Genomic DNA, 56,299 nt, shown 5'->3' on the forward strand with positions numbered 1-56,299 from the left:
ATGCAGCCGAGTCTTGCTCTCCAGGACGATCAAGAGCATCTCCCCTCGCTTCTGGCAACAGATGCGAAGGAGTTGTCCTATCAACTTCAGCAGCATCAGGCAAAAATCTTCCCGCCGCTTTCTCAAAAGACCATCAGAACATTTTCGCCGGCCGAAGCTGCGGCCTTCATCGGCATCGGCGAAGGTTATCTCCGGCAGGTGGCTGCCGATGGCCATGGGCCCGATCCGCTGGCAAACGGACGGCGGCTCTATAGCGCAACGGATATGGATCGCATTCGCCGGGTTCTCGACGAGCGAAACGGAACGCCGAAATATGTGCCGGCCCGCAGGCCCGGAGAAAAGCTCCAGATCGTCTCCGTCATGAATTTCAAAGGCGGCTCGGGCAAGACCACGACCGCGGCCCATCTGGCGCAGTTCATGGCGTTGCGAGGCTACCGCGTGCTTGCCGTCGACCTCGACCCGCAGGCTTCCCTGTCCGCCTTGTTCGGTCATCAGCCGGAATTCGACGTTGGAGAGGGCGAAACGATCTACGGCGCGATCCGCTATGAGCAGCCGCGCCCCATCGCCGACATCGTGCGCGCCACCTACACGCCCAATCTGCATCTCATTCCCGGAAATCTCGAGCTGATGGAGTTCGAGCACGAGACGCCTAAGGCGATGTCGTCGGGGACGGCGGAGACGATGTTCTTTGCCCGCATCGGTGAGGTCCTGACCGAGATCGAAAGCCTCTACGACGTCGTCGTCATAGACTGCCCGCCGCAGCTGGGGTTCCTGACAATGTCGGCGCTTTGCGCAGCGACGTCAGTCCTGATCACCGTCCATCCGCAAATGCTCGACGTCATGTCGATGTCTCAGTTTTTGACGATGACGAGCGAGCTGATGTCGGTCGTGGAAAAGGCCGGCGGGCGCACCAGCTATGACTGGATGCGCTATCTGGTGACGCGCTTCGAGCCGAACGACGGGCCGCAGAGCCAGATGACCGGCTTCATGCGGGCAATCTTCGGCAATCGAATGCTGCACAATGCCATGGTGAAGTCGACGGCGGTCGCCGATGCCGGCGTCACCAAGCAGACACTTTACGAGGTCGAGCGGTCGCAATTCACCCGCGGAACCTATGATCGGGCCCTGGAGTCCCTCAACTTGGTGAACAGCGAGATCGAGGCGCATATTCGCTCCACCTGGGGAAGGAAATAGTCGATGGCGCGCAAGAACCTCATCGAAATCTCTGCTCCGAGCCCGGCCAGGGTAGAAACTGTCGCGCCGCGCGACAATCGCCCGATCGCGGGATTCGTGCCGCAGGAGCGCAGTACCGCACCCGTCGGCGGTATCACCAAGACGCTCGGCAACATTACCGAAAAAATGGAACGGGCGAGTGAACTGGAACGGCAGCTCGCCGCCGGCCAGACCATCGTCGATCTCGATCCCGGCCTGATCGACGCGTCCTTCGTCAGCGATCGATTGGCGATCGACGCAGCCGAGCTCGCACAGCTCGTCGAACAGATCCGCGAGCACGGGCAGCAGGTTCCGATCCTTGTGCGTCCGCATCCTGAAATCAGGGGACGCTATCAGGTGGCTTACGGCCATCGTCGCCTGGCCGCCGCCAGAGAAATCGGTATCAGGGTGCGCGCGGTCATCCGCGATCTCACCGACGGCCAACTGGTCGTCAGCCAGGGACAGGAAAACAGTGCTCGAACCAACCTTTCCTACATCGAACGTGCGCTCTTTGCATCGAGGCTCGAAGAACGCGGCTTCGGCCGCGATGTGATCATGGCGGCTCTCGGCGTCGATAAGGCGGCGCTGTCGCGAATGCTGATCGTCATACGACAGGTTCCGCTTGATCTCATCAACGCCATCGGCGCGGCGCCCGATATCGGCCGCCGGCGGTGGCTGGAACTCGGCGATCGGCTTGACGGTGCCGATATCGAGAGGATCATCGCCGAGTTGTCCGCGGACGACGCTCGAAAAATTCCGAGCGACGAGCGGTTTCAGCGCGCATTTGTGCTGGCAACCAAGCGGGCATCGGCGCCAAAGCCGGCGATTGCCAAAACCCAGGTTAGCGGCGTGCCGGTGACGGTGAAAAAGACAGCGTCCGGTGCAACCTTCGTCTTCGACGGCAAGACCGCACCCGGTTTCGATCAATTCGTCCAGGAAAGGCTGAAGGGCCTATTCCAGGAGTTCAACAAGGACAGAGGAGCGTAGCGCGCAAAAGAAAAAGGCCCCCAACGACGCCGTCGTGGAAGCCCTTCTCAGATCTTAAGCACATCGAGAATCGCATTTCCACGAATCACAGTCAAGCGTCTTAGGCACCAAATTGGTGGATGGTTTTCTTTTGCCTGAACGAAGGTGAAGGCAAATGGAGAGTGGATATGTGACGACGCCCTTTGGGCGGCGGCCGATGTCGCTTGGCATGCTGGCAAGCCAGCAACTGGCCGGGACCATCGAGCCGGGGATGAAACGCAGCAAGTGGAAGCTGTTTCGGGCAATCTGCGAAGCGCGGCCGGCGCTCGGCGTGACCGATCGGGCGCTGACGGTGCTCGACGCGCTGTTGACCTTCTATCCCGATGACGAAATCTCCGAAGAGAAAGGCCTGATCGTCTTTCCGTCGAACGCGCAGCTGTCGCTTCGCGCCCGCGGCATGACGCCGGCAACGCTCAGGCGGCATCTGGCGGTGCTGGTTGAGGCGGGTCTTATCCTGCGCAAGGACAGCCCGAATGGTAAGCGTTATGCCCGGCGCGACAGGGCAGGGGCGATTGGCGAGGCTTTCGGCTTCAGCATCGCGCCGCTGCTTGCACGCGCGGTCGAGATCGAAGGTCTGGCCGCCCAGGCGATTGCCGACCGGGAATTGCTGAGAGCCACCAGGGAGCGCCTGACGGTCTGCCGCCGCGACATCTCCAAGCTGATTTCAACGGCCATCGACGAAGCGGTTCCAGGCGACTGGGAGCAGATGACGATGATGTTTCGCGCTATCGTCGCCAGAATTCCGCGTGTCGCGAGTATCGAGGACCTGACCTCACTGTTCGACGAGATGGGCCTGTTGCGGGACGAAGCTGTTAACTTGCTGGAAAGGCACATTAAAGGAGAAAAAATAGACGCCAATGAGTCTCAGATTGAGCGTCACAGACAGAATTCAAATCCCAACTCCATATCTGAACTTGAACCAAGCTTCGAACCGAAGCAGGGCGAAAAGGCGGCGACAAACAACGAGAGGATTGCCGAACCGCCGGCTGAGCAAAGACCGAGGTCGCTCAAGCCGGCGGCTGGAATGGTCGGCAAGGTATCGGACGCCGCCGCTCCGGTGTCCGGTCCAAGCCTGAAATCCTTCCCGCTCGGCCTCGTTCTCCAGGCCTGCCCTGCCATTCTCGACTATGGGCCGGGAGGCGCGATCGGCAATTGGCGCGATCTGATGTCGGCCGCTGTGGTGGTGCGCTCGATGCTCGGCGTCAGTCCCTCGGCCTACGAGGAAGCCTGCGCCGGTATGGGGCCGGAAAACGCCGCGACGGTAATCGCCTGCATCCTGGAACGGGGCGGCCACATCAATTCGCCCGGCGGCTATCTACGCGATCTCACCCGAAGGACCGAAAGAGGCGAGTTTGCGATCGGGCCGATGCTGATGGCGCTTGTGCGAGCAAACGGGCCGACAGGAAGGCATGTCGGTTGAGGCAGACAGGGTGCGGCAAACGTCAGAAGCGTCCGCATGCAATCATCTCTTTACAACTAACATGTCACTCTGCTACGTCTGATGCCGATAATCGGGAGGGATATGTTTGATCCAGAAATTCGGGCTGTCAGTCGCTCTCGCCACGCCGTTCGACGGCCATGGCGATATCGCGATCGGTGTCATGATCGCGCAGGCAAGGCGATGCCTTGACAGCGGTTGCTCCAGCGTCACGCTTTTCGGGACGACGGGTGAAGGCTCGTCGATCGGAAGCCGGGAACGTGAGCGCGTCTTCGCGGCCTTTCTCGACGCAGGGATCGCGCCAAAAAACATCATCGTCGGCGTGCTGGTCGACGCCGCCGAGGACGCGGCGATGCAGGCCGATCTTGCTCTTTCCAAGGGCGCTCGGAATATCCTTCTCGCTCCGCCGTCCTATTTCAAGAATGTCAGCGACGACGGTGTCTTCCAGTGGTTTTCGGCCGTCTTCGCCATGCTGGGCGACAAGGCGCGCGATATCATCGTCTACAACCTTCCTTCGCTCACCATGGTTCCGCTGACCGTGTCGCTGATCGGACGGCTGCGGATCGCCTTCCCCAAGATCGTGACCGGCGTCAAGGATTCTTCCGGCGACTGGCCGTATACCGAAAGCCTGCTCAAGGCGCATGGCGATCTCATCATCCTGATTGGTGACGAACGCCACCTTGCCAAGGGCGTACGGCTCGGCGGCCAGGGGGCGATCTCCGGCATGGCGAATTTCGTGCCCCGCGACGTCAAGCTGATGGCCGAAGAAGGCAAGGACGACCCCCGCATCGAGGGTTTCGTGGCCGAACTGCTGAAATATCCTGTTGTCCCTGCCGTGAAGACGATGGTGGCGCACGTGATGTCGGAGGAAATCTGGCTTGCGGTTCGTCCACCACTCGCTTCACTATCCGGTGAAGGGCAGGCGCAACTCGCTCTTGCTTTCGATAAGCTTTTCCAGTCGAAAGCAGCATAGGTCAGGCATGCTACGGGAAGAGGCGATGGACGGAATGGACGAGCAGCCGACGCTGCGGGAAAAGGCGTATGCGAGCTTCACGCGCCATCTTCTTGCGCGTGACGTGCGTCCCGGCCAGTTCGTGTCCCAGCGCCGTCTTGTGGAGCTGACGGGACTGACGCTCGGCGCCATCCGTGAGCTCATCCCCCGGCTTGAAGCTGAAGGCCTAATCAAGACTGTGCCGCAGCGGGGGTTGCAGATCGCTCACATCGATCTCAATCTCATCCGCGAGGCATTCCAGTTGCGCGTGTTCCTGGAGAAGGAGGCCGTGGCACTCTTCACCCGGTCGGCATCGGATGAGACGATCGCCGGGCTTTTGAAGCAGCATCGGGATATCGCCGAAGCCATTCGAAGCGGCGATGGCTCGCATGAACTGGAACTGCGCGCGCAGGCCGTCGACTGGGGCATGCACGACGCCTTTATCGATGCGCTTGGCAATACCATCATTTCGAACGCCTACCGCGTGAACTCGATTAAGATGCGCCTGATCAGCCAGGATCGGTTTCGCATCGACGGTCACGTCGGGCCTGTCATGGGCGAGCACCTGAAGGTGCTCGAGGCGATCGAACGACGATCGGCGGAGGACGCCGTCAACAGCCTTGTCGCACACATCAACGGTGCAAGGGACCGTGCGCTGAGGATATAATCGGGAATAATCAGCCGGAGATGAGGAGATCGCCGGCAAAAGGAGGAGAAATCATATGCCATCATTCTTGAATCCGACGCGGAGAGGCTTTCTGGCGGGCACGGCCGCGCTTGGCGCCAGCAGCATGCTCGGCATGCGCTCGGCATCTGCTGCCGTCGATTGGAAGCGCTTCACTGGTACCACGCTCGAGGTCAATCTGGTCAAGAGCCCGCGCAGCGAAATACTAATGAAGTACCTGTCCGAATTCGAGGAACTCACCGGCATCAAGGTCAATGCCGAAGCGACACCCGAGCAGCAGCAGCGCCAGAAGACGACGATCGAGCTCAGTTCCGGCAAGCCGAGCTTCGACGTCGTGCATCTGAGCTATCACGTCCAGAAGCGGCAGTTTGAAAAGGGTGGCTGGCTGGCCGATATCAGCGGCTTCCTCAAGGATCCCGCGCTGACCGATCCATCGCTGACGGAGGGTGACTTCGCCGAAGCCGGCCTCTCCTTTGCCAAGGACGCCGGCGGCGCTCTGCGTTCTCTTCCCTTCTCGGTCGATTACTGGATCATCTACTGGAACAAGGCGCTGTTCGAGAAGAAGGGGCTTTCCTACCCAACGACGTTCGAAGAGCTGGCAAGTGCAGCCGAAGCCCTCACCGATCCGTCGACCAACACCTACGGCTTCGTCGCCCGCGGCCTGAAAAACGCCAATACGCCGGTCTGGACGTCGCTGCTGCTCGGTTACGGTTCGAGCCCGCTCGGTCCTGACGGCAAGCTGCGCACGACATCGCCGGAAGCGATCGATGCCGCCAAGCTTTACCAGAAACTGATGACCAAGACCGCTCCTCCCGGCGTCTCCGGCTTCAACTGGGCCGAGGCCCAGTCGGCCTTCCTGCAGGGCAAGATCGGCATGTGGCTCGATGGGGTTGGCTTTGCGCCGCCGATCGAGAATCCGGAAAAGTCGCGCGTCGTCGGCCAGGTCGGTTACGGCATCATGCCGAAAGGCCCGAAGGCGCAGGCTGCGGGAACCTTCGGGGACGGGCTTGGCGTCGTCGCGGCCAGCCAGAAAAAGGAAGCCGCCTACCTCTTCTGCCAATGGGCGATTTCGCATGACATGGGTGCCCGCCTGCTGCAGGCCGGCGCCGGTGTGCCTTTCCGCCAGTCCGTCCTTGAGGATGCGAAGGTCCGCGAAGGCGTCAAGATGCCGGGCGCCTGGCTCGATGCCGTCGTCGGTTCCGGCAAGATCTCGCAGCTCGCGCTGCCGGTCATCATTCCGGTCACCGAGTTCCGCGACATTTATGGCGTCGGTCTCACCAATATGATTGGCGGCGCCGATCCGGAAGCCGAACTCAAGGCCGCGACGGCGCAGTTCGAACCGGTCCTGGCGAAAAGCGAGGGATAATGGCCTCGGCAAGCATCGAAACGGCCGCAGCCGCCAAGGCCGCCTCGAAGGGAAGGAGCAACGCGGCTCGCGTTGCTCCCAACTATTGGCCCTTCGTGATCCCGGCGCTGATCGTCATTGCGGCGGTCATCGTTTTTCCATGGGTTTTTACCCTTTGGATGAGCGTTAACAGTTGGACGCTCGGCCAGTCCCAAGTCTTCGCCGGGCTGGACAATTACGCCCGTCTGGCCGTGGACATGCGCTTCTGGGAGTCGCTGTGGCATACTGTGCTCTATACGATGCTCTCCGTCGTGGCGCCGCTTTTTCTAGGGACGCTCGCCGCGCTGATTTTCGATACGCAATTTCCGCTGCGCGGCCTTCTGCGCGGCATATTCGTGATGCCGATGATGGCGACACCGGTCGCCATCGCCCTTGTCTGGACCATGATGTTCCATCCGCAGCTCGGCGTCCTCAATTATCTTCTTTCCTTCATCGGCATCGGCCCGCAGGAGTGGATCTATAATCAGAAGAGCGTCATCCCCTCGCTGGTGCTGGTCGAGACCTGGCAATGGACGCCGCTGATCATGCTGATCGTGCTCGGTGGCCTGGCGGCGGTTCCGCGCGAGCCCTATGAAAGTGCGGAGATCGACGGCGCCAATATCTGGCAGAAATTCCGCTATCTGACGCTGCCGATGATCGCGCCCTTCCTGATGATCGCCGTGATCATCCGCAGTATTGATGCCGTGAAAAGCTTCGACATTATCTATGCCATGACCCAGGGCGGCCCGGGCACGGCGTCGGAAACCATCAATATCTATCTCTACAACACCGCTTTCGCCTATTACGATATCGGCTATGGCTCGGCCATGGCTGTGGTCTTCTTCGTCCTCATCGTCTTGCTCTCCTTCGTGCTTCTGATGCTCCGGCAGCGTGCGAACTGGTCCGACGGGGAGGCACGCTGATGAAGCGCAAGACACTCGATCGCATCGGACTGTTGTTCGTCGCTCTGGTGATGATCTCGCCGGTCGTGCTGTTCTTCCTCTGGATGATCTCGCTGTCGCTGAAATACGAGATCGACAACGGCGCCTATCCGCCGATCTTCATTCCGGAGCGTTTTGCCTGGACGAATTATCTGAAGGTCTTCGAGGAGAACAACTTCTTCCTCTATCTGTGGAATTCGGTGCTGGTGACGGGGGCCGCGACGCTTCTGGCGCTGCTGATCGGCGTGCCGGCCGGCTACGGCATTGCGCGGCTGAAGGCGGAGAAGTCGGCGATGGTCATCATGATCGCGCGCATGACGCCCGGCCTTTCGTTCCTGATCCCGCTCTTCCTGCTGTTCCAGTGGCTGAACCTGCTCGGCACGCTGATGCCGCAGATCATCATCCATCTCGTCGTCACCGTGCCGATCGTCGTGTGGATCATGATCGGCTATTTCGAGACGACGCCGATGGAGCTGGAAGAGGCTGCAAGCATCGACGGCGCGACGCCCTGGCAGATTTTCCGGCTGGTCGCCTTGCCGATCGCCAAACCCGGCATTGTCGTCGCCTTCATCTTGTCGGTCATCTTCTCCTGGAACAACTTCGTCTTTGGCATCGTGCTCGCCAGCCGCGAGACGCGAACGCTTCCGGTCGCGGTCTACAACATGCTCTCATTCGAACAGGTCAGTTGGGGCCCGCTTGCGGCGGCGGCGTTGATCGTCACCTTGCCGGTGCTGATATTGACGGTGTTTGCGCAACGGCAGATCGTGGCGGGGCTGACGGCCGGAGCCGTCAAGTGAGCAGGTGAGACTACGGTTTTGACGAATTCTTCTGCCTTCGATCCGGCCCGCAGCGTTTTGTGCGTCGGCGCTGCCGTCCTGGACACGTTGTTTCGCGTGCGCTCGTTGCCGACCGGCCAAGGAAAAATTCTCCCTTACGATATGCTGCAGATCGCCGAAGGTATGGCGTCAAGTGCGGCCTTTGCGGTCGCCCGGCTGGGCGGCCATGCCAGCCTCTGGGGTGCGGTCGGTGATGATGCCACTGGTGAACGCATCATTGCCGACCTCGGCAAGAGCGGTATCGATACGAGCGGCATGGTCCGTGTGGCAGGCGCCCGCTCGGCCGTCTCGACGATCCTTGTCGATGATCAGGGCGAGCGTTTGATCGTGCCCTTCTACGATGCGGCCCTGCACGAGACGGTCAAGCCGGTCACAAAGCAGGACCTGTCCGCTTTCGATGCGGTGCTGGTCGACGTTCGCTGGCCGAAGCTTGCATTGCGGACGCTGTCGGCCGCCGGAGAGGCAGGCAAGCCGGCCATTCTCGACGGTGACGTTGCAGGCGACGGCGTCATCGAGATGCTGGCACCGGCTGCAAGCCACATCGTGTTCTCACAGCCGGCCGCCGAGCGCCTTACCAGAACTGCCGAGCCAGCGAAGGCCGTCGGCCTTCTCAAGCGAAAGTTCGAGCACGCCTTCATCAGCGTCACCTCAGGGGAAAACGGCTCCTTCTGGTTCGACGACCGAAACGGCGCAATCGCCCATCTTGCCGCGCCGAAAGTGAAGGCCGTCGATACGCTCGCAGCGGGCGATATCTTCCATGGCGCTTTCGCTCTGGCGATCGCAGAAGGCATGCCGATCGCCGAGACGATGCGCTTGTCGTCGATGGCGGCAGCGCTCAAATGCCAGGTGTTCGGCGGCCGTATCGGCGCGCCCACCAGAGGCGAGGTCCGCGATGCGCTACGGGGCTGGGACGCGCTGGTGACGAAGATGAAAGATCACTAAGCGCATTTTGCGCATCGCATGCAGAATTCCTGCCCATTTTGGGCGACATCACTATTGAAAGAGGTCCGAAAGCCAATAGCAGAGCGCTGAAATGGTTGCTGCGGCTGGAAGTGTGACAATCCAGGCAATGACGATATTGCCGGCCAGGCCCCAGCGAACGGCAGACAGTCGTCGGGCGGCACCCACGCCGATGATTGCGCCGGTGATGGTGTGTGTCGTCGAGACCGGGATGCCCAGCCAAGTTGCGCCGAACAGCGTCAATGCTCCGCCGGTTTCGGCGCAGAAGCCCTGCATCGGGTTGAGGCGCGTGATCTTCGACCCCATCGTGTGGACGATGCGCCATCCGCCGCAAAGCGTGCCGAGCGCCATTGCGCCTTGGCATGAGAGGACAACCCAGAGCGGCACATGGAAGCCGCCGGTCAGATAGCCTTGCGAGTAGAGCAACACGGCAATGATGCCCATCGTCTTTTGAGCATCGTTGCCGCCGTGGCCGAGGGAATAGAGCGAGGCGGAGACAAACTGGAAAACCCGGAATGTCCGATCGACAGCGAAAGGCGTCTGTCGCACGAAGATCCACGACACGATCAGGATGAGCAGCAGCGCAAGGAAAAACCCGATCGCCGGCGACATCACGATGGCGCTGGCCGTTTTCAACAATCCGCTCCATACGATCGAACTAAAGCCGGTCTTCATCAACCCGGCGCCGACCAGCCCGCCGACCAGCGCATGGGATGAACTCGAAGGGATACCGAAGACCCAGGTGACGATATTCCAGACAATCGCGCCGACCAGCGCTGCGAAGATGACCTGCGGTGTGACGATGGCCGGATCGATAATGCCGGTCCCGAGCGTTTCTGCGACGTGCAGACCGAAGAACAAGAAGGCGATAAAGTTGAAGAAAGCCGCCCAAAGCACCGCATATTGCGGACGCAGCACCCGCGTCGACACGATCGTGGCGATGGAATTAGCGGCATCGTGCAGGCCGTTCAAGAAATCGAAGAAGAGTGCAACAGCCACGAGAGCGGCAAGAAGGGGAAGGGCGAGGGTGGCTTCCATCAAACGTTCTCGATGACGATGCCACTGATTTCATTGGCGACATCCTCGAACCGGTCGACGACCTTCTCAAGCTCGCCATAGATTTCGCTGCCGATGAGATAAGCCATCGCATTTGACGCACCGTGGCGGCGGAAAAGATCCTTCAGCCCCTGCTCATGCAACTCGTCAGACCGGCCCTCGACGCAAGTTACTTCTTCCGCGAGAACGGCCAGACGGGGGGCGTTGGTGCTGATCCGGTCGAGAAGAGGAATGGCCTCGGCGATCAAATGTGCCGCCTGGACGATCGTCTTTCCCATTTCCTGCATCAGAGGATCGAAGCTTTTCTGCTCGAACAGCCGGATGGTCTTCACCGTCTTCTGCATCATGTCGATCGCATCGTCCATCGACTGGATGAGATCCTTAATGTCGCCACGATCGAACGGCGTGACAAAGCTACGGCGCACGGCAAGCAGTACTTCTCGGGTAATGTCGTCGGCTTCATTCTCCAGCTGGATGATCCGGGCGCAATGGCCTTCAATGTCTGACCCGCCCAAAAGCTCGTTGAGCGCTTCGGCCGCACTGACGACAGTCTTTGAGTGTTGAGCGAAGAGATCGAAGAAGCGATCTTCCCGCGGCATGAGTCTTCGAAACCAGCTTAACATCGGTGCTCCATCGGCCGTCACAAAAGCGTCATAAAGCACGGCGGCTGCCATGGAAAGCCGTGAGATTGGGGAAGTGACCTCGCCAACAGAAACCAACTGCGGGGTCCGGGCATTTGGTGTAGATGTTCATTTGAACATTTCATCATTGCAATGTGAACAATGCCTGTTACCATTGCCGCACGTCTGGAGCGGGAGGCTGCGGACCGAAAGCAATGGGGAGTGAAGATGAACAAGATCGCTTTTTTCCTGTCCGCAGGATTAACCAGCCTGTCCTTATCCGTTCCGGCAATGGCGGCCACGAAGATCCAGTGGTGGCATGCGATGGGCGGCGAGAATGGCGCGAAGCTTGAACAGATCGCCAAGGGGTTCAACGCATCTCAGTCCGATTATGAGATCGTGCCGGTCTACAAGGGCACCTATGACGAGACGCTGACCGGCGCGATCGCCGCGTTTCGTGCCAACCAGCAGCCGGCGATCGTCCAGGTCTATGAAGTCGGCACCGGCACCATGATGGCGGCACAGGGTGCGGTCTATCCCGTTTACCAGCTGATGAAAGACCAAGGCGAGGCCTGGGACCAGAGCAAATTCATTGCCCCGGTCGTCGGCTATTACTCGGACACCAGCGGCAACGTCCTGTCGCTGCCCTTCAATTCCTCGACGCCGATCATGTATTACAACAAGGACGTCTTCAAGAAGGCCGGACTCGATCCGGAAACGCCGCCGAAAACGTGGGCTGAGGTGGAGTCCTTCTCGCGGACCATCATGAAATCAGGTGCCGCCAAATGCGGTTTCACCAGCGCGTGGATTTCCTGGATCCAGACCGAAAATCTCAATGCCCTGCACGATAAGCCTTACTCGACCAAGGCCAATGGCTTCGGCGGTCTCGACGCCGAATTCACCTTCAACAACGATCTGACGATCCGCCATTGGGACAATTTGAAGAAGTGGCAGGACGAAGGTCTGTTCAAATTCGGTGGACCGGTCGGCGGCGACAACGCACCTCCGATGTTTTATTCGCAGGAATGCGCGATGTATATGAACTCGTCGGCCGGCCGGGCCGGCGTCATCAACAACGCGAAAGGCTTCAAAGTCGGTTTTGCACCACTTCCTTTCTACGATGACGTCATCAAGCAGCCGCTCAATTCAATCATCGGCGGTGCCACGCTCTGGACGCTGAAGGGGCGGCCGGAAGAGGAATACAAGGGTGTGGCGAAGTTCTTCACCTACCTTCAGAAACCGGAAGTTCAGGCCGATTGGCATCAGTTCTCCGGCTACCTGCCGATTACCGAAGCTGCTTATAAGCTCGGCCAGGATCAGGGCTATTATGAGAAGAACCCCGGCGCCGATATCGGTATCAAGCAACTGACGCGCGTGACGCCGACCGAAAATTCCAAGGGCATCCGCTTTGGCAATTACGTCCAGGTGCGCGGCATCATCGACGATGAGTTTGCCGCATTGCTGGGTGGAAAGAAGACGGCGAAAGAAGCGGTCGATGCCGTCGTCGCACGCGGCAACGAACAGCTTCGCGATTTCGAGTCCGCCAACTAATGAGCACCGTGACGGGGGCTGGTGCAAGACCGGCCTCCGCTTCCCATCCGTCAGTGTGAGGGCTCATGCAAACCAAACGGACCGTATTTCCCAACAAGTTTTTGCCTTACCTGCTCATTGCCCCCCAGATTTTCGTGACCTTGGTATTCTTCCTCTGGCCCGCGGCAACTGCATTCTGGCAATCCTTCCTGCGCCAGGATGCCTTCGGCTTCAAAACCAACTTCGTCTGGTTCGAAAACTACCGTCGGCTTTTTGCCGATCCGATTTACATCAATGCTTTCGGCCACACGCTCATCTTCGCCATTCTGGTGACGGTGCTGTCGACGTCGATCGCGCTGCTCCTGGCAGCCGCGGCAATGCGCGTGCTCCGCACCTCTCGAATTTATTCGACCCTGCTGATTTGGCCCTATGCCGTCGCACCGGCGATTGCCGGTATTCTCTGGTGGTTCATGTTCAATCCGTCGATCGGCATTGTCGCCTATATGTTGCGAGCGATGGGCGTCGACTGGAACCATCTGATCAACCCCGACGATGCGATGATCCTGATCGTGATTGCCGCCACCTGGAAACAGATTTCCTATAACTTCCTGTTCTTCCTGGCGGCACTGCAATCCGTGCCCCGCTCGCTTCAGGAAGCCGGGGCCATCGATGGGGCTGGCCCGATGAAGCGTTTCTGGACGATTGTCTTCCCGCTGATTTCGCCAACGACCTTCTATCTGATCGTCATCAACATCGTTTACGCGATGTTCGATACTTTCGGCATCGTTCATGCGACCACCCAAGGCGGGCCGGCGCGCGCGACCGAAATCCTGGTCTACAAAGTGTATTTCGACGGTTTCATTGGACTGAATCTCGGCTCGTCGGCGGCGCAGTCGGTCATTCTGATGGTGATCGTCGTCGCACTGACGGCAGTGCAATTCCGCTTCATTGAACGCCGCGTGCAATATTGAGGGAGTCCAAGGATGGTTGAAAATCGCCCTTTCCTAAATTTCCTGGCCCACCTTGTCCTCATCCTTGGCGTCACGATCGTCGTGTTTCCGGTCTACGTGGCATTCATCGCATCGAGCCACGGGCCCAATGACTTCCTGTCGGGCGTCGTGCCGCTGACTCCGGGGAGCCACATCATCGAGAATTATTCGACGATGCTTTCTTCCGGGATGACAAGCTCGGGAGCGCCGCCGATCGGGCCGATGATGATCAACTCGCTGATCATGGCGGTCGGCGTCGCCGTCGGGAAGATCGCCATCTCGATCCTTTCGGCCTTTGCAATCGTCTATTTCCGATTTCCGTTCCGGACCCTGGCATTCTGGATGATCTTCATCACGCTGATGCTGCCGGTCGAGGTGCGCATCGTGCCGACCTACAAGGTCGTGGCCGACCTCGGAATGCTGAACAATTACGGCGGCCTCATCGTCCCGCTGATCGCCTCGGCAACGGCCACCTTCCTGTTTCGCCAGTTCTTCCTGACGGTGCCTGACGAATTGATGGAGGCCGCCCGTGTCGACGGGGCAGGGCCGATGAAGTTCTTCCGCGATATTCTGCTGCCGCTGTCGATCACCAACATCGCCGCCCTGTTCATCATCCTCTTCGTGCTCGGCTGGAACCAGTATCTCTGGCCGCTCATCATAACCACCGACCAGAGTTTCTACACCGTCGTGATGGGCATCCAGCGCATGGCAGCGGTTGCCGATGCCGAGCCGCGCTGGAATCTCGTCATGGCAGCGGTCATTCTGGCCGCCCTGCCACCCGTCCTCGTCATCGTCGCCATGCAACGCCTTTTTGTCAAAGGCCTGGTCGAAACGGAGAAATGAAATGGCCACGATCAATATCATTGACGTCAAGAAGAACTATGGCGCCGTTCCGGCGGTCAAAGGCATTAACCTGGCGGTTGCAGACGGCGAACTGATCGTGCTTGTCGGCCCCTCCGGCTGTGGCAAATCAACCCTGCTTCGCATGATTGCCGGGCTGGAAACGATCAGCGAGGGCGATGTCGAGATTGCCGGCCGCAATGTGAACAGGGCGGAGCCGGCTGACCGCGACATTGCGATGGTCTTTCAAAATTACGCGCTCTATCCGCATATGACCGTGCGCGGAAATCTCGAATATGGTTTGAAAAACCGTGGCACAGAGCGGGCTGAAATCAACCGCCGCGTGGCGGAGGCGGCCGAGATCCTCGAAATCGGGCCGATGTTGGATCGCAAGCCTCGTGAACTCTCCGGCGGGCAGCGCCAGCGCGTGGCGATGGGACGCGCCATCGTCCGTGAGCCGGCCGCCTTCCTGTTCGATGAGCCGCTTTCCAATCTCGATGCCAAATTGCGGGTGCAGATGCGCGTCGAAATTCGCCGGCTGCAACGGCGCCTGAAGACCACCAGCATCTACGTCACGCACGACCAGCTTGAAGCGATGACCCTTGCTGACCGGCTGGTCGTGATGAACGGCGGGCTTGTCGAACAGGTCGGCACGCCCGTGGCGGTTTACGATCGACCGGCAAGTTTATTCGTCGCCAGCTTCATCGGTTCGCCGCCTATGAACCTTGTCCCCGTCGACGTGCTGAGGGCCGCCGACAGCGCAGGCACTCTGGCATTGCCTGCCGGCACCGACATGGTCGGCCTTCGCCCCGACGCGTTACTCGTCACCAAGCCGGCGGAGCCTACCGTTCGCCTGAATGCGACGGTCGAGTTGCTCGAGCCGATTGGCGGAGAAAGTCATCTGCATGTGCGATTGGGTGAGAGCCAGCGGACAGTGGTCCTGACCGTGCCGGGTCGCCCGGACTTTGCCGAGAATGCGAATATCGACGTTTTCGCCCGTGTCGACGCGATGCACCCTTTTAACAGCGATACCGGAAAACGCACGGATTGACGCAGGATTTTTGTTCCTTCATCCAGCAGAAGACGGAAAGTGATGAGACGATGACGACGGTAGAGCCACGATCCGGCCCGAGACGCAGTGAAGTTCAGGCGCATCGGGGCGCCTCTGCCGTGGCGCCCGAAAATACCATTGCTGCCTTCCGGGCAGCCGCCGAACAAGGCGCGGAATGGGTCGAACTCGACGTCGCGCTGCTTTCCGATGGAACTCCGGTAGTGATCCACGATGTTTCCATCGATCGCTGCTCGTCGTCGAAGGGAAGTCTCGCCGACCTCACGGCGTCGGATCTCAAGGCCATCGACGCCGGCGCATGGTTTGGCCCGCAATTCAAGGGCGAACCGCTGCCGACGTTGGCGCGCGTCGTTTCGGCACTCGGCGAACTTGGCCTCAACGCCAATGTCGAGATCAAGCAGCATGCTCATCACAAGTCGCTCGACCAGTTGGTCAATGTCGTCGATCAACATCTGAAGGCAAGGGCGCCGCACACGAAGATCATGATCTCGAGCTTTGATGCCGCTGCTCTGAAAGGAATGCATGGGCTCGATCCGGACTACGAGCTCGCCATGCTGTGGAGCAAGGTGCCTGTGGATTGGTTGGACATCCTTCGGCCGCCCGCCTCGGCATCAAGGTGCGGGCATGGACCTGCAACGAGCCGAACCGGCTCGCATCTTTCTGGGGCGTGGGTTTGACCGGCGTGATAACAGACGACCCCAGTGTCTACCTCACCTAAGGAGCGGCGATGGGGCAGCGGATCATATCGAGCCGACAACGCGAGATCCTTGCGCTGATCGAGACCGAAGGTGTCCAGTACATCGAGGAATTGGCACGTCGGTACGATTTGACGACGCAGACCATTCGTCGCGATATCAACGCTTTATGCGATCTGGGCCACGCGCGCCGCTTCCACGGCGGTGTCGACCTGCCGGTCGAGGGAAGCAACATCTCGCTCAATGCCCGCGCCCAGCTCAACCGGCGAGCCAAACGGCTTATCGCACGGCGCGTCGCCGCCGACATCGGGGCGGAGGCGACGGTGTTCCTCGGCATCGGCAGCACAGTTCAATTCGTTGCCGACGCGCTGCGCGACCACCAGGGTCTGACGGTGATCACCAACAACATCCACGTCGCCTTGAGCCTTTGCGACGCGCCGAGTGTCGAGGTCCATTTGACCGGCGGTCTCTTGCGTCACGATGACCGTGACGTGGTCGGCACGGATGTGATCCGGTTCGTCGAAAAATTCTACGCAACCCACGCGGTGGTCGGCGCAGGCGCTTTAAGCCCGCTCACCGGGCTGATGGATTTCAGCTATAGCGAAGCGCAGATCACCAACGCGCTTCTAGAGAATTCACAAACGCAGATTCTCGCGGCAGACGTCAGCAAGTGGACGCGCACCGCCTCCGTGCGGGTTGCGCCGTTCAGCAAACTCACCCGTTTTTACACGGACCGGCTGCCGGGGAAGCGTCTGCCACCAATGCTCTCGCCGAAAGCGGCTTGGACGTGGTGACATGCAGCGAGGAGACGACATGAGCTACGTAGACCTGGCGCCGTCAGCGCGGGAGCTGCAGGACGTGCGTTACCTGTTTACCGACATCGACGATACCCTGACGACAGAGGGCAAACTTCTGCCGCAGACCTACCAGGCTCTGTGGGATCTCAGCAGTGCCGGCATTGCCGTCGTGCCGGTCACGGGCGGCTCAGCTGGTTGGTGTGAACATATCGTCCGCGCCTGGCCGGTGGCCGCCGTCATCGGCGAAAGCGGCGCATATTGCGTCACCCGCCGGGATGGCGAGGTCGTCTTCGACTATTGGGAGGACGCCGCGCGGCAGGGGGAGCGCCAACGCCAGCACCTGCAGGCGGTCAAAACGCTAATCGCGCAAAAGAGCAGGTCGTTTGAGATCGCTCACGACCAGATCTTCCGGCTGGCGGATGTCGCAATCGACATACGGGGTCACAATCCGCATGACGTCGAAGATCTCGCGTCCAGCATCAGAGCCATGGGCGGGACGGTGGCGATCAGTTCCATCCACATCAACACGTGGATCGGCGACTACAACAAGCGTTCGATGAGCGAGCGGGTTTTAACCGGGCTGTTTGGTGTCGACACGACCGAGACACCTGCTGTTACAGCCTTCGTCGGCGACTCTCGAAATGACGCACCGATGTTCGGTTTTATCCGCAACTCCTTCGGCGTCAACAACATCCTGCCGATCCTTCCGCAGTTACAATTCGCGCCCAAGTGGGTCTCGTCGCAGCCCGCCGGCCTCGGTTTTTCCGACATTGCCCGGACGATCCTGCACGCGGTCGGCGACGCTTCGCAATAGGCCACGGCTGATTTCAATGCCTAAGAAGAATTGGATCCAAGCTCGGCAGGCTTGGTCAGCGCGGACCGCTCCGGTCTTCGTCCTTCCGGCCGCGCTCAGCTTTTGACCGAACCGGCGGTCATGCCCGCCAGGAAATAGCGTTGGGCAACCAGGTAAAGCACCAGGAGGGGTAGGGAGCCGAGCACGCTCATCGCCATCATTTCATTCCATTCGAAAGCGTGCTGGCCCATCAGCAACTGGATGCCGATCGGAACGGTTCTGAGATCCATCGATTTTGTCAGCGTCAGCGCGAAGAGGAATTCGTTCCAGGCCAGCAGAAACGTATAGACCGCGGTGGCGACGATCCCGGGGATGGAGACCGGCACGATGACGCGCCATAGCGCCGTCCAGCTCGAGCCGCCGTCGACAAGCACGGCCTCGTCCAATTCCTTCGGCAAGGTGTTGAGGTAGCCAGTCATCAGCAGGACGGCGTAAGGCAGGGTGAAGACCATATAGGTGAGGATCAGCGCCAGATAGGTGTCGAAGATCCTGAAGGCGACGACCATACCGAAATAGGGGATGAGAAGGGTGATCGGCGGAACGGTCTGTGTGCTGATGATAAAGATGTTCAAGGTGTTCTTGAAGCGGAACGAGTAGCGGCTGAAGCCGTAGGCGGTCAGGATGGCGATGACGAGGGTCAGGCAGGTGACGACGCCGGCGACAAAGTAACTGTTGATGAAGAACCGCACTTTCACCGGATCATTGAAGATCGTCAGATAGGCGGCCACGGTAAAATCCTCCGGCAAAAGCCGCGGCGGAAGAGCGAAGATTTCCGTGTTCGATTTCAGCGAGCTGAAAAACATCCAGACGATCGGGAAGGTCGAAAAGATGAGACCGACCGCCAGCCCGAGATAGGTGAGGATGGTCGGCAGTATCGAGTTCTTGGAACGCTTTGCCATGGCGGTCACCTGCGCTGCTGGTGTTTGATGTAGAAGTAGGTAACGCTCATCGAAATGATGAGGATGATCATTGCGCTCGCCGAAGCCAACGAAAATTCATATTGGGAGAAGGCAAGCTTGTAGGTGAAGGTGGAGAGCACTTCCGTCGAATAGATCGGACCGCCGCCCGTCGTCATCCACACGAGCGGAAAAACCTGCATTGTCCAGATGAAGTCGAGAAGCGCGATGCTGATGATGATCGGCATCAGTTGCGGAATGGTGATGTACCAGAATTTTTCCAGTTCGTTGGCGCCGTCGATCCCGGCTGCCTCGTAGAGTTCCTTCGAAATGCCTTGGAGGCCGGCAAGCAGGCTGACCATGTAGAGCGGATAACCCGCCCAGATGTTTGCAAAGGTCAGGGCGTGAATCGCGGTGTGGGTCGAGGAGAACCACTCGACTTTGAAGTTGATGATATTAAGCGCCATCAGCACGCTGTTGACGACGCCGTTCGGGTCGAGCAGCAAGCGCCAGATGATGGCGATGATGACGGCGGTGAACAGCCACGGCAGGATGAAGAGCACACGCAGTATGCTCCTGATAAGCGGATCGACGCGGTTAGTGTTCAACAGCAGCGCGAAAGCCAGGCCGATGATAAAGTGGAAGACGACGCTCATGATCGTGAAATACATCGTCTGGCCGACCGATTGCCAGAAGACCGGATTTTCGAAGATAGTCAGGTAATTCTGGACGCCTGCGAAGGCAGCGTCCTTTTTCATGATGGCGCCGTCCATCAGTGAATATTTGAAGACCATCACCATCGGGAACAGCATCAGCAGAACAAGCAAAAAGGTCGCCGGCGACACGTAGAAATACGGCACCAGCTTCCTCAAAGTGCTGTAACGAAGCCATCTTTTCTTCCGCGCGTTGACTTGCGCAGCCACCAGAGCCGGAGCGGAATGATTCATGAGCTGTGACTTCCCATTCTGCCGAGATTTGACGACTTACGCCGGCAGCGCCACGTCGCGCTGCCGGCGATCTCGTGAAAGCGATGTGCTTTAGTGCTTTGTGCTATGCATGCCGTTATCCCGGAACCGCTGCGCACTTCCGGGCGACAGGCATCAGAACTTCGCGAGCCACGCCTTCTCGGTATTGGCAGCCGCGTCCTTGGCCGACTGGCCGCCATCGAACATCTTCTGAACTTCGACGTTCATGTCCCGCATCAGCTCTTCAGCAACAGGAAGGCCGACGAATTCGTTGGCAGGATAGCCGCTCTGGAAGATTTTGAAAGCTTCGGCGAAGATCGGGTCCGATGCCACGAAGTCCGGCTTGGCATGGACGTTGCCGGGGAAGGCGTTGGCAATCGACACCAGGCGGCCGTTGACGTCGGGACTCATCAGATATTCCACCAGCTTCCAGGCTTCTTCCTTGTGCTTGCTGCCCTCGCTGATGCCGATGCCCCAGGACGCATAGGGCATGCCGCGTTTGCCGGTATAGCCGTCGGTGGCCGGCAAGGCGGAGATGCCGAATTTGAGCTTCGGATTGCGTTCGCGGATGAGGTTCACATGCGCGAGGGAATCGACCATCATGCCGACGCGGCCGTTGACGAATTCCTCAACCTTATCCTGTTCCTTCTTGGCGAAAATCCCGGGAGAAATAACGCCTTCCTTGTTGAGGGAAGCCAGATAATCTAGCGTGCCGACGACGGCCTCATTTTCGAGGTCAGGCTTGCCGTCCTTCATCATCGAGGCGCCGGAGGCCCAGACCCAGGACATCACGTCGTTCTGGATTCCGCTCGGAGACTGCAGCGATAGCGGCAGAACCCAGCCATATTGGTTCTTTGACGCGTCGGTCATCTTCTTGGCGGCTTCGGAAAATTCCGTGCGCGTAGTCGGCAGCTTGTCGACGCCCGACGCCTTGGCAATATCGAGGTTGACGAAGACGGGGTAGACGAAGGATGCCAACGGGAACATCACGCTCTTGCCGTCGACCTTGACGATATCGGTGATCTGGCTCTTGTCGTATTTCGCCTTCTCCATCAGTTCGTCCATGGAGGCGATGGCGCCCTGCTTGGAGAGGCCGTTGACCCAAGCGCCATCCAGGCCGACGACGTCACTTAAGGTCCCGGAGGCGGCGCCGACCACGATCTGGTCACGGGTCGTGGCATAGGGACCGCTGACGAGCGTCACCTTGATGCCGGGATTTGCCGCCTCGAAATCGTTCATGATGCCGCGCAGTGCGCCGGACGGCATTTCCGGTTCCCACCATTGGATGAATTCGATGGTGGTGTCGGCGAATGCCGAGGTGGCGCAAAGCGCCCACACCGCCACGGCAGCCCGCATGGTCACGCTGAATTTTCTGATATTCATCTGTGCCTCCCATAGATTTTCAGTGATCGATCCTCCTCAAGACCGTAGGCAAATAAGGTTCCCTGAGGCGGCTATCTGTCAATGAAGAAATGCGATGCAGAAAAAAATTGACGTGGGCATAGGCGATCTATGGATGTGTAAATTACTGATAAATAAACATATTATCTAATATTGCGGCCGAGATTTGTTTGCGGAATTTGTGTTGCTTGTGATGCATTTTTTCTTTACTTTCGTAAACAAATGAAAGTTTGCTCAGTAGATGGGAAGGCTCTCGCCACCGTCGTCTTCGTAGCGAAATCCCGAGTTTTTGATCCGAAACGAGCGTCTTTATTGTCAATCTGATCCAGCGTGATCACTCGCTGTTAGGGAGCTGAATGGCCAAGAAGAGTTATAAATCGATGGATGATTTCGCGACCGCCTCCGGCGTGTCGCGTCCGACGCTGTCGAAATATTTCAATGATCCCTCGCAGATCAAAGAGGTGACACGCAAACGTATCGAGGCGGCTCTCAAGAAGTCGAATTTCGAGCCGAACCTTTTCGCGCGGCATCTCAATCGCAAACGGACCAGGAATATCGGGATCCTGGTCCCGACCATGTCGGACCCCTTTTATGTGCAGGTCGTGTCGCTGATCGAACTCGAGTTGCGCGACAAAGGATTTTGGCCGGTCCAAATCTCATCGCACACGCGGCCGGAGCTGGAGGCGGAGGCGGTGCGGACCTTGCTGTCGCTGAAGGTGGCAGGCGCGATCGTGGCGCCGCTCGGGGCCGGCTCGCGCCGCTCCGCGCTGGAAAGACTGAAGGACGCGATCCCTGTCGTCTGCTTCGACAATCCCGCCAACGGCGATCTTCCTTATGTCGGCAACGACAACGCCCAAAGCATGGCAGCCATTGTGCAATATCTCTGCCGGTCCGGTGAGCCGCCGATATTCCTGGAAATTCCGCATCTGACGGAAAACGCCGGCGAGCGGCAGGCGAGCTACCGTGCGACCATGACAAGGGAAGGACATTCGCCGCTGGTCATCGATTGCGACGCACCGCCGTCCTGGGAGTTCGAGCGTCTCGGATACGAGCAGATGCAGAGGATTCTTACGCGTGGCGGCCTGCCCGGCAAAACTCTGCTCTGCGCTAATGACCGCTTCGCTTTCGGCGCCATGGCGGCGGCCTTCGCGTCCGGCCTGAAAATCGGCCGCAGCGACGGCTGCGACGTGCGGATTGCCGGGCACGACGACCACCCGCTCAGCCGATACACCTGCCCGTCGCTGACGACGATGGCGCAGAACGCGCCGGAGATCGCGGCAAAGTCGGTGGAGCTGCTGCTTTCTCATATTGAAAGCGAGGACGAGGGGACGACCCCTTCAACGAACAGGGTGATCCTGGAAGCGACGCTGGTGATGCGCGACTCGGCTTGAGATCAGTTGTCGGTTGCGGCTGAACGGGCCAGCGCAGGGTCCATGGCGCGCCATGCCGTTGCAATGGCTTCGAGAGCCTCCTGCGCCTCCGGAATGGCCCGCCGCTTCGAGACGAAGCCATGGATCTGTCCGGGCCATGTCCGGCTTGTCGCCTGGGCTTCCGAACTGAGCCTCTCGGCATAGAGGGCGCCTTCGTCGAAAAGCACGTCGTGACCGGCAAGGATGACGACGGCGGGCGCCACGCCCGCCAGCGACGCCGCCCGCAGCGGCGAGGCCCGCCAGTCGGACCCGCTTGCACGGTCCGGCAAATAGTGGTCGCGGAACCATCGCATCGCCGCTGCCGTCAGACCGAAGCCTTCTGCGTAACGCAAATAGCTGTCGGTTGCCTGCAACTGGTCGGTCACCGGATAGATCAGCATCTGGCCGATGACGGCAGGCACCTGTCCGTCCCGCGCCAGAAGAGCGATGACTGCGGCGAGATTTCCGCCGGCGCTGTCGCCGCCAACGACAATTCGTGCCGGATCGATGCCGAGTGCATCAGCCTGATCCCTCATCCAGATGAGCGTGGCCGCACAGTCCTCGATCGCTGCCGGAAAGGGATGTTCCGGGGCGAGGCGATAGTCGGGCGAAACCACGACGGCGCCGGCCATATTGGCAAGGCTCCGGCAGATGTCCTCATGGGTTTCCGGCGCGCCGATCACAAAACCGCCGCCATGGAGATACAGCAAGGCGGGGGCCTGCTGGCGCGGCGCGGCGCGGCCGCGCCAGATCTTCAAACGGGTTGCGCCGGCATGCCTTTCCAGGATCTCCGCCACATCCTCGAGCGGCCACTGGATATCTGCGAAACCGTCCAGATACTGTTGCCGCGCCAGCGCCGGCGTACAGCTTTCCACCGGCTCCTGCGGCTCGCCAGGCCAGGCCAGTGCGCGTCTTGCGGATTCATCCAGTTGCGTCATGCGAGCAGGCTCCTTGCTTCGTCTTCCCGCAATTCCGCTGGTTGGGCAACGGTGCTCGGGATGGTCTGGGCGACACCGGTTTCACCTGCCCGGAGGATTGCTTCCATGACGTCGAGCACATGCAGTGCGAGATCGCCCGAAGCGCGGGGCGTACGGGCCCCGATGATGGCGCGGGCGAGATCGGCAAGGCCAAGCATGCGGTAGTTGGCGCGGTCCGGCGCTGCAATCGGCCAGTTGACGGCGCCGAAGAGTGCGCTTGACGTATCGGTTTCCAGCCAGGGCGCGCCACGGCTGGAGAGCGCGACGCGGCCGCCGAAATTGTCCGGATCGGGCAGGCGCAGCGAGCCCTCGGTGCCGTGCAGCTCGATGGGGTGGTTGGAGTGGCGGAAGACGTCCCATGAGGTGCCGAAGGTGACTGTGGCGCCGCAATCAAATTCCAGCAGCGAAAGCACGCTGGTCGGCGTACCCACTTTGAACGTCGTGCCCTGTTTCGGCCCTTCGGCGGTAATGAGCCGTTCTTCCTGTCCGCTCGTGGCGACAGCCTGCACACGGCGGATCGGCCCCATGAGATTGACCATCATCGTCAGGTAATAAGGGCCCATGTCCATCACCGGGCCTGCGCCGGCCTGGTAGTAAAAGCTGGGATCCGGGTGCCAATGCTCCATGCCGCGGCCCATCATGAAGGCTGTTCCCGTTACAGGCCGGCCGATAGCCCCGGCTTCCATCTGCCGCCGGGCATGGCGTCCGGCCGCCCCAAGGAAGGTGTCCGGCGCCGAACCGAGCATGAGGCTCTTTTCGGTGGCAGCATTGACCAGCAGGCGCCCTTCCGCGGCCGTGACGCCGAGTGGCTTCTCGGTGAAGACGTGTTTGCCCGCCGACAGCGCCCGCATCGAAACGTCGAAATGCGCAGCCGGGATCGTCAGGTTGAGGATGAGGTCGATATTCGTGTCGTCAATGATGGCGTCCACGTCGGCCGCGCGCAAGTTGAACTCGGCTGCGCGCCGCTTGGCGGCGTCTTCGCTGATATCCGCACAAGCAGTGATTTCGACGCCGCGAAACAGCGGCGCATTGCGCATATAGGCGAGCGAAATGCTGCCGCATCCCACAACGCCGATCCTGAGTTTCATATCATTGGCCTGTGCCATCGAAGTACCTGACCTTGCCGTTCCGCGCTCGGAGAGTTGGGATATGTTGCGTTAAATTCGCGAGGAATAAATTATGTTGACGCACGCTAACATTTTCCCCTACGAAATGACAAGACGCTGGGAGGCGTCGCAATTCCCCGGGGAAAAACCTTTGTTCGGGATACCGACCCCTTCTTGAATAAGGCTTTTTGGAAATGCCGGATACCAGGCGCCCCGATGTCGTCGGCGGGGCTCTGGCTTCGATATCGTCTGTCGCCAACGAAATAGGTCAGGACCAAGTCATGAACGATGCTGCGCTGAAGATCGGCTGCCAGACATTCACCTGGGAAATGCTGGGCAAGGGATGGAGCGGCGGGCCGGATGATCTGGTGCGCGCCATTGCCGATGGCGGATATGCGGGTCTTGAGATCACCGACACGATGATCGGTCACTACGCGCTTGATCCAGCCGGCTTTGCCCGGACGCTCGCGGATGCCGGTCTGACGCTGGTTTCCTTTGCCTTCGGCTCCGCCAGCGGCTTCACGGTGGCGGAAAAGATCGCCTCCGATCTGGAGACGGCCCGGCGATGGCTGGATTTCGTGGCGCATTTTCCCGGCGCGATGGCGTCGATGGGGTCGGCCACGGTCGTCTCGGATGGTCCGCGCGAGGAGAAGTTCGCCATCGCGGCGGAGTGCTATAATCGTGCGACCGAGATCGGACGGTCGTCCGGCGTCGCTGTTGCCGTCCACCCTTCCTCGCACCACAATACGCTGCTCTTCACCAGGGCCGACTATGACCGGCTGTTTTCTCTCCTGGATCCACGCGTGGGTTGGGTGCCGGATACCGGCCATATCTTGCGTGGTGGCCAGGAGATCGACGACACGCTTTCGGCCCACCGTGACCGTATCCGCTACGTGCATCTGAAGGATGTCGATGCCGGCGGGATCTGGGCGATGCTCGGTGAAGGCGTCTGCGATGTGCCCGCGGTGATTTCGGCCGTTCGGGGGGCGTCCGACTTCACCGGCTGGATCGTGGTGGAGGAAGAGTCTGACCATGCCGGAACCGATCCCGCCGCGGCGGTTCGCATGAACCGCGAGACGCTTCGACGACTGGGGTTTTAGGCGACTTCGCTTCGCCGACCGCGGCCGAAAACCTTTCGTGAGCGCCCAAACTTCTCCCGGCCCCGTTCGCCCGTCATGCGTAGCGCACCTCCACGCCGAGCTTGTCCAGTCGGTGGCGGATGCTGTGCGGCATGTTGCTGTCGGTGATGATCAGATCGACGCGCGACAGAGAGAAGGCTTTGGAAGAGGCGCCGATGTCGAACTTGCTCGAATCCGCCACGAGCACGACGCGCCGGGCCATGCGAACCAGGTTGCGCTTGGTGCGCGCCATATCCTCTGAAACATCGACGACGTCGAAGGCCTGATCGATCGCATGAGCGCCGACAAAGGCCTGGTGGGCGACAAGTCCGCCGACCGCCTTGTCGGAATCCGAGACGATCGTGCTGACGGTGCTGGGGAATACTCGGCCGCCGATCATATGCACGTCGAGCCCGGGCCGGTACATCAGATGCTGGGCGATGTTCATCGCCGTCGTCGCAACCACGACGTTGTTGACCGGCGGCATCTGCATGGCCACCTGCAGCAGCGTCGAGCCGCTGTCGAACACGATCGACTGGTTGTCGATGATCTGCCGCGCGGCCATCTGGGCGATGCGCCGCTTCGCATCGAAATTGCGCTGCATGCGCTCTTCGAAGGCTGCGGCCGGCGAGTCGGACGGCAGGGCGATTGCACCGCCATGCGTTTTGATCAGCTGCTTCTTCGCGTCCATGATTTCGAGGTCGGAGCGGATCGTCACTTCCGAGACCTCGAAGAATTCCGCGAGCTGGCGGGTGCGCGCCTGGCCGACCCGTTGAAGTTCCAGCATGATCTGCTGCCGCCGCTGTTCTGCAAGCATATGCGATCCCGACTGCGCGCGCCTTTGAAGCAGCGCACCTTTTGAAAAACGAAAGATTGCCGCATCATCCTGCAGCCTCATTCGCAAAAATAGCCGCTAAGCCGCAGAAATGCACGCCAAAAAATCTCTTTCCGTGGGAAAAACGAAAGAATTCGAAATATTGAACATTTGTTTGCTTTCGAGTTAGGATTTTCTCAGCAACGACGGGCGGGAGTCGCAATGCCGCAATCGCAAAGGGAAGTCTCGCCATGGGTCTCGGAACCAAAGTTCGCCTCGCACGCCTGTTCTCGAACCCATCGGGCCATTTGTTTGGAGGCGCGGTCGATCATTTTGTCGGCTATGGCAATGTCCGGGAGGGCGGGCTTGCCGATCTGCCAGGGGCGCTCAGGCGCGTCATGGCCGGAGGCCCCGACTACATCAGCATCCAGCCGGGCGCGGCCCGCCACCTCTGGTCGGACTATGCCGGAAAGGCAGCCCTCGTCATTCAGGGCGGCTGCTTCACGGCCGACGACCGGATTCGCCAGCTCATCGCCACCCCGGAAGACGCAGTCCGCTACGGTGCGGATGCTCTGGCTGTCGCCATCCCCGTGCGCGGCGCCACCGAAGGAGAGTACATCCGCTGGCTCACCGATACGGTCAACGCTGCCGCCCGTTTCGAGATGCCGGTCGTCGCCCACGTCTATCCCCGTGATTTCTCCGACGGCGGCAAGATCGTGTTCACCCCGGATGAAATCGCCTATGCGGTGCGCATCGGTTTCGAGGCCGGCGTCGACGTGATCAAGGTCGGCTACACCGGAGATTTCGAGTCCTTCCGGGAAACCGTCGCCACCTGCCCGATTCCGGTCGTGATCGCCGGCGGCCCGAAGACCGACACGCTGCTCGGCGCGCTCGTCCAGACATCGGAAGCCTTGCGGGCTGGCGCCAAAGGTGCCGTCGTCGGCCGCAACCTGTGGGGCCACGGCGATACGACCATGGCGGCGCGCGCCTTCAAGCTGGTCATTCATACGGGGATGGCGCCAGAGGAGGCGCTGGCGGCTGCCGGTGCTTGAGACGTGTTGCGCCCGCTCCAGGTTCTGGGCTTCGGCGCCCTTGCCATCGATGACATCATCTATGTCGATCGCGGGCTTTCGGCCGGCAAGGGGAAGGTGACGAAGCGTGCCACGGACCACGGCGGCAACGTGGCGACGGCCCTGGTTGCCGTCGCTCGGCTCGGCGGGCGCGCCGGCTTTATCGGCTGGCTCGGCGACGAGCCTGCGACCGATCCGGCCGGCGCCGAACTCGAGCGAGAGGGCGTCGACATATCCCTGGCGCCCCGCCACGCCGCTGCCGCGCCGATCCGCTCCGTGATCACCGTCGCTCCTGACGGCGACCGGTTCATCGCCTATGACGACGATGTGCTGCACGGCACATCCGATGCGCTGCCCGATGACGTTTTGATGCGGGCACCGGTCCTGCTGATCGATGGATATGCCACGCATTCGGAAAGCGTCGTGGCGCGGGCGCGGGCGCTCGGGCTTGCCGTGATAGCCGATATCGAATGGACGGTCGGGGCAGCGACGGACCGGCTCCTTGCCTTCGCCGACCATCTGGTGCTGCCGCTCGCTTTCGCCAGAGAGTACACCGGTGAAGATGATCCAAGGACCATCCTGGAGAAGCTCTGGTCGGCGGATCGGTCCGCTGTCGTGCTGACAGATGGCGAACGAGGCACCTGCCTCCGCCAGAATGGCGATCCCACCCGGTGGCTTTTGCCGGCCTATCAGGTTCAGGCGGTCGACACGACCGGCGCCGGCGACTGTTTTCACGGGGCCTATGCTCTTGCCCTTGCCGAGGGCAAAACCCCGCTTGATTGCGTAGCCTATGCCACAGCGGCTGCTGCCATTTCGGTGACCGCACGCGGAGGGCGCCGGGGCCTGCCGAACAACCGGACCTGCCTGGCATGGATGGCAGGGGAAAATGCGCCGGCTCCGCGCCCGATTCCTGGATGTCACGATTAGCGTGCCGTTGGCCATTGTCGACCTGGCTGGCCGCCCGAGCAGAACCACACATTGATCGCAGGGTTCGAAGATCCTTCAAAGTTGCTGCGCCGACTAGAAAAGTTACGCGCGTAAAAAAATATTAGCGCGCAGATTAATCTTATTTTTCGGATTAAAGGTGAAATATTTCAAATAGATATGGTGAGATATCGACGAAGATGGCGTGTAATGTGCTCGATTCTTTTGTTGACATTGAAGCTCAGGCCTGAGCTTTCTTGTCGAAAGGATCGGAGGTGGCGGGGGAAGCGCCGGTCGAAGACGTGAGCGGACTGACATGGGAGGATGAGACGTGGCTGTGGTTGTACTGGACAAAATCTGCAAGACCTATGGAAACAGCTACCATGCGATCAAGGATCTGAGCCTGACGATCCATGATGGTGAGTTTCTGATCCTGGTCGGCCCGTCCGGATGCGGAAAATCGACCGCGCTCCGCATGATTGCCGGGCTTGAGGAAATCAGCAGCGGAACCTTGAGCATCGGCGGTCAGGACGTCGTCGATCTCGCGCCCAAGGACCGGGACATTGCCATGGTCTTCCAGAGTTATGCGCTTTATCCGCACATGACCGTGTTCGACAACATCGCCTTTTCGATGAAGCTGGCCGGAAAGACCAAGGCCGAGCGAACCAAGCGCGTTCACGAGATCGCCAAGATCCTGCAGCTGGAAAGCCTGCTCGGCAACAAGCCCGCCCAGCTTTCCGGCGGCCAGCGCCAGCGTGTTGCGATGGGCCGCGCCATGGTCCGCGAGCCCGCGGCATTCCTGATGGATGAACCGCTTTCCAACCTCGATGCCAAGCTGCGTGTGCAGATGCGCGCCGAGATCGCCAGTCTGCAGCGGCAGCTGGGCGTGACGACGATTTACGTGACGCATGATCAGACCGAAGCTTTGACGATGGGCGATCGCGTCGCGGTACTGAAGGGCGGCGTGCTCCAGCAGGTGGACACCCCCAAGGCCCTCTATCATCGCCCGGTCAATGCGTTTGTCGCTGGCTTCATCGGCTCGCCGTCGATGAACCTGTTCGAAGGGCGTCTGGAGGGCATGCGGATCCATCTGCCGGGTTTCTCGATCCCCTTGTCCGACAGCGCCTTCGAGCGGGCTCCCGGCCTTTCCGCCTTCGAGGGGAAGGCGCTGATCTTTGGGGTCAGGCCCGAGGACCTCTATGACAGCCGGTTGCCGTCCGGAGCCTCCTATCCGACGATCCCGGTTGTCGTGAAGTCGATCGAGGAGCTCGGCTCCGAGTTGATCGTGCATTTGAAGATCGAGGCGGTCCGGATCGACTCGGGCGACCCCGATGCCGTCGAAGACTTGAGCGGTGCCGCCAACGCCGTCGCCCGCTTCGAGGCCGTCAGCACGGTCGAGACGGGCCAATCGATCAATCTGGCAATCGACCCGGCGAAACTGCACTTTTTCCATCCTCAAACGCATATGGCTTTGAACTGACGAGGCAGATCCGGGAGGTGCTGATGGCAGTTCGACTAAGGGCCATTCCTTTCGGCGCCGAAACCGGCGTTTATCTTCAACATTCGACCTAGAGAGTTTATCGATGCCAGCAAAACAGCAACAACGCCTCCGCATCGGCGTACTGGGAGCGGGCCAGATTGCCCAGGGGGCGCACTTCGAGAGCTGCACGAAGGCTGTGAATGCCGATCTCTATGCGATCTGCGACGTCGCCGCGGATCTGCGCGAACGTATGGCAATCACCCATGGAGCTGGTAAAACCTACGACGACTACGACAAGATGCTCGCCGATCCCGACCTCGATGCGGTGATCATCGCGACCGCCGATGCCTTTCACGTCCCGGCCTCCATTCGCGCCCTTCAGGCGGGCAAGCATGTGCTGTGCGAGAAACCCGTCGGGGTCACGGTCGAGGAATGCCTGGAACTGAAGGCTGAAGTCGACAAGTCGGGAAAGGTGTTTCAGGTCGGGCATATGAAGCGTTTCGACGCAGGGCTCCAGGCGGCCAAATCCTTCATCCGTGACGAGATGGGTGAGATGGTTGCCCTGAAAGCATGGTATTGCGACAGCACGCACCGTTATCCGATGACCGATGCAGTCCAGCCCCTGATCGTTGCCAGCGCCAATGCGCGTAAACCCTCCGGCAATCCGAAAGCCGATCTGCGCCGCTACTACATGCTGGCGCATGGTTGCCACCTGATCGACACGGCCCGTTATCTCGCCGGCGATATCGTTTCCGTCGCCGCTCGTCTGTCCGAACGAGCCGGTATCTGGTGTTGGTTCGTCGATGTGGAATTTGCCTCCGGCACGCTCGGCCATCTCGATCTCACCGTCCAGGTGCGCATGGATTGGCACGAAGGTTTCCAGATCTATGGCAAGAACGGCAGTATTTTGGGCAAGACCTATAACCCGTGGTACTACAAAACCAGCGAGGTCGACATTTTCCGGGAAGCCGATGGCGCGACCCACCGCGTTCTCGGTGCCGACGGCCATTTCTATCGCCGTCAGGTCGAAGGCTTCGCCCGCACCATTCTGGACGGCGCTGTGATGGAAGGTGCCGACATCGATGACGGCCTGGCTTCAGTCCGGGCCATGGTCGCCGTCGCACGCTCCGCCGAAAGCGGCAAGCCGGTCGCGCTGGCTGATGTCACGGGTGGCGTGTGATGAAGCTCGGCATTTTCGCAAAGACCTTCGACGGGACAGAGCCCTCGACTGTCCTCAATTCGGTTGCGCAGGCCGGGTTTACGGCAGCACAATACAATATGGCCTGCTCGGGTCTGCCGCCGATGCCCGAGACGATTACCGAGGCTGAGGCCCGCGCGGTGACGGAGGCGGCGCGCAAAACTGGTGTCGAGATCGTCGCCGTTTCCGGCACCTACAACATGATCCATCCCGATCCCGCCGTGCGCGAAGCCGGCCTTCGCAGGCTGGCGACGCTGGCCGCGCGCTGCGCCGGCATGTCGACCGCCCTTATCACGCTTTGCACCGGCACATGCGACCCCATCGACCAGTGGAAGGCGCACGCCGACAACGACACGCCGGCGGCCTGGCGCGATCTCCTAGAAGCGATGGAAGCGGCCATCGCAATCGCCGAGCGCCATCATGTGGATCTCGGCATCGAGCCCGAGCTTGCCAATGTCGTCAACTCGGCTGAGAAAGCCCATCGGCTGATCGCCGCGCTGAAGAGCCCTCGCATCAAGATCGTGCTCGACCCGGCCAATCTTTTCGAGGTTGCGACGCCGGAGGAGCAGCGGCGCATCGTTTCCTCAGCCATCGATCTTCTGGCCGATCGGATCGTCATGGCGCATGCGAAAGACCGCAATCCAGACGGCAGTTTCGCGACCGCCGGCAAGGGCGTCCTCGACTACCCGCATTATCTCGGCCGTCTCAAGGCAATCGGCTTTGGCGGCAGTCTCATCACACACGGTCTTTCGGCCTCGGAGGCGGCCGGTGCGGCATCCTTCCTGAAAAAGACTCTCGACGGCGAAGGCGTGGGGAGAGGACGATGAGACGGGCTCAACCGTTCGCAGCCAGCGACGGGACCATTCTCAACATCGACACGGCGGGCGAGGGCGCCCCGGCAATCTTCCAGCATGGTCTATGCGGAGACGCGGCGCAGACGGCCGAGGTCTTTCCGCTCGAAACCGGTTATCGCCGGGTGACGGTCGAAGCCCGCGGCCACGGCCGTTCCGGGGCCGGGAACGCCGAGCAGTTGTCGATTTCGTCCTTCAGCGATGATATCGCCGCCTATATCGAGCAGAACCTTGAGCTGCCGGTTGTGGTCGGCGGCATCTCGATGGGGGCCGCGATCGCCTTGCGTCTGGCGGTCAAACGGCCCGATCTCGTCAAGGCGCTGATCCTGGCAAGGCCGGCCTGGCTGACGGCATCGGCGCCGGACAATATGGCGCCGAATGCCGAAGTTGGCCGGCTTCTGAAAACCCTGCCGCCGGATGAGGCAAGGCAGGCATTTCTTGCCGGGCCTGTGGGCATGCGGCTCGCCGCCGAGGCGCCGGACAATCTGGCCTCGCTCGCCGGATTTCTCTCGCGCACGCCTCTGGATGTGACCGCCGAACTGCTGACCAGGATTTCCAACGACGGTCCAGATGTGACCGATGATGAAGTCGGCAATCTCGCCCTGCCGACGCTGGTCATCGGCCATGATCGCGACAGCATTCATCCTCTTGGCCACGCGCATGCTCTTGCCGCGCGGATTGCCGGCGCGCGTTTCGTGCAGATCACGCCGAAAACCGAGAGCCGTCCGCAATATGTCGCCGACTTTCGGCTTGCCGTCGGCAATTTTCTGAAGGAACTCTGAAACGATGTCTACCCCCTCCAAGAGCTGGATCGAAGATCTTCCGAAGGATCGGCTGATTGCCGAATTCTCCGTCTGGTCGGCCGATCTCATGCGTCTCGCCGATGATCTCGGACGTGTCGATCCTCATGTCGACATCCTCCATATCGATGTCGCCGATGGCCATTTCGCGCCGGCGATGTTGTTTTTCCCCGACCTCGTGGCCGGCGTGCGCAAAGCCTCCGCGCGCCCCATTCATGTTCATTTGATGGTTGCCGACAGCATCATCCTGTCGCAGATCGAGCAGTTCGCCGATGCCGGCAGCGACTTGATCAGTTTTCATGTCGAGAATGAAAGCGTCGCGAACGAGGCTCTCGATCTTCTCGATCGCCGCGGTATCGCAGCCGGCATGGTTCTCAAGGTCGACACCCCCGTCGAGCGGATCGAGACATACGCTTCCCGGCTGCGTTTCGTGACGCTGCTTGGCACGGCGATCGGCGTGAAGGGCCAGGGCCTCGACGAGAAGGCCGGCGCCCGGCTTCAACAGGCCAAGCGGATCATCGCCGGCTGCGGTGCGGCCGATCGGATCGTGCTGGCGGCCGATGGCGGCATTCGCGAGCACACGGTGCCTCTCCTGCGCCAATCCGGAGCGGAAACGGTCGTTCTCGGTTCCCTGGCCTTCAATGCGCCGTCGCTCGATGAGCGGATGGCATGGATGCGCGCACTCTAACCGGTGGTCTTCACATGCAGCAGGTTGCCATCGGCATAGACCTCGGCGGAACGCAGGTGCGCGCTGCCCTTGTCGACGAGCAAGGCAGGATCCTGACGCGTTTGGCCGAACCAACGGACGCGCTGGCCGGCCCCGGCCGGGTGCTCGCCCAGATTTGCGGCCTCGCCGATCGGTTGCTCGCAGCATCGAAGCCTGCTTCGGTGGTGGGCGTCGGCGTATCTGCCCCAGGCCCGCTCGACACGGTCGCCGGTATCGCAACCGATATCCCCACCCTTCCGGGCTTCGTCGATTTTCCGCTGAAGGCGGAGTTGCAGAATCGGTTTGCCTTTCCGGTCGATCTCGAAAACGACGCCATTGCCGCTGCGATCGGCGAGTGGCAGTTCGGTATCGGCAAGGGGCTTGATAACCTCGTTTATGTCACGGTCAGCACCGGGATCGGCGGCGGCGTTATCTCGGATGGTCGCGTGGTGCGCGGCCGCAAGGGCATGGCAGCCCATGTCGGGCACATGTCGGTCGTGCCGAATGGCGAGCTTTGTCCTTGCGGCAACAGGGGCTGTTTCGAGGCCTATGGATCCGGGCCCGCATTTGCGCGGCGCGCGCAAATGCGGGCGATGGAAAGCCGCGACACGACGTTAGGCAGCAACGGCGGCGCCATCGACAGCCGCAGCGTTTTCGCGGCGGCTAGAAATGGCGATCGGCTCGCCAATCAACTGGTCGACGAGGAAGCGGAAATTCTCGGGCGCGGCTTCACCAGCCTGATCCACATCTTCAGTCCCGATATCATCGTCATGGGGGGAGGGCTCTCCCACGAATTCGGCCGTCTGCAACCGGGCATTCAAGCCTATATCAGCCAATGGGCAATGCCGGCATTCAAGGATGTCAAGGTGATGCTGGCGGCATTGGATCAGAACTCGGGCCTTGTCGGCGCTGCGGCTCTGGCGTTTCTGGCGGGGGAGGTCGCTCCGATCGATCATCTCTAGAGGGCACTCGGGTCCTCTACGCGTCGAGAGATTGCTTCGTCAGGGCGGTGGGGCGGTACTTTCCCTGAGGATCAGTTCGACCGGCCACAATTCATGGATCTCATCCGCGGCACGTCCGGCGATAAGCTGTAGCGTTAACTCAGCACAGCGCGTGCCCGCGGCACGCATCGAGGATCGCGTCGTCGAGAGCGACGGCACCATGTTTTCGGCCGTCAGATAAGGGAAGACGTCGTCATGGGCGATGACCGACACATCCTGCCCCACTGTCATCCCAAGCGAACGCACGGCGCGGTAAACACCAAGCGCCGTCATCGTGGAGCCGGCGACGATGGCGGTCGGTGCATTGGCTCTCTCAAGGAAGGAGCGGGCATGGCGAAAGCCGCTTTCGTCGGAGAATTTATCGCAGACCATCAGGTTGGGATCGGCAGTCAGCCCAAACTCTTGATGCGCCAGCCGAAAACCCTGCTCGCGATGGATCGAATAGGTCTTGCCCCTGAGGCCGTTGATCATGGCGATGCGCCGGTGCCCGAGGTCGAGCAGGTGTTCGGTGGACCTGCGCACAGCATTTTCATTATCGATATCGAGCCAGGCGTGAACGTGCTCGGTCTCCGAGCGGCCGTGAACCAGGAAAGGCACGCCGAGGCTGTTCAGCATCTCGATCCGAGGGTCTCGGGGGCGTGGCGAATGAACGATCACTGCATCCACCCGGCGGCTTTCGACCAGGCGTCGATAGGCCTGGATCTCGTCGTCATCATTGTGGGCGGTGATGGGCGTGATGAGAATATCCGTATCGGCCGTTTCCAGCCGCTGCGCCATTCCCGACACGAATTCAGCGAAATGAATTTCTCCCGACCGTCCCATCATAACGCCTATCGCTCCGGCTCGTCCGGTCTTTAGCCGCACGGCATTGATATCGGGGCGATAGCCAAGCCGAATTGCTTCGCTTGCAACGCGGGCGCGCGTGGCTTCGCTCACCTCTGGGTAGCCGCTGAGCGCACGGCTCACCGTCGTCGGAGAAAGCCCAAGCTGCTTTGCAAATTCACGAAGTTTCATCGGATGTCTTCTTTATCTAGGCAATCAATGGACGATGCTTTGGCGATGCGCAACGGGCAAGCGTCTAATTCAACGGCGATTGAAATCGATTTCAATTCTGCTGACTCGGAGGATCGCCCGTAGGTACCAGAAATTGCCTCTTAAGATGTATATGATGTCACTATTGACATGCTGCGCAACTTTGAAGTGCTAATTTGGCGGCTTGACGCCACCAAGACCTTCTGCAATGTTCTGCGGGTCAAATCGATTTCAATTTCTGGGAGGAGATCATGAAGCAGTTTGCCTTTGCCTTATCCGTGCTCGCCGTCGCGCTCGCCGGCCCGATCCGCGCCGCCGACATTTCGTTCGCCGCCAACACCACCGGGAAAAGCATCGAATTCCTTCAGAAGCAGGTGGCGGTTTTCGAGAAGGAGACCGGCAATCATGTCAAGCTCGTCACCATGCCATCATCGAGCAGCGAGCAGTTCTCCCAATACCGCCTGTGGCTTGCGGCCGGAAACAAGGACATCGATGTCTATCAGACCGACGTGATCTGGGCGCCGCAGCTTGCCGACCAGTTCATCGATCTGAAGGAGGCCACCAAAGACGTGGTCGGCCAGTTCTTCCCGTCGATCATCGCGTCGCAGACCGTCAATGGCCGGCTCGTGGCGCTGCCGTTGTTTACCGATGCTCCGGCGCTGTTTTACCGAAAGGACCTGCTCGAAAAGTATGGCAAGCAGCCGCCGAAGACCTGGGACGAGATGGCCGCAACCGCCAAAGAGGTTCAGGATAAAGAACGTCAGGCCGGACAGAAGGACCTCTGGGGCTACGTGTTTCAGGGCAATTCCTACGAAGGGCTGACCTGCAACGCGCTGGAATGGGTGAAGTCGTCGGGCGGCGGCCAGATCGTCGAGACGGACGGGACGATCTCCATCAACAATGAGAAGGCGGCTGCAGCAATCGAACGCGCCAAGGGCTGGATCGGCACGATCTCACCGCCAGGCGTGCTCGCCTATCAGGAAGAAGAATCGCGCGGCGTCTGGCAGACCGGCAACGCTGTCTTCATGCGCAACTGGCCCTATGCCTATTCCCTCGGCAATGGTGCCGACAGCGCCGTGAAGGGCAAGTTCGACGTGATGACGCTACCGGTCGCGGCCGCCGGCGACAAGCCGTCTTCGACGCTCGGCGGCTGGAATCTGGCGGTGTCGAAATACTCCGAAAAGCAGGAAGCGGCCATCGAGCTGGTAAAATTCCTGGCGTCGAAGGACGTTCAAAAGGCGCGTGCCGTCGAGCTGTCCAATTTGCCGACGCTGACGGAGCTTTATGACGACAAGGATGTTGCCGCGGCGCAACCATTCATGCCGAACTGGAAACCGATCTTCCAGGACGCGGTGCCGCGTCCTTCGGCGACGGCCAAAGTCAAGTACAATGAAGTGTCCTCGAAGTTCTGGACTGCAGTCCACAATACACTGTCCGGCAGCGGCTCAGCTGCCGAAAACCTCGAGCTTCTCGAAGCCGACCTGACGACCCTCAAGGGCGACGCCTGGTGACTATCGGGACCGGCGGCTGCCAAGCCGTCGGTCCGGTCTTCGGCCTGAGCCAACGAGGAGAGGCGTTTCATGACAGAAGTCGTAGTTCCACAAGCAGTTGAACCAAGGCTTTCCAAGCTCAGAGCCTCTACGGAGCTGCAATCCGAACGCATTCGCTCGGCCTGGATGTTTCTGGCGCCGACGCTAATGATCCTGGCGATCGTCGCCGGATGGCCGCTGTTCAGAACAATCTACTTCAGCTTTACCAATGCGTCGCTCAACGATCTCGGCAATGCGCAGTTCGTCGGCTTTTCCAATTATCTGTCATGGGTGACGCTGAAGAGCGGAAGGACCGTCTATCGCGGGCTGCTTGCCGATCCGGTCTGGTGGCATGCCGTCTGGAATACCGCCAAGTTCACCGTCCTTTCGGTCGTGATCGAGACCGTGCTCGGGCTGATCGTCGCCCTGGTGCTGAATGCCCGGTTCGTCGGCCGTGGGATCGTACGGGCCGCAATCCTCATCCCTTGGGCGATCCCAACGATCGTCTCGGCCAAGATGTGGGCTTGGATGCTCAACGACCAGTTCGGCATCTTGAATGACATTCTGCTCGGCTTCGGCCTGATCAGCGAGAAGATTGCCTGGACTGCCAATCTGGAAACCGCAATGATTGCAGTACTGATCGTCGACGTCTGGAAGACGACGCCTTTCATGGCGCTTCTGATCCTTGCGGGACTGCAAATGGTTCCGGGCGATATCTATGAAGCCGCCAAGATCGACGGCGTCAATCCGATCAAGGTGTTCTGGCGTCTGACGCTGCCGCTGATCCGGCCGGCCATTATGGTTGCCGTGATCTTCCGGATGCTGGATGCGATGCGCATCTTCGATCTGATCTATGTGCTGACGCCCAACAACGCGCAGACGAAGACCATGTCGGTGATGGCGCGCGAGAACCTGTTCGACTTCGACAAGTTCGCCTACGGCGCCACCGCCTCAACGGTGCTTTTCCTGATCATTGCCTCCGTCACCGTCCTTTATATCTGGCTCGGTCGCGTCAAGCTCGGTGGGGAGGAACGCTAATGCTGCTGTCGATCACCAAAAATACGCTCTTCTACCTGCTCGTCACGATTATCGTCATTATTGCGGTGTTTCCGTTCTACTATGCCATCCTGACGAGCCTGAAGACCGGCACGGCGCTTTTCCAAGTCGATTACTGGCCGACCTCGATCTCTTTCGCCAATTACACTTCCGTGATGGGCCAAGGCGGGTTCGTTCGCAGTCTTGCGAATTCCGCGATGGTCGCCTGCGTCGTGGTTTCCACATCGCTGTTGCTTTCGATCACCGCCGCATTCGCGTTAGCACGGGTGAATTTCCGCGGGCGGGCGCTGTTGATGCTGACCATCCTCTCGGTGTCGATGTTTCCGCAGATCGCCGTTCTTGCCGGCCTCTTCGAACTCATTCGCTGGTTCGGCATCTTCAACACGCCCTTCGCGCTGATCTTCTCCTACATGATCTTCACCCTGCCGTTCACCGTCTGGGTGCTCACGACCTTCATGCGGGAATTGCCGATCGAGATCGAGGAGGCGGCGATCGTCGATGGCGCCTCGCCATGGGTCATTATCACCCAGGTGTTCATGCCGTTGATGTGGCCGGCGCTGGTGACGACCGGGCTGCTTGCTTTCATCGCCGCGTGGAACGAGTTCCTTTTTGCGCTGACATTCACTTCATCGGATACGCAGCGAACCGTCCCGGTGGCCATTGCCCTGCTGTCGGGCAACAGCGAATTCGAGATCCCATGGGGCAACATCATGGCGGCGTCGGTCATCGTCACCGTCCCGGTTGTAGTGCTTGTTTTGATATTCCAGCGCCGGATCATTTCCGGACTGACCGCCGGCGGCGTCAAGGGTTGAGGGAGTAGGACATGGCAGAAATTCGACTGGAGAACATCCGCAAGAGCTTCGGTGCCTTCGAGGTGATCAAGGGCGTAACGATGGAAATTCGCCGGGGCGAGTTCATGGTGTTTGTGGGGCCGTCGGGATGCGGTAAGTCCACGCTGCTCCGGCTTATCTCCGGCCTGGAGGACATTACCTCAGGAACCCTCTCCTTTGACAGCACGACGGTGAACCAGCACGCGCCATCGAAGCGAGGGATCGCCATGGTGTTCCAGTCCTATGCGCTCTATCCGCATATGACGGTCTTCGACAACATGGCGTTCGGTATGAAGCTTTCCGGGCGCACCAGAGACGAATGCCGCCAGCGTGTTGAAGAGGCGGCCGGTATGTTGCAGCTCTCACCCTATTTGGATCGCTTGCCGCGCCAGCTTTCCGGCGGACAGCGTCAGCGCGTCGCAATCGGCCGGGCGATCGTCCGCGATCCCAAAGTCTTTCTTTTCGACGAGCCGCTGTCCAACCTCGATGCGGCGCTTCGCGTCGCGACCAGGCTGGAAATCGCCAAGCTCCATCGCAGCATGCACGACACGACGATGATCTACGTGACGCATGATCAGGTCGAGGCGATGACGCTGGCCGATCGGATCTGCGTGTTGAGGGACGGCGTCGTCGAGCAGATCGGCACGCCGCTGGAGCTTTACGAAAGCCCCAATTCGCTCTTCGTTGCCGGCTTCATCGGTTCGCCGAAAATGAACTTCCTGTCGGGCGGGCTGGCGCAGCCCTATGACAGCCATACAATCGGCGTGCGCGCAGAGCATGTTCGCATCACGGCCGAGTCGCCAGTTTGGACCGGCACGGTCATTCATTCGGAAATCCTCGGCTCCGATAGCTTTGTCTATGTGGATATCGGGGCGGATGAGCCGCTCATCGTGCGGGAGACCGGTGTCTCTCCTCACGAGCCAGGCCAGACGCTTGGCCTTGCACCGCTTGCCGGCCATGTCCACCGTTTCGACCGCTCAGGCGGGGCGCTCGAGCGGGCATCCCTGCAGGCTGCCTGAATCTTCCCAAGGCTCGATCCGTTTAACTACCAGGAGTGAACAACTTGACCATTCGCACCATTGTCTGGGGTGAAAACATCCATGAGAACACCAATGAAATCGTCCGGGGCATCTATCCCAAGGGCATGCACACGGCGATCGCCAATGCGCTGAACACCGACCCCGGCATTTCGGCGACGACGGCGACGCTGCAGGAGCCGGAACACGGGCTGAGCGAAGCCCGCCTTGCCGAAACCGACGTATTGACCTGGTGGGGCCATAAGGATCATGGCGCGGTCTCCGACATCGTCGTCGAGCGGGTCGCCAAGCGCGTCTGGGAAGGCATGGGTCTGCTTGTTCTGCATTCCGGCCATTTCTCGAAAATCTTCAAGCGGTTGATGGGCACACCCTGCGCGCTGAAATGGCGCGAGGCTGGCGAGCGCGAGCGGCTGTGGACCATCAACCAGCGCCATCCGATCGCCGCCGGCATCGGCGAGCATTTCGAGCTGGAGAACGAAGAAATGTACGGCGAGCAGTTCTCGGTGCCGGAGCCGCTCGAAACGGTGTTCATCTCTTGGTTCCAGGGCGGGGAAGTGTTCCGCTCCGGCCTGACCTGGCGGCGCGGCGCCGGCAACATCTTCTATTTCCGGCCCGGCCACGAGACCTATCCGACCTATCACGACGCCACCATCCAGAAGGTGCTGATCAATGGCGTCAAATGGGCGTACAACCCGCAAGGGGCGTTGACTGGCATTATCGACGCCCCAAATGTGCCGGTAGAAAAGGCACTGGAGCCGATCGTCGAACGCGGCCCGAAACTGCACCAGGCCGGCGAAGCCGGTTACCGCTGAGGAGCTGAGACACCTTATTCGCGCGGACGCCAAGGCAGGGGATTGGCCCGGAAGAAACGGGCCGATCTCTTTCTTGGCAAGAGCGTCGGGCGCTTGCGAAATGATGACCGATGTTGCTGCCAGCAATTCGACAAACAAATGAGGATAAAGATGCGCTTGATCATTCTCGGAACCGGAGGATGGGCAAATACCCATGCCATGAATTTCTCGGAAATCGCCGGCGTCAAGATTGTTGCCGCCGTCGATACGGACGAGGTCCGGCTGCGGGCTTTCGCGCTCAGGCATGCTATCCCGCTGACATTCACATCGCTCGATGATGCCCTTGCCTGGGGGGAGTTTGACGCCGTGACCAATGTCACGCCGGATCGCGCCCACTATTCCACGACGATGAAATTACTTCGCGCCGGCAAGCATGTGCTCTGCGAGAAGCCGCTGGCGGTCAACTACCGCGAGGCCAAGGAGATGGCCGACGCCGCGGCGGCGTCCGGCAAGGTCACGATGGTAAACCTGACATATCGCAACGTGGCGCCGCTGCAAGCAGCGCGCAAGATGGTGCTTGACGGGCGTCTCGGCGCGATCCGGCACTTCGAAGCCTCCTATCTCCAGAGCTGGTTGGTCTCAAAGGCCTGGGGAGACTGGACGAAGGAATCGCAATGGCTTTGGCGGCTGTCGACGAAACACGGCTCCAATGGTGTGCTGGGTGATGTCGGTATTCATATTCTCGACTTCGCGGTTTTTGCCGCCGGAAGCGACGTCAAGGCGGCGGCATCGCATCTTAAAGTGTTCGACAAAAGCCCAGGGAACCGGATCGGGGAATACGACCTCGATGCAAATGACAGTTTCCTGATGATGGCTGAACTCGAAAATGGCGCGGCCGGCGTCATCCATGCAACGCGATGGGCGACTGGCCATCTGAACGAATTGCGCCTGCGCCTGCATGGAGACAAGGGCGCGCTGGAGGTGGTGCATACGCCCGAAGGTTCGACCCTCCGGGCGTGTGAAGGCGCCGACGCCGACAAGGCGATCTGGCGCCAGATCGAAGTCGAACCGGTCATCACCAATTTCCAGCGATTTGCCAACGCCGTGCGAAAAGGACAGCCGGACGAACCAGGTTTCGGCCACGCTGCCAAGCTGCAATTTGTTCTTGATCACGCGGTGAAGACGGCGGGCGCTTTGACTGAGCTTTAGAGTCTGTTGGTCGATCGGCGTCGGGTCTCGTGGAGGCCCCTCGCCAAGGGAACAGCACTGGGGCGGCCGGCCCCGTCAAATTCGGCGGTTCAGCTCGTCTTCGCTGACGCCGAAATGGTCGAGGATGATGCCGACGTTGCGGCGATGAGACTTGAAATAGACGTCGAAGAGATCGCCGATCAGCGGAACTGTGCCGCAGGCGGCGTCGACACCGAGATTGGCGGCCATGCGGGCGAGTTTGTGGCCGGGAAGGCCAAGCCGCCTTGCCTCATCGATGATGAAAAGACCGATGAGGGATCCGGCAATGTCGCCGACGGCCGGGATGAGGCCGAGGACCGAGTCCGCGCCGATCCGTACACCTATGACCGGCAATCGAACGGCCGTATCCATCAGACGGGCTATGCCGACAGCGCGCCGAATTCGCCCGAGTTCGGCAGAGGTGAGGTATGTCGTCTTGCCCGTGTCCATGGCCGTGAAACGCCGCAAAACCGATAAGGTTCGCCTGCCGCGCGACAAGCGATCGCGCTTATCTCTAAAGCATGTCGCGCAAAAGTGCGCAGCGGTTTTGCGGCAAACGACATGCGCAAAAACAAAGAGCTAAAGCGCGGGGAGCGAATCTGAAAGATTGCGACGCGCTTTAGTCCGGAACCACGACCAGTTTGCCGACAAAATTCTTCGCCATGAAATCGGTCTGGGCGCGGTGGAATTCCGACAGCGGATAGACGCCGCCGACGAGAGGCCGGATCTTCCGGCTTTCGATATAGCCGACGAGCCGGCGGAAATCGGCGCGGCTTCCCTGGCTGGAGCCATGCAGCTCCAGCTGCTTCAGATACATGGTCCTGAGATCGAGTTGGACGACCGGGCCGGCGATGGCGCCGGCGGTGGTATAGCGGCCTTCGGGGCGCAGGATCTTCAGGAGGTCATTGAACAGCGGCCCGCCGACGAGATCGGCGACGACGTCGATCGGCTGTCCAAGGCTTGCGGAATGGACGGCTTCGACCAGATCGCCCTTGCCGCGGGTCACCACAGCTTCGGCCCCGATCTCAAGCATTGCCGCCTCCTTGCCGGGACCGGCGACGGCGATCGGGATGGCGCCGCGGGCGCGCGCCAGCTGGATGATCGCCGAGCCGACGCCGCCCGAGGCGCCGGTGACGAGGACGCGTTCGCCGGCGGCAAGCCTTGCCCGTTCCAGCATACGTTCGCCGGTCAGATAGGCGCAGCAGAACGTGGCGAGTTCGACGTCGGTCAGATCGGTCGCGACGACATGGGCGTTCTCGGCCGGCAGCGCCATATATTCGGCATAACCGCCATCGCGGCCATGGCCCATATAGTCAATGTCGGCAAGGCTGTCGTCGTCGCGGTTGTAGATCGAGAAATCGACCATGACACGTTCGCCGATGCGTGCCGGATCGACGCCGGCGCCGACGCCGACGATATGGCCGACCGTATCGGTGCCCTGAATGCGCGGGAAGCTCAGCGTATTGCCCTGCCGGCGCCAGGTCGAGACGGCCGATGGATCGTCCTCTGTACCGTAGGCGCCCTGGCGCACCCAGACATCGGTGTTGTTCATGCCGCAGGCGGTGACCCGGATCAGAACCTCGCCGTCGGCAGGCGTCGGGACGGGCGCGTGCCTGTCATAAACGAGCTTGTCCAACCCGCCATGGCCGGTCAGCAATACGGCCGCCATCTTTTCCGGGATCGTCATGCTGATCTCCTCCTCAGACAGACTTGAAGACGGTTTCGATGGCGTCGGCCGCGGCCTTGACGACGATATCGGCCTCCTCGCGTGTCAGGCAGAGCGGCGGAGCGAAGCCGAGGATATCGCCCTGCGGCATGGCGCGGCCGATGACGCCGCGTTCGAGAAGGGCGGCGGCGATTTGCGGGCCGAGCTTGCGGCCGGCATCGAAAAATTTTCGGTCGTCCTTGTCCTCGACGAATTCGACCGCCGCCATCAGTCCGTCGCCGCGGACCTCGCCGACATTACGATGGCCGCCGACCGCCTTTGCCAGTTCCGAGCGGAAATAGGCGCCGGTCGCGCCGGCATTCTCGACCAGGCCGAGGTCGTCGATCAGTTCGAGATTGGCAATGCCGGCGGCGGCACAGATCGGATGGGCGGAATAGGTCCAGCCGTGGCCGATCGCCCCCAGCTCGTCGGAACCCTGCACCAGCACCTGCCACATCTTGCTAGAAACGATCGTGCCGGAAAGCGGAGCATAGGCCGAGGTCAGGCCCTTGGCGATGGTGATCAGGTCCGGCTTCATGCCGTAATGATCCGAGCCGAACATCGTGCCGAGACGGCCGAAACCGGTGACGACTTCGTCGGCGACGAGCAGGATGTCGTATTTGTCGAGCACGGCCTGGATCTTCTGCCAATAACCCTTCGGCGGCGGCACGATGCCGCCGGTGCCGAGGATCGGTTCGCCGATGAAGGCGGCGATTGTGTCCGGGCCTTCGGCGAGGATCATCGCCTCGAGTTTGTCAGCGCAATATTGCGAGAACTGCTCCTCGTCCATCGAGCGGTCGGGCCGGCGGAAATAATAGGGCGCTTCGGTATGAAGGATCGGCGCGCGCGGCAGGTCGAACGCATTGTGGAAGAGTGCCAGGCCGGTGAGGCTGCCGGTCATGACGCCTGAGCCGTGATAACCGCGCCAGCGCGAAATGATCTTCTTCTTGTCGGGCCGGCCGAGGATATTGTTGTAATACCAGATGAGCTTGATGTTGGTCTCGTTGGCGTCCGAGCCCGACAGGCCGAAATAGACGCGGCTCATGCCCTCAGGCGCACGATCGATGATCATCTTCGAAAGCGTGATCGAGGCCTCGGTGCCGTGGCCGACATAGGCGTGGTAATAGGCAAGGTTCTTCGCCTGTTCGGCGATCGCGTCGGCGATCTTCTGGCGGCCATAGCCGACATTGACGCAATAGAGCCCGGCAAAGGCGTCGAGGCTTGTCCGCCCTGTCGTGTCGGTGATGTAGACGCCTTCGCCGCCGGCGACGACGCGGGTCGGCGTTTCGCCGCGGGCGTGCATGCCCATATGGGTGGAGGGATGGAAGAAGTGATCGCGGTCCCAGGCGGTGAGTTCGTTGCTTTTGTCGAGCATGTCCTGTCCTCTTTTTGAAATGGCGCTCAGGAGGCGGTGTCGATGCAGAGATATTTGAGCTCGGTGAAGGCCTCGAGCCCATGGCGTGAGCCCTCGCGGCCGAGGCCGGACTGCTTCCAGCCGCCGAAGGGAACAGGGCCGCCGGTGATCTTCACGCGATTGACCGCCACCATGCCATATTCCAGGGCGCGGCCGAGACGCATCTGGCGCGCGCCGTTTTCGGTGACGATATAGGCGACAAGGCCGTATTCGGTATCATTGGCGCGGGCGACGACCTCTTCTTCCGTGTCGAAGGTGGTCAGTGCCGCCACGGGCCCGAAGGTCTCCTCGCGCATGATCAGCGCATTTGCCGGCACATCGGTCAAAAGCGTCGGTTCGTAGAAGAGCCGGCCGGCCTTATGGCGCTTGCCACCGGTGACGAGGCGCGCGCCCTGCGCCAGCGCGTCGGCGACCTGCTCCTCGACCTTGACGACGGCGCGCTCATGCATCAGCGGTCCGATCTCGGCGCCGCCCTCGAGCCCGGCGCCGACCTTCAGCTCCCCGATGCGGGCGGCAAAAGCCTTGGCGAAGGCATCGGCGATGCCGCGCTGGACGAGGATGCGGTTGGCGGCAAGGCAATCCTGGCCCGATGTGGCGAACTTGGCGTCGATAGCGATCTCGACCGCCTTGTCGATATCGGCATCATCGAAGACGATCAGCGGCGCGTGGCCGCCGAGTTCCATCACCAGCCGCTTCAGGGTCGGCGCGCATTGGCTGACAATAAGCTTGCCGATGCTTGTCGAACCGGTAAAGCTCAATGCACGTACTCGGCTGTCTTCACAGACGGCGCCCACAATCGGCGCGGCTTGGCCGGTCACGACATTGAAGACACCTGGGGGAATGCCGGCCCGCTCGCCGAGTTCGGCAAGAGCAAGTGCGGAAAGCGGCGTCTCGGAGGACGGGTGAGCGACGACCGTGCAGCCGGCGGCAAGGGCGGCGGCAGCCTTGCGCGTGACCATGGCCGAGGGAAAATTCCAGGGCGTGACGATGCCGACAACGCCGAGCGCCTCGCGCCGGACGATCATCTCCGCGCCCGGCAGATGGCTCGTGACGCTTTCGGCATTCAGCCGCTTGCCTTCCTCGGCATACCATTCGAGGAAAGAGGCGGCATAGTCGATTTCGCCGCGCGATTCCGAAAGCGGCTTACCTTGTTCGAGCGTCATGAGCAGCGCCAGATCCTCCTTGGCCGCGAGCATCAACTCGTGCCACTTCCGCAGGATCGCCGCCCGGTTCTGCGGCAGCATGGCGCGCCAGGCGGCAAAAGCCTCTGACGCTGCATCGATCGCCGCCTCTGTCTCGTCCGTGCCAAGGCTTGCAACCCAAGCCAGCGTCGCGGAGGAGGCCGGATCGGTAACTTCGAAACTTTCACCGGTTTTGCCGGCGATCCAGCGGCCGCCGACATAGGCGAGATCGCGCAGGAGATGGCGGTCGGAAAGCCGCGACAGCGCATCATGATAGGCGGGGCGGGCAAAAACGGCGGTCATGTCCAGTCTCCTCATGGCGGTGATACAAGTCTTCCACAGGAGGGGACGAGAGATAGTCCTTTGGCGATGGCGAAAAGAGAGAAACGGTCTAAAGCACAGCCGCCGGATAGAGAGATTGTCTACAACGCGCTCTGGTCCTCGCTGGATCCGGTAAAGGAAGAGACCGGGAGCACCGTTTCCTCCTTCACCGTCTTGGTGACGATGTAGGTGAAGTAGCGGTCGATGCCTAGTTCGCGATTGAGGAGCCCGTCGACCAGCCGCTGATAGGCGTCGATATCGGGCGCGATGATTTTCAGGATATAATCAACGCCGCCGCCGACCGACCAGCAGGCGACGATCTCCGGGATTGCGGCGACGGCGCGCTCGAAGCGCTCGAAATCCGACTGGCGATGGTTGGCGAGGGTCACCTCCATCATCACGCTGGCGACCGGCGCGATGCGCCGTGGAGCGATGCGGGCGTGGTAGCCGGTGATCACGCCCGCCTTTTCGAGCTTGCGCAGCCGCATCCAGCACGGGGTCGGCGACAGGCCGGCCTTTTCGGCCAGCGCCAGCTTGGTGATGCGGCCGTCGCGCTGGACGGCGTCGAGAATGCGCAGATCGATGGCGTCGAGCTTCATCCTACCTCCCGCCAAGATCAGCGCCTGCGCTCGTCAAATGCCCGAGAAGGTCTCCGCCTTTTCCGCTTCCATCTCTGCGATATCCTGGAAGCGGTCGGCGATGCGCGCATGTGCGCGACCGCTATCCGAAGCGCCAATCGCCACGATGATCTCGTCGGGACCAGGCGCGTCGGCAATCTGGAAATTGGCAGTCAGGAAATGAGATCGCTTGCCGTTTTCGCTCTTGTGCATCATCGGCAAGGAGAGGAGAGCCCCCGGTGCATTGCGCGTGTTGGCAAATTCGAGATAGTTCATGCCGCCGATCGCTTCGCGGAAAGGATTGCCGAAACGCAGTGTGTGGATCATTGCCGAGGCATGCTCGATTTCGCCATCGATTCCGACCGCCGCCGCTTTCCCACAAGCCTCTATCTGCTCGGGGCCTATCTGGCGCAACAGCCGACTGGTCATTTCGTGGCTGAGCTTGCCGGCAATGCGGATGATCTCTGGCCTGAGATCTTCGACAAAGCCGCGGCCGGCCCAGGGATTTTGGATCACGGCCGCGACCACGACGATATTGACGGGGCGCGACGCGGCCCTGCCGCCTTCGACGAGGGTCTCTTCCAGGAAGGTGGTGAATTTTCTGATGCCGAGGGTCATGTGAAAAACCGCTAAAAATGAAAACTTGCGCTAGGCTACAGCGGCGCCGGAAAATTTCTTCCTCCGTCCGGAGGAAGAGGCCGCGGAAAGATCCTGCGAAAGCAAGCAGGCTCCAGTAATGCATCACGTGACGAACGCGACATGCAATCGGCAAAAGCGACCATAGCCGAATTGGAAGGCGTTCCTACGTGTCGCCGGAAGACAGATCAAATTGCTTCCTATGAAACCAAGTAGATTTGTGCTCTGAGCGCGCGCATACTCGCTGATGTGTCAACGAGGCGAAGCGGTTGGATCAGAGGTCCCGTGTACTGTCGCTGCGAGACGTCGCCAGCCAAATTAACAGCGGCGGCGATCTCCAGGCCATTCTCCAGCAACTGATTGCCGCCGCCTGCCGCCATGCCGATTGGGCGTTGGGATCGATCATGAGCATCGATGCCGCGCATGGTTATGCCTATGTCATCGTCCGCTATGATCCGACACTGATAGAACGGCAGCTGCCGGACAAATGGGAGTTGGCGACAAGCCCGTCGTTAATTGCTCTGCAGCGAAACGAGCCCGTCTATATCCCCGATGCCCGCGAGTCCGCCGAGTTCCCCGGCTATCGGGCGGAAGCGTTCGAGCGTGACTACCGCACCGTCTTGGTTTTGCCCATGAACTGCAAGGATGCGGAAGGCCGCCCGATGGTCCTCAGCGTCATCGCCCGACAAATCACCGAAGTATCGGAGGACGATCTTGCCTTCCTCGGCACCATCATTCATCTGGGTGCAATTGCCGTGGAGCGCGAACACCGGCTTGAAGCAGAGAAGCGGTCAGCGCAGCGGCTCGAGAAAGCCCTGAAAGCGCATACGTCACTGCTTGAGCATGTTTTAAGCGACGGGTCCGTCGCTCCGCTTTCGGCGATGGTTGGAATGATGTTGCCGAACCCGACGGTGGTCATCGACTTCACCGCCAATCAAGTGATCGCCGGGCGCCCGCCGAACGCACTATACGATGAGACCTCCTGGCCGGAAGCTGCTTCGACCACTCTCGCCCGGCCGCTGATGAAGGCGGCGCGCGATGCAATCGAACACGGCACGACGGATGCGGCCAACCTGTTTCTCGACGACGGCACGCAGCGGTTCAGGATATCAGCCCGCATCGAGGCGTTGATGGTCGACAACCAGCTGGTCGGAGCGCTGATCATCTTCCCCACCTCCCGGGAATTCAGCGATCTCGATTTACTCATGCTCGACAGTGCCAAATTTGCGTTGAGCGTCCAGATGATGCGCAGCTTCATCCGGTTCCGCTTTGAAACCCGTACTCAGACCGAGCTGTTCTTCGAAATCGTCGCCGGGCCTTCGGAACCTTCGTGACGGGCGTGACCGTCATCACCACGCGCGACGAGGATGGGACCCCGCGCGGCATGACCGCGAATTCATTCACGTCCGTATCGCTCGATCCGCCGCTGCTGCTCGTCTGTGTCGCGAAGTCGGCTTCCAGCTACCAAGCCTTTACCAGTTCGGGGTGCTTCGCGGTCAATATTCTTCACGAAGGGCAGGTTGATGTGTCCGGCACTTTCGCCTCGAAGTCTCCCGACAAGTTCCAGTCCGTCACCCACGATCACATCCATACCGGCGCGCCAGTTCTGACCGACAGTCTGACATGGTTCGACTGCACCACCTACAGTGCCGTCGATGCTGGCGACCATACGGTTCTCATCGGGCAGGTCCGGGCCTTCGGCACCAGCCCGACCGCACCGCTCGGCTTCTGTCGTGGCCGCTATGCCAGCGTCAAGGATCCGCTGCCGGCCGGATGGCTTGCCTCGCACGGGATGATCATCGGCTACTTGATCGAGGCCGGCGACGGTTTGTTGCTGCGCTCGAATGGCAAGGGTGGCTGGGTGCTTCCCTCGGCGCGCCGCCGCAAGGCCGATAGTCAGCTGGTGGTCGAGAGCGGCGATGCGCTGAGCCTCGTGCCGGAAGAGACCTTCCTCTACTCGGTCTTCGACGTCGCCGACAGCGATCCCGGTTATCTCGTCTATCGTGCCCGGCTGGCGGGCGAGGGTGCGGGCGTCAACCTGCCTGCCGACCTCCGCTTCTTCGGCATCGACGATCTGCCCTACGAGGCGATCGCCACCCATGAACTACGCTCTATGCTGCGGCGCTATGTACGCGAGCGGCAGGCGGGCCGCTTCGGCATCTACATGGATTCAGACGACGGCGGCCGCATCGCGATGATCGATGGTGAAGCCCGGGCCTGGATCCAAGCCTCCCAAGACCAAGGACAGTGACATGAAGTCGACAGTCAGCTCCATCGAAGGTTCGCGACAGGGCCTGTTCATCACCGGTGAATTCGTGGCGCCGAAGGCCGGCAACTACATTGCCAGCTACGACCCGACGACTGGCGAGCGATGGTACGATCTGGCGGAAGCCGACGCCGATGACGTTTCTGCGGCCGTTGCCGCTGCGAACGCCGCCTTCCGCAATCCCGCCTGGCGGCGGATGACGCAGACCGACCGCGGCGCGCTGGTCCGCAAGCTCGCAGAACTCGTCCGCGCCAATGCCGATAGGCTGGCCGAGATCGAAACGCGCGACAACGGTAAGCTTCTCAAGGAAACCCGGGCGCAGATGCGCTCGATGCCGGACAGCTATCACTATTTCGCTGGCATGGCCGACAAGCTGCAGGGCGATACGATCCCGATCAACCGGATGGATACGCTGAACATCAACCTGCGCGAACCACTCGGCGTCGTCGGCATGATCACGCCCTGGAATTCGCCGCTGATGCTTCTGACCGGCACGCTGGCGCCGTGCCTGGCGATCGGCAACACCGTCGTCATCAAGCCGTCGGAACATGCGACCGCCTCGACGCTGGCGCTGGCCGAACTCATCCATGAAGCCGGCTTCCCGGCAGGTGTCGTCAATGTCGTCACCGGCACCGGCAAGAGCGCCGGCGAGGCGCTGACCCGCCATCCGGGCGTTGCCAAATATGTCTTCACCGGCAGCACCGCGACCGGCCGCCGCATCGCCGGCAATGCCGCGCAGAACCTCGTGCCTTGCTCGATGGAACTCGGCGGAAAGTCGCCGCATGTGGTCTTCGGCGATGTCGAGATCGAGCATGCCGTCAACGGCGTCGTCTCCGGCGTCTTCGCCGCTGCCGGGCAGACCTGCGTTGCCGGTTCGCGCTGCTTCGTCGAAGCCAGCATCTACGACAAGTTCATCGATGCGCTGATCGCCCGCACCGCCCGCATTCGCGTCGGCCTGCCGACGCTCGATGATACCGATATCGGTCCGCTGGCGCTCGCCGACCAGCTTTCCAAGGTCGAGGGTTACGTCGCCTCGGGCGTCAAGGAAGGCGCCAAGGTGGCGGCCGGTGGCCGCCGTCCGCAGAAGGAAGGGCTTTCGAGTGGCGGCTGGTACTACGAGCCGACTGTCATGGTCGATGCGCAGAACGACATGGGCTTCATGCGCGACGAGATTTTTGGCCCCGTGGTCGGCGTCATGCCGTTCCGCGACGAGGCTGAGATGATCGCGCTCGCTAACGACAGCCATTACGGCCTCGCCTCCGGCATCTGGACCAAGGACATCGATCGGGCGCTTCGCTTCGCCAACCAGATCGAAGCCGGCACCGTCTGGGTCAATACCTACCGCTCGGCCTCCTTCATGTCCGCCAATGGCGGCTTCAAGGAAAGCGGCTACGGCCGGCGCGGCGGCTTCGACGTGATGCATGAATTCTCGCGGCTGAAGAACGTCATCATCGATTATTCCGGGGCGATGCAGGACCCCTTCGTCATCCGTCTGAAGTGACGGCACGCACAAAACTGAACCCGCAAGGGAGGCAAGCAGATGAAATTCGCAGTATCGCTGACCATGGAACGCTTCTCGCCCGACGTTCCGATGGCGACGGCCAAGAACAATCTCCTGCAATTGGCACGGATGGCCGACGAGGGCGGTTTCGAGGCGCTCTGGACTGCCGAGCACCACACGATCGAATGCACGATCTCTCCTAATCCGTTCCAGACGCTCGTCTGGCTGGCGCAGCACACGCAGCAGATCCGCCTGGGCACCTCGACGCTGGTCGCGCCCTACTGGACCCCGATCCGGCTCGCCGGCGAATCCGCGCTCTGCGATCATCTGACCAACGGCCGCCTGGAATTCGGCATTGCCCGCGGCTCCTACCAGTATGAGTTCGACCGGATGGCCGGCGGCATGCCGCAGCAGGAAGGCGTCGCCTACATGAAGGAGATCGTCCCGGCTGTGAAGAAGCTCTGGGCCGGTGACTATGCTCATGACGGGCACTATTGGAAATTCCCGACCGCCACTTCGGTGCCGAAGCCGCTGCAGCAGCCGCATCCGCCGATCTGGGTCGCGGCACGCGATCCCGGCTCCTTCGACTGGGCGATCGCCAATGGCGCCAGCATTCTCTCCACGCCCTCTCGCAGCCGGCAGCCGAGATCCAGGTTCTGGCCGACAAGTTCAACAAGGCGGTTGCCGATCATCCCGAGGTGCCGCGCCCGCGCTTCATGATGCAGCGCCGCACCTGCGTCTACGACAAGGCCGACGGCTGGGAACTGGCGGTTAAGCACAGCATGGATTACGGCCGCGCCTTCGAAAACCTGATGCAGAATATCGGCAATGTCCGCGAAGGCTTCCCGGAAGCGGTGCCCTATCAAGCGGTCAAGGGCAAGGACAACTACAATCCGGACAATATCCGCAAGAACCTGATGTTCGGCACGCCCGACGAGGCGATCGAGAAGCTGCTGGTCTATGAAGAAGCCGGTGTCGATCAGTACTGCCTTGGCCTGACCTTCAACCTGCCCTTCGAGCTGCAGAAGCGGACGATCGAGCTGTTCGTCAAGGAAATCATGCCCTTCTTCGCCGCGCGCGAAAAGGACAAGCAGCGCAAGGCGGCGGCGGGCTGACATGGCAGAGGCACAGCGCCATACCGTCGGAGACGTGACGCTCAACTACCGCATCGACGGCAGCGGCGACCCGCTGGTCTGTATCCACGGCGTCGGCTCCTATCTCGAAGCCTGGTCGGGTGTAGTCGAGCGCCTGAAAGACAGCTTTACGATCCTGACCTTCGATCTGCGAGGCCACGGCCATTCGAGCCGGGTCAAGGGCCGCTACGAGATCGACGATTTCGTCGACGAGGCGCTGGCGCTGGCCGACAAGGCTGGATTCCAAACCTTCAATCTCGCCGGCTTTTCGCTCGGCGGGCTGATCGCCCAGCGCCTGGCGCTGACCCACCTGGACCGGCTGCGCAAGCTGGTGCTGCTCTCCACAGTGGCCGGCCGCACGCCGGAGGAGCGGACGCGGGTTCTGGAGCGCCTGGCGGCGCTGCGGGCGGGTACGCCCGCCGATCACCACAATGCCTCGCTATCGCGCTGGCTGACCGAAGAATTCCAGGCCGCGAACCCGGAGGTTATCGCAAGGCTTCGCCAGCGCGATGCCGAGAATGATCCGGAATGCTATGCGGCGGCCTACCGGGTGCTCGCCGAGACCGACTTCGGCGGCTTCCTCGACCAGATCCGCTGCCCGACGCTGATTGCGACTGGCGAGGACGATGCCGGATCCAATCCGCGCATGGCCCGCTACATGCACGAGCGTATCACGGGCTCGACGCTCAGCATCCTGCCCGGATTGCGCCATTCCATCCTGGTCGAGGCGCCGGAAACGGTCGCGAATTTGATGCGCGGTTTCCTGACCCGCGAGGAGACGAACCATGGATGAGACACTCAGAAGGAGCGGCGAGGCCGTCAGGCGCAAGGTTCTTGGCGACGACTATGTCGACCGGGCGATGAACAATGCCGACAGTTTTTCTGCTCCGTTTCAGGACGTTCTCAACGAATATTGCTGGGGTGCGGCCTGGACTGACGAAGGGCTCGATCTCAGGCAGCGCAGCCTTCTCAATCTCGGCATGCTGGCGGCGCTTAACCGCATGCATGAATTCGGCATCCACTTTCGCGGCGCCATTCGCAATGGGCTGACTGACGACGAATTGCGGGCCGCACTCGTGCAGATCGCAGTCTATTGCGGCATTCCCGCCGGCGTAGAAGCCTTCCGGGTTGCCTGCTCCATTCGCGACGAGATGCGCCAGAAAGGAGAGTTCTGACTTCCCCGGTTTGAAGGAACGAGCGGCCGGCCGCTGCTTCCGTTCGCCGGAAGACGCAAAGGTGTCTTCGACTGGAAGATTGCTTGACGGTACGGGAATGAGCCCGGACCAAAACCAAGAATGACAATAAAGGGAACCATCGCATGAACAGACTGACCAAGATGACTGCAGCCGCCGCGTCGCTCGCCCTTGTACTGGCTGCCGTTCCGGCCAATGCCGGTGCCGTGCTCGACCGCGTGCTGGCGGCCGAGAACCTGAAGGTCGCGACCGACGCCAACTGGGCGCCGCAATCCTTCATGAACGACAAGAACGAACTTGACGGTTTCGACATCGACGTTGCCAAGGATATCGGCGGGCGTCTCGGTGTGAAGGTCGAATTCGTAACGCCTGGCTGGGACATCATCACAGCCGGCAATTGGGCAGGCCGCTGGGACATGCATGTCGGTTCGATGACGCCGACCAAAAAGCGTGCCGAGATCTTCGACTTCCCGGCCGTTTATTACTACACGCCGGCTGCCGTTGCCGCGCACAAGGACAGCAAGGCGACCAAGCTCTCCGATCTTGACGGCAAGGTCGTCGGCACCACGGCCACCTCCACCTTCGAAGCCTATGCGAAAGGCGACCTGACGCTTGATGCCGCCGGTGCGCCTGCTTTTAAGTACGAGTTCAAGCCGGAGGAAGTGAAGTCCTACGCCAACTCGACCACCGCCTTCGATGATCTGCGCCTCGGCGACGGTGCCCGTCTCGATGCAGTCGTCTCGTCGCTACCGAGCATTCTTGATGCCGTTAAGGCCGGCTACCCGATCAAGCAGATCGGCGACCCCGTTTTCTACGAGCCGCTCGCCGTTGCAATCGAACATGGCGACAAGGAGTTCAACGACAAGATCGCCGAAGCCGTGAAGGGTATGCAGTCCGACGGCACGCTGAGCAAGCTTTCGGTGAAATGGTACGGCGTGGACTATACGGTCGTAAAATAACCGCCACCAGAACCAGACGGTCCGGACATCCGGACCGTCGATTTGCCGCAAGGGGCAAGAAATGCTTTATTCCGATACAGTCGAATCCGAAGTACTCGTCCACAAGCCGTGGTTCATCGCGACGCTGTTTGCTGTAGCGCTGGCGTTCTTCCTGATGTTCAACATGACCGGCACGGCTATGGGCGAATTGATGCGTCCGGTCATCGGCGATCCCACGGCCAGCGGCTTTTACGGCCGCTTCGCCATTGCTTTCGTCATCGCCGTGCTTTTTGTGCTAAATGTCGTCCTGATCGGCTTTGCGTCCCTGCGGGTGCAGATCGCCATTGTCTGGATCGAACTGCTCGGCCTCTTTCTGGCCTTCTTCGCAACCTTTCATCTGAGCCTGCCGTTCATCGCCGAAAAACTGCCGTTCATGGTCACCCAGGGCCTAGTGACGACGATCTACGTCTCTGCAGTCTCGATCGTAATCGCCTCGGCAATTGCTATATTGGGTGCTGTCGCCAAGCTTTCGACCAACGGCTTCGCCTATGCGATTGCCAGTTTCTACACCTCGTTCTTCCGCGGTCTTCCGCTGCTGATGCAGGTCTATTTGATCTATCTCGGCTTGCCGCAGTTGGGCTTCGTCATCGATGCAGTGCCCGCCGGCATTCTTGCGCTCTCGCTTTGCTATGGCGCCTATATGACCGAGATCTTCCGTTCGGGCATTCAGAGCATCGATCGCGGCCAGTGGGAGGCCTCACGTTCGATTGGTTTCGGCTTCGGCATCACCATGCGCAAGATCATCCTGCCGCAGGCATTGCCCGTCATCATTCCTCCGACCGGCAACCAGTTCATCTCGATGCTGAAGGACAGCTCGCTGGTCTCTGTCATTGGCGTCTGGGAACTGATGTTCCTGGCCCGCACGCTTGGCCAAAAGACCTTCCAGCACATGGAAATGCTGATCTCCGCCGCGATGCTCTACTGGATCATGTCGATCTGCCTCGAACTCATCCAAGCGCGCATCGAACGTCATTATGCCAGGAGCAAAGTCCGATGAACGGCGACAAGATCATTGAAGCGAAGCACGTTTCGAAGTGGTACGGCGCCTTTCAGGTGCTGAAGGATATCAATCTCACTGTCAGCAAGGGCGAGCGAATCGTCGTCTGTGGTCCTTCGGGATCCGGCAAGTCAACGCTGATCCGTTGCTTCAATCGGCTCGAAGCCCATCAAGAGGGAGAGATCACCGTCAACGGC

52 protein-coding genes and 4 pseudogenes (1 of these 56 cut by a window edge) are annotated in these 56,299 nt (G+C 60.7%); 41 read left to right on the forward strand and 15 right to left on the reverse strand.

What is annotated here, in order from left to right; translation table 11 throughout:
* From repA to ACS4RS_RS28555, 9 genes are all read left to right on the forward strand, one after another.
* On the forward strand, positions 1–1,194 hold the full coding sequence (gene repA, locus ACS4RS_RS28515) for a plasmid partitioning protein RepA (RefSeq protein WP_439012357.1): 1,194 nt from the start codon (positions 1–3) through the stop codon (positions 1,192–1,194).
* Positions 1,195–1,197: 3 nt separating this feature from the next.
* Positions 1,198–2,199, forward strand: coding sequence for a plasmid partitioning protein RepB (gene repB / locus ACS4RS_RS28520; RefSeq protein WP_439012358.1), 1,002 nt, complete (start codon positions 1,198–1,200; stop codon positions 2,197–2,199).
* Positions 2,200–2,353: 154 nt separating this feature from the next.
* Positions 2,354–3,658, forward strand: a complete 1,305-nt coding sequence (gene repC, locus ACS4RS_RS28525) for a plasmid replication protein RepC (RefSeq protein WP_439012359.1) — start codon at positions 2,354–2,356, stop codon at positions 3,656–3,658.
* Positions 3,659–3,764: 106 nt separating this feature from the next.
* Positions 3,765–4,649, forward strand: coding sequence for a dihydrodipicolinate synthase family protein (locus ACS4RS_RS28530; RefSeq protein WP_439012360.1), 885 nt, complete (start codon positions 3,765–3,767; stop codon positions 4,647–4,649).
* A gap of 7 nt (positions 4,650–4,656) precedes the next feature.
* Positions 4,657–5,334 (forward strand): FCD domain-containing protein, encoded by a 678-nt coding sequence (locus ACS4RS_RS28535; RefSeq protein ID WP_439012361.1) that lies wholly within the window; start codon positions 4,657–4,659, stop codon positions 5,332–5,334.
* Positions 5,335–5,389: 55 nt separating this feature from the next.
* Entirely contained in the window at positions 5,390–6,718 is a 1,329-nt protein-coding gene (locus tag ACS4RS_RS28540) for an extracellular solute-binding protein (protein WP_439012362.1), read from the forward strand.
* Complete coding sequence (locus ACS4RS_RS28545; RefSeq protein ID WP_439012363.1) at positions 6,718–7,659, forward strand: ABC transporter permease subunit; 942 nt, start codon at positions 6,718–6,720, stop codon at positions 7,657–7,659. Before ACS4RS_RS28540 ends, ACS4RS_RS28545 begins: the two co-directional genes overlap by 1 nt.
* On the forward strand, positions 7,659–8,474 hold the full coding sequence (locus tag ACS4RS_RS28550) for a carbohydrate ABC transporter permease (RefSeq protein ID WP_003591396.1): 816 nt from the start codon (positions 7,659–7,661) through the stop codon (positions 8,472–8,474). Before ACS4RS_RS28545 ends, ACS4RS_RS28550 begins: the two co-directional genes overlap by 1 nt.
* A gap of 18 nt (positions 8,475–8,492) precedes the next feature.
* Positions 8,493–9,455 (forward strand): PfkB family carbohydrate kinase, encoded by a 963-nt coding sequence (locus ACS4RS_RS28555; protein WP_439012364.1) that lies wholly within the window; start codon positions 8,493–8,495, stop codon positions 9,453–9,455.
* A gap of 51 nt (positions 9,456–9,506) precedes the next feature.
* On the opposite strand, the gene ACS4RS_RS28560 is transcribed toward ACS4RS_RS28555, so the two are convergent.
* Both ACS4RS_RS28560 and ACS4RS_RS28565 read right to left on the reverse strand, forming a co-directional pair.
* Positions 9,507–10,511: an inorganic phosphate transporter gene (locus tag ACS4RS_RS28560; RefSeq protein WP_439012365.1), complete on the reverse strand. Its 1,005-nt coding sequence runs from the start codon at positions 10,509–10,511 to the stop codon at positions 9,507–9,509.
* Positions 10,511–11,152 carry a DUF47 family protein gene (locus ACS4RS_RS28565; protein WP_439012603.1) on the reverse strand — a complete coding sequence of 214 codons (642 nt, stop codon included), beginning with the start codon at positions 11,150–11,152 and terminating at the stop codon, positions 10,511–10,513. The genes ACS4RS_RS28560 and ACS4RS_RS28565 overlap by 1 nt, the downstream gene beginning before the upstream one ends.
* A gap of 225 nt (positions 11,153–11,377) precedes the next feature.
* Here ACS4RS_RS28565 and ugpB point away from each other — a divergent pair, with 225 nt between their 5' ends.
* From ugpB to ACS4RS_RS28600, 7 genes and pseudogenes are all read left to right on the forward strand, one after another.
* Complete coding sequence (ugpB, locus tag ACS4RS_RS28570) at positions 11,378–12,700, forward strand: sn-glycerol-3-phosphate ABC transporter substrate-binding protein UgpB (RefSeq protein WP_439012366.1); 1,323 nt, start codon at positions 11,378–11,380, stop codon at positions 12,698–12,700.
* Positions 12,701–12,765: 65 nt separating this feature from the next.
* Positions 12,766–13,650: a sn-glycerol-3-phosphate ABC transporter permease UgpA gene (gene ugpA / locus ACS4RS_RS28575; RefSeq protein WP_439012367.1), complete on the forward strand. Its 885-nt coding sequence runs from the start codon at positions 12,766–12,768 to the stop codon at positions 13,648–13,650.
* 12 nt (positions 13,651–13,662) lie between these two features.
* Entirely contained in the window at positions 13,663–14,511 is an 849-nt protein-coding gene (gene ugpE / locus ACS4RS_RS28580) for a sn-glycerol-3-phosphate ABC transporter permease UgpE (RefSeq protein WP_439012368.1), read from the forward strand.
* A 1-nt stretch (position 14,512) separates the two neighbouring features.
* On the forward strand, positions 14,513–15,559 hold the full coding sequence (locus tag ACS4RS_RS28585) for a sn-glycerol-3-phosphate import ATP-binding protein UgpC (protein ID WP_439012369.1): 1,047 nt from the start codon (positions 14,513–14,515) through the stop codon (positions 15,557–15,559).
* Between the two features lie 50 nt (positions 15,560–15,609).
* Positions 15,610–16,295: pseudogene (locus tag ACS4RS_RS28590) on the forward strand (glycerophosphodiester phosphodiesterase family protein).
* A gap of 9 nt (positions 16,296–16,304) precedes the next feature.
* Positions 16,305–17,089, forward strand: a pseudogene (locus ACS4RS_RS28595) (DeoR/GlpR family DNA-binding transcription regulator).
* A complete protein-coding gene (locus ACS4RS_RS28600; RefSeq protein ID WP_439012604.1) occupies positions 17,086–17,883 on the forward strand; it encodes an HAD-IIB family hydrolase in 798 nt (265 codons plus the stop codon). The pseudogene ACS4RS_RS28595 and the gene ACS4RS_RS28600 overlap by 4 nt, the downstream one beginning before the upstream one ends.
* Positions 17,884–17,978: 95 nt before the next feature.
* Here the strand turns inward: ACS4RS_RS28600 and ACS4RS_RS28605 are convergent, their stop codons facing one another.
* The 3 genes from ACS4RS_RS28605 to ACS4RS_RS28615 all read right to left on the reverse strand — a co-directional run bounded on the left by ACS4RS_RS28605 (position 17,979) and on the right by ACS4RS_RS28615 (position 21,166).
* Positions 17,979–18,821, reverse strand: a complete 843-nt coding sequence (locus ACS4RS_RS28605; protein WP_184378095.1) for a carbohydrate ABC transporter permease — start codon at positions 18,819–18,821, stop codon at positions 17,979–17,981.
* Between the two features lie 5 nt (positions 18,822–18,826).
* Positions 18,827–19,765 carry an ABC transporter permease subunit gene (locus tag ACS4RS_RS28610; protein WP_439012371.1) on the reverse strand — a complete coding sequence of 313 codons (939 nt, stop codon included), beginning with the start codon at positions 19,763–19,765 and terminating at the stop codon, positions 18,827–18,829.
* A 153-nt stretch (positions 19,766–19,918) separates the two neighbouring features.
* Positions 19,919–21,166 carry an extracellular solute-binding protein gene (locus tag ACS4RS_RS28615; RefSeq protein WP_439012372.1) on the reverse strand — a complete coding sequence of 416 codons (1,248 nt, stop codon included), beginning with the start codon at positions 21,164–21,166 and terminating at the stop codon, positions 19,919–19,921.
* Between the two features lie 374 nt (positions 21,167–21,540).
* On the opposite strand from ACS4RS_RS28615, the gene ACS4RS_RS28620 reads away from it, so the two are divergent.
* On the forward strand, positions 21,541–22,575 hold the full coding sequence (locus ACS4RS_RS28620) for a substrate-binding domain-containing protein (protein WP_439012373.1): 1,035 nt from the start codon (positions 21,541–21,543) through the stop codon (positions 22,573–22,575).
* Between the two features lie 2 nt (positions 22,576–22,577).
* Here ACS4RS_RS28620 and ACS4RS_RS28625 read toward each other — a convergent pair whose 3' ends face one another.
* On the reverse strand, positions 22,578–23,531 hold the full coding sequence (locus ACS4RS_RS28625; RefSeq protein ID WP_439012374.1) for an alpha/beta hydrolase fold domain-containing protein: 954 nt from the start codon (positions 23,529–23,531) through the stop codon (positions 22,578–22,580).
* Positions 23,528–24,676, reverse strand: a complete 1,149-nt coding sequence (locus ACS4RS_RS28630) for a Gfo/Idh/MocA family protein (protein WP_439012375.1) — start codon at positions 24,674–24,676, stop codon at positions 23,528–23,530. The genes ACS4RS_RS28625 and ACS4RS_RS28630 overlap by 4 nt, the downstream gene beginning before the upstream one ends.
* Before the next feature lie 281 nt (positions 24,677–24,957).
* On the opposite strand from ACS4RS_RS28630, the gene ACS4RS_RS28635 reads away from it, so the two are divergent.
* On the forward strand, positions 24,958–25,776 hold the full coding sequence (locus ACS4RS_RS28635; RefSeq protein WP_439012376.1) for a TIM barrel protein: 819 nt from the start codon (positions 24,958–24,960) through the stop codon (positions 25,774–25,776).
* Positions 25,777–25,849: 73 nt separating this feature from the next.
* On the opposite strand, the gene ACS4RS_RS28640 is transcribed toward ACS4RS_RS28635, so the two are convergent.
* Complete coding sequence (locus ACS4RS_RS28640; RefSeq protein WP_037074100.1) at positions 25,850–26,611, reverse strand: DeoR/GlpR family DNA-binding transcription regulator; 762 nt, start codon at positions 26,609–26,611, stop codon at positions 25,850–25,852.
* 248 nt (positions 26,612–26,859) lie between these two features.
* Here ACS4RS_RS28640 and ACS4RS_RS28645 point away from each other — a divergent pair, with 248 nt between their 5' ends.
* The 8 genes from ACS4RS_RS28645 to ACS4RS_RS28680 all read left to right on the forward strand — a co-directional run bounded on the left by ACS4RS_RS28645 (position 26,860) and on the right by ACS4RS_RS28680 (position 34,599).
* On the forward strand, positions 26,860–27,660 hold the full coding sequence (locus ACS4RS_RS28645) for an aldolase (RefSeq protein ID WP_439012377.1): 801 nt from the start codon (positions 26,860–26,862) through the stop codon (positions 27,658–27,660).
* Between the two features lie 3 nt (positions 27,661–27,663).
* Positions 27,664–28,605 carry a PfkB family carbohydrate kinase gene (locus tag ACS4RS_RS28650; protein ID WP_439012378.1) on the forward strand — a complete coding sequence of 314 codons (942 nt, stop codon included), beginning with the start codon at positions 27,664–27,666 and terminating at the stop codon, positions 28,603–28,605.
* Positions 28,606–28,933: 328 nt separating this feature from the next.
* Complete coding sequence (locus ACS4RS_RS28655; protein WP_184378102.1) at positions 28,934–30,082, forward strand: sn-glycerol-3-phosphate ABC transporter ATP-binding protein UgpC; 1,149 nt, start codon at positions 28,934–28,936, stop codon at positions 30,080–30,082.
* Between the two features lie 103 nt (positions 30,083–30,185).
* The gene (locus tag ACS4RS_RS28660) at positions 30,186–31,262 is read left to right on the forward strand and encodes a Gfo/Idh/MocA family oxidoreductase (protein WP_439012379.1); all 1,077 of its coding nucleotides are present in this window, start codon (positions 30,186–30,188) and stop codon (positions 31,260–31,262) included.
* Positions 31,262–32,107, forward strand: coding sequence for a sugar phosphate isomerase/epimerase family protein (locus ACS4RS_RS28665; RefSeq protein WP_449314121.1), 846 nt, complete (start codon positions 31,262–31,264; stop codon positions 32,105–32,107). Before ACS4RS_RS28660 ends, ACS4RS_RS28665 begins: the two co-directional genes overlap by 1 nt.
* On the forward strand, positions 32,104–32,913 hold the full coding sequence (locus ACS4RS_RS28670; RefSeq protein WP_439012381.1) for an alpha/beta fold hydrolase: 810 nt from the start codon (positions 32,104–32,106) through the stop codon (positions 32,911–32,913). Before ACS4RS_RS28665 ends, ACS4RS_RS28670 begins: the two co-directional genes overlap by 4 nt.
* Positions 32,914–32,917: 4 nt before the next feature.
* Positions 32,918–33,619 (forward strand): ribulose-phosphate 3-epimerase, encoded by a 702-nt coding sequence (locus ACS4RS_RS28675; protein WP_439012382.1) that lies wholly within the window; start codon positions 32,918–32,920, stop codon positions 33,617–33,619.
* A 14-nt stretch (positions 33,620–33,633) separates the two neighbouring features.
* Positions 33,634–34,599, forward strand: coding sequence for an ROK family protein (locus ACS4RS_RS28680; RefSeq protein WP_439012605.1), 966 nt, complete (start codon positions 33,634–33,636; stop codon positions 34,597–34,599).
* 39 nt (positions 34,600–34,638) lie between these two features.
* On the opposite strand, the gene ACS4RS_RS28685 is transcribed toward ACS4RS_RS28680, so the two are convergent.
* A complete protein-coding gene (locus ACS4RS_RS28685; protein ID WP_439012383.1) occupies positions 34,639–35,652 on the reverse strand; it encodes a substrate-binding domain-containing protein in 1,014 nt (337 codons plus the stop codon).
* Between the two features lie 269 nt (positions 35,653–35,921).
* On the opposite strand from ACS4RS_RS28685, the gene ACS4RS_RS28690 reads away from it, so the two are divergent.
* From ACS4RS_RS28690 to ACS4RS_RS28715, 6 genes are all read left to right on the forward strand, one after another.
* Positions 35,922–37,181, forward strand: a complete 1,260-nt coding sequence (locus ACS4RS_RS28690) for an ABC transporter substrate-binding protein (RefSeq protein ID WP_439012384.1) — start codon at positions 35,922–35,924, stop codon at positions 37,179–37,181.
* Between the two features lie 69 nt (positions 37,182–37,250).
* Positions 37,251–38,237, forward strand: coding sequence for an ABC transporter permease subunit (locus ACS4RS_RS28695; protein WP_439012385.1), 987 nt, complete (start codon positions 37,251–37,253; stop codon positions 38,235–38,237).
* Positions 38,237–39,067, forward strand: coding sequence for an ABC transporter permease subunit (locus tag ACS4RS_RS28700; protein WP_439012386.1), 831 nt, complete (start codon positions 38,237–38,239; stop codon positions 39,065–39,067). Before ACS4RS_RS28695 ends, ACS4RS_RS28700 begins: the two co-directional genes overlap by 1 nt.
* A gap of 11 nt (positions 39,068–39,078) precedes the next feature.
* Complete coding sequence (locus ACS4RS_RS28705; protein ID WP_439012387.1) at positions 39,079–40,104, forward strand: sn-glycerol-3-phosphate ABC transporter ATP-binding protein UgpC; 1,026 nt, start codon at positions 39,079–39,081, stop codon at positions 40,102–40,104.
* 44 nt (positions 40,105–40,148) lie between these two features.
* The gene (locus ACS4RS_RS28710) at positions 40,149–40,934 is read left to right on the forward strand and encodes a ThuA domain-containing protein (RefSeq protein WP_439012388.1); all 786 of its coding nucleotides are present in this window, start codon (positions 40,149–40,151) and stop codon (positions 40,932–40,934) included.
* 150 nt (positions 40,935–41,084) lie between these two features.
* The gene (locus tag ACS4RS_RS28715; protein WP_449314122.1) at positions 41,085–42,122 is read left to right on the forward strand and encodes a Gfo/Idh/MocA family protein; all 1,038 of its coding nucleotides are present in this window, start codon (positions 41,085–41,087) and stop codon (positions 42,120–42,122) included.
* 75 nt (positions 42,123–42,197) lie between these two features.
* On the opposite strand, the gene ACS4RS_RS28720 is transcribed toward ACS4RS_RS28715, so the two are convergent.
* The 6 genes from ACS4RS_RS28720 to ACS4RS_RS28745 form a co-directional block, all read right to left on the reverse strand.
* Positions 42,198–42,590 (reverse strand): DUF4112 domain-containing protein, encoded by a 393-nt coding sequence (locus ACS4RS_RS28720; protein ID WP_054185259.1) that lies wholly within the window; start codon positions 42,588–42,590, stop codon positions 42,198–42,200.
* A gap of 169 nt (positions 42,591–42,759) precedes the next feature.
* Positions 42,760–43,827, reverse strand: coding sequence for an alcohol dehydrogenase family protein (locus tag ACS4RS_RS28725; protein WP_439012389.1), 1,068 nt, complete (start codon positions 43,825–43,827; stop codon positions 42,760–42,762).
* Between the two features lie 13 nt (positions 43,828–43,840).
* Positions 43,841–45,220 carry an aspartate aminotransferase family protein gene (locus ACS4RS_RS28730; RefSeq protein WP_439012390.1) on the reverse strand — a complete coding sequence of 460 codons (1,380 nt, stop codon included), beginning with the start codon at positions 45,218–45,220 and terminating at the stop codon, positions 43,841–43,843.
* Between the two features lie 26 nt (positions 45,221–45,246).
* On the reverse strand, positions 45,247–46,743 hold the full coding sequence (locus tag ACS4RS_RS28735; protein WP_439012391.1) for an NAD-dependent succinate-semialdehyde dehydrogenase: 1,497 nt from the start codon (positions 46,741–46,743) through the stop codon (positions 45,247–45,249).
* A gap of 119 nt (positions 46,744–46,862) precedes the next feature.
* On the reverse strand, positions 46,863–47,360 hold the full coding sequence (locus ACS4RS_RS28740) for an Lrp/AsnC ligand binding domain-containing protein (RefSeq protein ID WP_439012392.1): 498 nt from the start codon (positions 47,358–47,360) through the stop codon (positions 46,863–46,865).
* 33 nt (positions 47,361–47,393) lie between these two features.
* Positions 47,394–47,996: an amino acid synthesis family protein gene (locus ACS4RS_RS28745; RefSeq protein ID WP_439012393.1), complete on the reverse strand. Its 603-nt coding sequence runs from the start codon at positions 47,994–47,996 to the stop codon at positions 47,394–47,396.
* A 287-nt stretch (positions 47,997–48,283) separates the two neighbouring features.
* Here ACS4RS_RS28745 and ACS4RS_RS28750 point away from each other — a divergent pair.
* The 9 genes and pseudogenes from ACS4RS_RS28750 to ACS4RS_RS28790 all read left to right on the forward strand — a co-directional run.
* Positions 48,284–49,324: pseudogene (locus tag ACS4RS_RS28750) on the forward strand (GAF domain-containing protein); the annotation flags it as partial.
* Positions 49,325–49,344: 20 nt separating this feature from the next.
* Complete coding sequence (locus ACS4RS_RS28755; RefSeq protein WP_439012394.1) at positions 49,345–50,265, forward strand: flavin reductase; 921 nt, start codon at positions 49,345–49,347, stop codon at positions 50,263–50,265.
* A gap of 1 nt (position 50,266) precedes the next feature.
* Positions 50,267–51,781, forward strand: coding sequence for an aldehyde dehydrogenase (locus tag ACS4RS_RS28760; protein WP_439012395.1), 1,515 nt, complete (start codon positions 50,267–50,269; stop codon positions 51,779–51,781).
* A gap of 39 nt (positions 51,782–51,820) precedes the next feature.
* A pseudogene (locus ACS4RS_RS28765) lies at positions 51,821–52,896 on the forward strand (LLM class flavin-dependent oxidoreductase).
* Position 52,897: 1 nt separating this feature from the next.
* A complete protein-coding gene (locus ACS4RS_RS28770) occupies positions 52,898–53,707 on the forward strand; it encodes an alpha/beta fold hydrolase (RefSeq protein ID WP_439012397.1) in 810 nt (269 codons plus the stop codon).
* Positions 53,700–54,089: a carboxymuconolactone decarboxylase family protein gene (locus ACS4RS_RS28775; protein WP_439012398.1), complete on the forward strand. Its 390-nt coding sequence runs from the start codon at positions 53,700–53,702 to the stop codon at positions 54,087–54,089. Before ACS4RS_RS28770 ends, ACS4RS_RS28775 begins: the two co-directional genes overlap by 8 nt.
* A 143-nt stretch (positions 54,090–54,232) precedes the next feature.
* On the forward strand, positions 54,233–55,066 hold the full coding sequence (locus tag ACS4RS_RS28780; RefSeq protein ID WP_439012399.1) for a transporter substrate-binding domain-containing protein: 834 nt from the start codon (positions 54,233–54,235) through the stop codon (positions 55,064–55,066).
* Between the two features lie 61 nt (positions 55,067–55,127).
* Complete coding sequence (locus ACS4RS_RS28785) at positions 55,128–56,102, forward strand: amino acid ABC transporter permease (protein WP_449314123.1); 975 nt, start codon at positions 55,128–55,130, stop codon at positions 56,100–56,102.
* Positions 56,099–56,299: the start of an amino acid ABC transporter ATP-binding protein gene (locus tag ACS4RS_RS28790; RefSeq protein ID WP_003591471.1), read on the forward strand. 543 nt of this gene lie beyond the right edge of the window; 201 of the gene's 744 nt are visible here — the first part of the coding sequence; it begins with the start codon at positions 56,099–56,101; its stop codon lies beyond the right edge, outside the window. Before ACS4RS_RS28785 ends, ACS4RS_RS28790 begins: the two co-directional genes overlap by 4 nt.

Origin of the sequence: Rhizobium sp. F40D2 (assembly GCF_051810745.2) — a bacterium.
Taxonomy (GTDB): domain Bacteria; phylum Pseudomonadota; class Alphaproteobacteria; order Rhizobiales; family Rhizobiaceae; genus Rhizobium.

What these genes read in the sequence shown, in the direction of transcription:
- repA (WP_439012357.1), top strand. Translation starts at nt 1, where the DNA reads ATGCAGCCGAGTCTTGCTCTCCAGGACGATCAAGAGCATCTCCCCTCG.
- repB (WP_439012358.1), top strand. Translation starts at nt 1,198, where the DNA reads ATGGCGCGCAAGAACCTCATCGAAATCTCTGCTCCGAGCCCGGCCAGG.
- repC (WP_439012359.1), top strand. Translation starts at nt 2,354, where the DNA reads ATGGAGAGTGGATATGTGACGACGCCCTTTGGGCGGCGGCCGATGTCG.
- ACS4RS_RS28535 (WP_439012361.1), top strand. Translation starts at nt 4,657, where the DNA reads ATGCTACGGGAAGAGGCGATGGACGGAATGGACGAGCAGCCGACGCTG.
- ACS4RS_RS28540 (WP_439012362.1), top strand. Translation starts at nt 5,390, where the DNA reads ATGCCATCATTCTTGAATCCGACGCGGAGAGGCTTTCTGGCGGGCACG.
- ACS4RS_RS28545 (WP_439012363.1), top strand. Translation starts at nt 6,718, where the DNA reads ATGGCCTCGGCAAGCATCGAAACGGCCGCAGCCGCCAAGGCCGCCTCG.
- ACS4RS_RS28550 (WP_003591396.1), top strand. Translation starts at nt 7,659, where the DNA reads ATGAAGCGCAAGACACTCGATCGCATCGGACTGTTGTTCGTCGCTCTG.
- ACS4RS_RS28560 (WP_439012365.1), bottom strand. Translation starts at nt 10,511, where the DNA reads ATGGAAGCCACCCTCGCCCTTCCCCTTCTTGCCGCTCTCGTGGCTGTT.
- ACS4RS_RS28565 (WP_439012603.1), bottom strand. Translation starts at nt 11,152, where the DNA reads ATGTTAAGCTGGTTTCGAAGACTCATGCCGCGGGAAGATCGCTTCTTC.
- ugpB (WP_439012366.1), top strand. Translation starts at nt 11,378, where the DNA reads ATGAACAAGATCGCTTTTTTCCTGTCCGCAGGATTAACCAGCCTGTCC.
- ugpA (WP_439012367.1), top strand. Translation starts at nt 12,766, where the DNA reads ATGCAAACCAAACGGACCGTATTTCCCAACAAGTTTTTGCCTTACCTG.
- ugpE (WP_439012368.1), top strand. Translation starts at nt 13,663, where the DNA reads ATGGTTGAAAATCGCCCTTTCCTAAATTTCCTGGCCCACCTTGTCCTC.
- ACS4RS_RS28585 (WP_439012369.1), top strand. Translation starts at nt 14,513, where the DNA reads ATGGCCACGATCAATATCATTGACGTCAAGAAGAACTATGGCGCCGTT.
- ACS4RS_RS28600 (WP_439012604.1), top strand. Translation starts at nt 17,086, where the DNA reads ATGAGCTACGTAGACCTGGCGCCGTCAGCGCGGGAGCTGCAGGACGTG.
- ACS4RS_RS28605 (WP_184378095.1), bottom strand. Translation starts at nt 18,821, where the DNA reads ATGGCAAAGCGTTCCAAGAACTCGATACTGCCGACCATCCTCACCTAT.
- ACS4RS_RS28610 (WP_439012371.1), bottom strand. Translation starts at nt 19,765, where the DNA reads ATGAATCATTCCGCTCCGGCTCTGGTGGCTGCGCAAGTCAACGCGCGG.
- ACS4RS_RS28615 (WP_439012372.1), bottom strand. Translation starts at nt 21,166, where the DNA reads ATGAATATCAGAAAATTCAGCGTGACCATGCGGGCTGCCGTGGCGGTG.
- ACS4RS_RS28620 (WP_439012373.1), top strand. Translation starts at nt 21,541, where the DNA reads ATGGCCAAGAAGAGTTATAAATCGATGGATGATTTCGCGACCGCCTCC.
- ACS4RS_RS28625 (WP_439012374.1), bottom strand. Translation starts at nt 23,531, where the DNA reads ATGACGCAACTGGATGAATCCGCAAGACGCGCACTGGCCTGGCCTGGC.
- ACS4RS_RS28630 (WP_439012375.1), bottom strand. Translation starts at nt 24,676, where the DNA reads ATGGCACAGGCCAATGATATGAAACTCAGGATCGGCGTTGTGGGATGC.
- ACS4RS_RS28635 (WP_439012376.1), top strand. Translation starts at nt 24,958, where the DNA reads ATGAACGATGCTGCGCTGAAGATCGGCTGCCAGACATTCACCTGGGAA.
- ACS4RS_RS28640 (WP_037074100.1), bottom strand. Translation starts at nt 26,611, where the DNA reads ATGCTTGCAGAACAGCGGCGGCAGCAGATCATGCTGGAACTTCAACGG.
- ACS4RS_RS28645 (WP_439012377.1), top strand. Translation starts at nt 26,860, where the DNA reads ATGGGTCTCGGAACCAAAGTTCGCCTCGCACGCCTGTTCTCGAACCCA.
- ACS4RS_RS28660 (WP_439012379.1), top strand. Translation starts at nt 30,186, where the DNA reads ATGCCAGCAAAACAGCAACAACGCCTCCGCATCGGCGTACTGGGAGCG.
- ACS4RS_RS28665 (WP_449314121.1), top strand. Translation starts at nt 31,262, where the DNA reads ATGAAGCTCGGCATTTTCGCAAAGACCTTCGACGGGACAGAGCCCTCG.
- ACS4RS_RS28670 (WP_439012381.1), top strand. Translation starts at nt 32,104, where the DNA reads ATGAGACGGGCTCAACCGTTCGCAGCCAGCGACGGGACCATTCTCAAC.
- ACS4RS_RS28675 (WP_439012382.1), top strand. Translation starts at nt 32,918, where the DNA reads ATGTCTACCCCCTCCAAGAGCTGGATCGAAGATCTTCCGAAGGATCGG.
- ACS4RS_RS28680 (WP_439012605.1), top strand. Translation starts at nt 33,634, where the DNA reads ATGCAGCAGGTTGCCATCGGCATAGACCTCGGCGGAACGCAGGTGCGC.
- ACS4RS_RS28685 (WP_439012383.1), bottom strand. Translation starts at nt 35,652, where the DNA reads ATGAAACTTCGTGAATTTGCAAAGCAGCTTGGGCTTTCTCCGACGACG.
- ACS4RS_RS28690 (WP_439012384.1), top strand. Translation starts at nt 35,922, where the DNA reads ATGAAGCAGTTTGCCTTTGCCTTATCCGTGCTCGCCGTCGCGCTCGCC.
- ACS4RS_RS28695 (WP_439012385.1), top strand. Translation starts at nt 37,251, where the DNA reads ATGACAGAAGTCGTAGTTCCACAAGCAGTTGAACCAAGGCTTTCCAAG.
- ACS4RS_RS28700 (WP_439012386.1), top strand. Translation starts at nt 38,237, where the DNA reads ATGCTGCTGTCGATCACCAAAAATACGCTCTTCTACCTGCTCGTCACG.
- ACS4RS_RS28705 (WP_439012387.1), top strand. Translation starts at nt 39,079, where the DNA reads ATGGCAGAAATTCGACTGGAGAACATCCGCAAGAGCTTCGGTGCCTTC.
- ACS4RS_RS28715 (WP_449314122.1), top strand. Translation starts at nt 41,085, where the DNA reads ATGCGCTTGATCATTCTCGGAACCGGAGGATGGGCAAATACCCATGCC.
- ACS4RS_RS28720 (WP_054185259.1), bottom strand. Translation starts at nt 42,590, where the DNA reads ATGGACACGGGCAAGACGACATACCTCACCTCTGCCGAACTCGGGCGA.
- ACS4RS_RS28725 (WP_439012389.1), bottom strand. Translation starts at nt 43,827, where the DNA reads ATGACGATCCCGGAAAAGATGGCGGCCGTATTGCTGACCGGCCATGGC.
- ACS4RS_RS28730 (WP_439012390.1), bottom strand. Translation starts at nt 45,220, where the DNA reads ATGCTCGACAAAAGCAACGAACTCACCGCCTGGGACCGCGATCACTTC.
- ACS4RS_RS28735 (WP_439012391.1), bottom strand. Translation starts at nt 46,743, where the DNA reads ATGACCGCCGTTTTTGCCCGCCCCGCCTATCATGATGCGCTGTCGCGG.
- ACS4RS_RS28740 (WP_439012392.1), bottom strand. Translation starts at nt 47,360, where the DNA reads ATGAAGCTCGACGCCATCGATCTGCGCATTCTCGACGCCGTCCAGCGC.
- ACS4RS_RS28745 (WP_439012393.1), bottom strand. Translation starts at nt 47,996, where the DNA reads ATGACCCTCGGCATCAGAAAATTCACCACCTTCCTGGAAGAGACCCTC.
- ACS4RS_RS28760 (WP_439012395.1), top strand. Translation starts at nt 50,267, where the DNA reads ATGAAGTCGACAGTCAGCTCCATCGAAGGTTCGCGACAGGGCCTGTTC.
- ACS4RS_RS28770 (WP_439012397.1), top strand. Translation starts at nt 52,898, where the DNA reads ATGGCAGAGGCACAGCGCCATACCGTCGGAGACGTGACGCTCAACTAC.
- ACS4RS_RS28775 (WP_439012398.1), top strand. Translation starts at nt 53,700, where the DNA reads ATGGATGAGACACTCAGAAGGAGCGGCGAGGCCGTCAGGCGCAAGGTT.
- ACS4RS_RS28780 (WP_439012399.1), top strand. Translation starts at nt 54,233, where the DNA reads ATGAACAGACTGACCAAGATGACTGCAGCCGCCGCGTCGCTCGCCCTT.
- ACS4RS_RS28785 (WP_449314123.1), top strand. Translation starts at nt 55,128, where the DNA reads ATGCTTTATTCCGATACAGTCGAATCCGAAGTACTCGTCCACAAGCCG.